Raw genomic sequence first — 56349 nt, 5'->3', positions numbered from 1 at the left:
ACGAGTTCCTCCACCTTAGCGGTGGAGATCGGGTCGAGGGCCGAGGTCGGCTCGTCGAGGAGCAGGACTTCCGGGCGCAGCGCCACGCCGCGGGCGATGCAGAGACGCTGCTGCTGACCGCCGGAAAGACCGAGACCGCTGCCCTTCAACTTGTCCTTGACCTCGTCCCAGAGCGCGGCCTGCCGCAGCGCCTGCTCGACGCGGATGTCCATCTCGGCCTTGTTGAGGCGCTCATGGTGGCGAATACCGTAGGCAATATTGTCGTAGATCGACATCGGGAACGGCACGGGCTTCTGGAACACCATGCCGACTCGGGCACGCAGCTCGTTCATCGAAAAGCCCGGATCGAGGATGTCCTTGCCGTCGAGCTTGATCGAGCCGGTGGCGCGCATCTTCGGATAGAGCATATAGATGCGGTTGAGGATGCGCAGCAGCGTGGACTTGCCGCAGCCGGACGGACCGATCAGGGCCGAGACCTGGCGCTCGGGGAAGCTCAGGCTGACATCCTTGATCGCGTGGGCGTCGCCATAATAGAAATTGACTTTCTCAAGCGCGATCTTGTCCCTGGCCAGGTGCTTTTGCGGCTTGGCGGCGTCGAAAGTGTCTGCGGACTGAAGCATCATTTCCCACCTTTTCGGTTGAGGACGGAGCGCGATACGACGCTCAGGATCAAAACGACGGCGGTCATCACGAAGGCACCGGCCCAGGCGAGATTCTGCCATTGCTCATAGGGGCTCATAGCGAACTGGAAAATGACGACGGGAATGTTCGCCATCGGCTGCGACATATCCAGGCTCCAATACTGGTTGTTCAGAGCCGTGAAGAGGAGCGGCGCGGTTTCGCCCGAAATGCGGGCGATCGCCAGAAGGATACCGGTCAGAATGCCGGCGGACGCGGCGCGATAAAGCACATTGACCGTGACCTTCCAGCGCGGGATGCCGAGCGAAAGCGCCGCCTCGCGCATGACATCGGGAACCAGGCGCAGCATCTCGTCGGTCGTGCGCACCACGACCGGCAGGAAGATGAAGGCGAGCGCGATGCCGCCGGCAAAGCCGGAGAAGCGCGATGTCGGGCGGACGACCAGCTGATAGACGAACAGGCCGATGATGATCGACGGCGCCGAGAGCAGGATATCGTTGACGAAACGGATTGCCTCGCCAAGCCTTTTGCCGCGAGCGAATTCCGACAGATAGGTGCCGGCCAGCACGCCGATCGGCGCGCCGATGACGACGGCCAGCACGACCATCAGCAGGCTGCCCATGAAAGCGTTGGCAAGACCGCCACCGTCTTCGCCGGGCGGCGGCGTCATTTCGGTGACGAGACTGGGGCTCAGTGCGGACAGGCCGTGGATCAGCGTCGTCCAGAGGATCCAGACCAGAAAGACCAGGCCGAGCGCGGTCGCGAAGCCGCAAAGCGTCAGCGCAATCGCGCTGCCGATCTGGCGGCGGCGGTAAAGGGAGCCGGAATAGGTCGCCATATTACTCCCCCCTCTGCTTTGCCATGCGCACCAGCATGAGCTTGGCGGCCGCCAGAACGATGAAGGTGACCACGAAGAGAATGAGGCCGAGGGCTGCGAGCGACGACCGGTAGAGATCGTCCGACGCCTCGGCGAACTCGTTGGCGAGCGTGGCGGCGATCGAGGTGCCGGGCTCCATCAGCGACACGGCGATATTGTGGGTGTTGCCGAGCACGAAGGTCACCGCCATGGTCTCGCCGAGCGCACGGCCGAGACCGAGGAAGATGCCGCCGACGACGGCAGTGCGGGTGTGCGGGATGACGATGTCGCGCACCACTTCCCACTTGGTCGAACCAAGCGCATAGGCCGATTCCTTCAACTGCGCGGGCACGACCAAAAAGACGTCGCGCATGACCGAGGAGATGAAGGGAATGATCATGATCGCCAGCACGATGCCCGAGGTCAGCATGCCGATGCCGAGCGGCGCGCCTGAGAACAGCGCACCGATCCCCGGGATCGGGCCCAGCCAGTCGATCAGCGCCGGCTGGATATAATCCGACATGAAGGGAGCGAAGGTGAAGAGGCCCCACATGCCGTAGATGATCGAGGGGATGCCGGCGAGAAGCTCGACGGCACCGCCGATCGGGCCGCGAATGGAGCGCGGCGCGACTTCGGTAATGAAGACGGCGATGCCGAGGCTGACGGGAACGCCGATGATCATGGCGAGCGCCGAGGTGACCAGCGTGCCGTAAATCGGCACCAGCCCTGCGAACTTCTCGGCGACCGGATCCCATTCCGTGCCGATGAGGAAGCCAAAGCCGAAGGTCCGGAATGCCTGAAACCCGCTTACCGCCATGGAGACCGCCGCTGCCAGCAGCGCCGCCAGAACGAACAGGCCGCAGCCCAGAACTATCCAGTAAAAAATACGATCGCCGGTCGCACTGTGGCGACGCTTCACGCCGGTTCCTGAGGCGGGCAGCGATGCCAATGCTTCGCTCATATCAATATACTCGACTGCTTTGAGGAAAGGCATTCGGGGCGGAAAGCCTCGCTTTCCGCCCCGACCGCAGGTCTTGCAGGGATCAGCCCTTGAAGGAGGCCGTCCAGTAGTCCTCGATCTGCTTCACCAGGGTTTCCGGAAGCGGCACGTAATCGAGGGAGGAAGCTTCCTTCTGGCCGTTTTCGAGCGCCCACTTGAAGAAGGCGAAAGCAGCCTTGGAGCGCGCCGCATCCTTCGGATCCTTGTACATGATTGCCCAGGTCGTGGCGGTCACCGGCCAGGCCTTTTCACCCGGCGCGTTGGTCATGATCAGGTAGAGGTCCTGAGCCTTGGTCCATTCAGCGCTGGCGGCAGCTGCCGAGAAGCTCTCGGCATTCGGCTTCGGATACTGGCCAGAGGCGTTCTGGATCAGAACGTAGGGCAGCTTGTTCTGCAGGGCGTAGGCATATTCGACGTAGCCGATCGAGTCCTTGACGCGGGTGACGTAGGCGGCGACGCCTTCATTGCCCTTGCCGCCGATGCCGACCGGCCAGTTGACGGCGGTGCCTTCACCGACCTTGCTCTTCCAGTCCTCGTTGACCTTGGAGAAGTAGTTCGTCCAGTTGAAGGAGGTGCCCGAACCGTCCGAGCGGTGAACGACGGCGATCTGGCTGTCGGGCAGCTTCAGGCCCGGGTTCAGATCGGCGATGGCCTTGTCGTTCCACTTGGTGACGTTGCCGAGGTAGATATCGGCGAGAACCTTGCCGGTGAGCTTCAGCTCGCCCGACTTGATGCCCTTGACGTTGATGACGGGAACGATGCCGCCGACGACGAGCGGGAACTGGCCGAAGCCGCCATCCGACAGTTCCTTGGGCTCGAGCGGCTTATCGGATGCGCCGAAATCGACCGTTGCAGCCTTGATCTGGGCGATGCCGCCGCCCGAACCGATCGATTGGTAGTTCAGCTTGTCGCCGGTCTGCTTGTTGTAGTCGGCGGACCACTTGGACAGGACGGGATAGACGAAGGTGGAGCCGGCGCCAGTGATATCGGCGGCAGAAGCCGAAACTGCCAGAGCGGCAACGAGGCCCGCACTGAGGCAGGCCGAGAGGAGTTTCCTGGTGAGCATGTGAAGCGCTTCCCTAATGGAATGGACAGGATGACGAGACCAGCGCCGCGGCGGGGGTGTCCATTGTCTGGGGCGCTGAAGTTCTCGTCACATCAGGCGGGCTAGGCGCGTATTATTACAGTCTGATGACGCTTTTCGATGGTCGAAACTGAGGGCATCGAATAGCGCAGCTGCGGCCTTTCGGTCGAATCGCGGATTTAACAAAGCCTTAGCAAAAACATCGGGATAGATTGACGCATGGCTGTGGTGGATTGCCGCAGCAGGCCTGGAAATGGCGCGTTCAGGCCGTCTAAACGCGGGTCCCGCAGTTGCAGCACCCCATCGATCGCGCGTCAGGCGGCCGACTCTTCTTCCAGCTTGCTGGATATGTCGCGTGCCGACATCGGTCTGCCCATCAGATACCCCTGAAGCTGATCGCAGCCGGCCTCTCGCAAAATCGCCGCCTGGCGGCTGTTCTCGATGCCTTCGGCGGTCACCGGAATCTGCAGGGCGGTGGCAAGCGAAATGGTCGCCCGAAGGACATCGGCGCCGTTGGCGCCTTCATCGAGAGCTGATACAAGCGAGCGGTCGATCTTCATGCGATCGAACCCGAACTGTCGCAACGCTCCAATGCTGGCATAGCCGCAGCCAAAATCATCAAGCGCGAATTTTATGCCGACGCGCTTGAGCTGGTCTATCGACCGCCGGGCCTGATCCGGATTCGTCATCAGGACACCTTCGGTGATCTCCAAGGTCAGGCGTTTTGGATCGAAGTCGAGTTCCTGCAGGACCGAAATCACTTCGGCGCCAAATTCGGGATTGCAGAGCTGGATTGGCGAGACGTTCACAGACAATGCCAGATCGGGCCAGCTCCTGGCATGCTCGATCGATGTTCTCAGCATGTGAACGCCAAGCGCATCGATGAGGCCGCACCGTTCCGCGAGCGGGATGAAAATCTCCGGGCTGATGTTTCCCGTTGCGGTTCGCCAGCGCGCCAGCGCCTCAAGACCGGTGACAGCGCCTGTCGTCGCAGAGACGAGAGGCTGAAAAACGGCCTCGATCGCACCACTGCCGATGGCGCCTTTCAACAGGCCTTCCAGTTCGGCGACCCGCTGGCGCTCCTCGTCCAGTTCGGGGTCGTATTCGATCGCCTGGCCCCGGCCATTTGCCTTGGCGCGATAGAGGGCCATATCCGCTCTGCGGAGAAGCTCCAAGGGCTCGATGTCTCCGTCGCCTGCGGCAGCGCCGATGCTTGCGCCGACTTCGATCGTCCGGCCGTCGATTTTGAATGGCTCGGCAAACAGCGCCAGAATGGCTTTTTCCATATCTTCGCAGGTGGCGGACCCAACATGCACCAGCGCAAATTCGTCGCCTCCCAGCCGGGCCGCGGCCACGACTTCGGGGTGGCAGACCATCAGCGCGCTCGAGACCAGCCGGATCAAATCATCGCCGACCGCATGCCCCCAGGCATCGTTGACGGCCTTGAAACCATCGAGGTCGACCAGATAGAGCCGTGGCGGCGAAGAGCCCGAACTCTTAAAGTCGTCCAACAGGCTGAGAAGTCCATGTCTGTTCAACAGGCCGCTGAGGCTGTCATGGCCTGCTTCGAAAAGCGCGGCTTGCGCCAATTGGCGCAGGCGCCGCGCCTCGGACGCGCCGACCATCAGCACGCCGATCAGGAACAGCGCAAGGATGGCGACGGCGGCCGCGACATAGGGCGTCACCTGCTGAAACACGGTGCTTCCCGGCGCTTTGCTCGGCCAGACGAGATAGCCGATGACGGCCCCCTTCATGTCGGTGATCGGCGTGTTCAGAAATTCCGGCCTGGGCTTCTTCTCCAAGTGCAAGCCTTCGAGTTCATGTTCGTTCGAGAGCGCATCGAGAACTTCGGGCGAAAATTCCTTGTAGAAGCTCAGCGTGCTGAGTTTCGGAAGCTCGGTGGTGGCCGCGTACGGCTGGATCGCCTGCGATGCGAGCAGGGCGATACCGCTTTCGGTCTTGATGAAATTGACCACCGGCGCCCGCGCTGGATCGGCAGCTACTCTGATCTGCCGATAAAAGTCTTCGCCGAAAACGTCGCTCGGCTCGAAGGGTTTGCCCTTGGCATAGGCGGAAACGATCGAAGACCGGTCAGGACCGATGACGACCGCGCCGTCATAGAGCGCGTAATCCTCGCTGGTCTTTCCCCAATTTTCATAGGCCCAAGCGGCGGCGGTCGGAGACGAGGCTGCACTGTAGGCATCGTCCCAAATGGCATTATCAGTCGTCGTCCCGCTCAGTCGCGCCACAAAGGCTCCGATTGCCGCACGGGCGGCGCGCGTGGCCCTGGCATCATCGATCTCATTCGCCGACCGGGTCATCGTGACGACGACATGCGCCACCAGGCCGGTCAGGATGAGGGCGACGACCAGGAAACAGACCGTCGTCGCGATGATGGAAGACGTTTGGGTGCGAACGTGCCTACCTGCAAGAGTCGACGACATGCAAATTCCGCAAAGATTAATTGCAAGGCCATGTCTGGGGGACGGCAGGAGACATCATGTCCGCAATGCGCTGCAGACGAGATATAGCATTTTGACAATGTAGAGCGGATTAATGGGATTGGTTAAAAGCGACCTATCCGGCAAACAGGCGCACGCATTTGCGGAAAAACGGGCTGCCCTCGCCGCAAATCGGGACAGGCGCGTCGTCAACGGCGGCGATTTGCCAGCCCGGCTTAAACCTTGATCACATAATCCTTGCGAGTCGTTTCAACGACTTCCCACGTCCCCTTGAAGCCGGGTCTCAAGATCATCCTGTCGCCGGTCTTCAGATGAACCGGTTCGCCGCCGTCCTCGGTCACGATCGAATGACCGAACAGCAGGCTGAAATATTCCCATTCCTCATACACGATCCGCCACTTGCCGGGCGTCGCCTCCCAGATGCCGGAATAGAGCCCGCCTTCGGCTTCCTCCAGGTTCCAGGTGCGGAATTGCGGATCGCCGGAGATGATCCGGCCGGGCTCCGGGGCGCCGAACTCCGGTTCGACGCCGTCAATGCTGAAGGGGATGAAATTTGCAATGGTCGTCACGGACCTCTCCGATGTCAGATCTTCGAGAGCGCCTGTTCGAGATCGGCGATGATGTCCTTGACGTCCTCGATGCCGACGGAAAGGCGGACCACGTCGGGCCCGGCGCCGGCGGCGATCTTCTGCTCGTCGCTCAGCTGCCGGTGCGTCGTCGACGCCGGATGGATGACCAGTGAGCGGGTGTCGCCGATATTGGCAAGGTGGGAGAAGAGCTGCAGCCCCTCGACCAGCGCCTTGCCTGCCTCATAGCCGCCCTCGACGCCGAAGGTGAAGACGGAGCCTGCGCCTTTCGGCGAGTAGCGCTGCTGCAGGGCATGGTTCGGGTCGTCGTCGAGGCCGGCATAATTCACCCAGGCGATCTTGCTGTGCGCCTTCAGCCACTTTGCGACGGCGATCGCATTGTCGCTGTGGCGCTGCATGCGTAGCGGCAGAGTCTCGATCCCAGTCAGGATCAGGAAGGCGTTGAAGGGCGAGATCGCCGGGCCAAGATCGCGTAGGCCGAGTACGCGGGCAGCAATCGCAAAGGCGAAATTGCCGAAGGTCGCGTGCAGGACCATGCCGTTATATTCCGGCCGCGGGCTCGACAGCATCGGGTAATTGCCGGATTTCGACCAGTCGAAAGTGCCGCCATCGACGATCAGGCCGCCCATGGAATTGCCGTGGCCGCCGAGGAATTTCGTCAGCGAATGCACGACGATATCGGCGCCGTGCTCGATCGGGCGGATGAGATAGGGTGTCGCCATCGTATTGTCGACGATCAGCGGCAGGCCGTTGCGGTGGGCGACATCGGCGATGGCGGCGATATCGACGAAGGTGCCGCCGGGATTGGCCAGGCTTTCGATGAAGATGCCGCGCGTCTTGTCATCGATCTGGCTTTCGAAGCTTGCCGGGTCGGCGGGATCGGCCCAGCGTACCTGCCAGCCGAAATTCTCGAAGGCGTGGCCGAACTGGTTGATCGAGCCGCCATAGAGCCTGTTGGCGGCGATGAAATTTTCGCCGGGGCGCATGATGGTGTGGAAGACGATCATCTGCGCTGCATGGCCGGAGGCGACGGCAAGCGCCGCCGTGCCGCCTTCGAGCGCTGCGACACGCTCCTCGAGCACGGCCTGCGTCGGGTTCATGATGCGGCTGTAGATGTTGCCGAAGGCCTGCAGGCCGAAGAGGGCGGCGGCATGATCGGAATCATCGAAGACAAAGGCTGTCGTCTGGTAGATCGGCGTGACCCGCGCGCCGGTCGCCGGGTCGGGCTGGGCGCCGGCATGGATCGCCAACGTGTTGAATCCCGGATCGTTCTTGGCCATGTCGTCCTCCAGTTGTTGCTGACGGGCAGGATCATAGCCTGTCGCTTGCGAAAGTTAATCGCGATCCGTTTCAACCCATAGGCGTTCGGTGGAAAATCCGTCTCAGCCGACAGCAACTCAAGCAATGAGGATAGGCAATGAGAACTGGCAACGAGGTCAGGCGATGAGACGGGGATATTCGATCGCCGGGCAGCGGTTCATCACCACCTTGATGCCGGCGGCCTCCGCCTTTGCGGCAGCCGCGTCGTCACGCACGCCGAGCTGGGCCCAGATGATCTGCGGCAGCGGCCTCAGCGCTAGCGCCTCCTCGACCACCCCATCCAGATATTCGGCGGCGCGGAAGACGTCGACCATGTCGATCGGCACGGGAATGTCGGCGAGCCGTGCATAGACGGTGCGGCCCTGGATCTGTTTGCCCGCCTGCCCCGGATTGACGGGAATGACCTCGTAGCCACGCGACAGCAGATAACCCATGACGCCGTTGCTCGGCCGGGCCGGATTGGGCGAAGCGCCGGTCAGCGCGATGGTCTTTACCGAATGCAGGATCCCGCTGAGATAATCATCCGTATAGCTGTCGTGGTTCATGTCCGCTTCTCCACTTGCAAAGCCGTTGGCATGGCCCGCAGGTTTTTTTGCATTTCCGTGAAACCGGCTGCACGCCTTTCCCGTATATATATGAACAGGATACTCCTGAGGATGATTCGATGAAAAAAATCGCTCTTGCCCTCATACTCGTGCTGGCCGCATCGCCGGCGCTGGCGATCTCGCGCTACAATCCGCTTGCCATGAGCTGCGCCAGCGTGCGCGCCGCCATCCACAATCAGGGTGCGGTTATCTTCCGTTATCAGTCTCCCCGCGGTCTGCCGCTTTATGATCGTTATGTCCGCAACAGCAATTATTGCGATGCGACCGATTATGCGGAATGGACTCATATCCCCTCGAAAGACGATCCCCGCTGTCCCGTCCTGAACTGCCAGAACATCGACAACCTTGACGGGATGCTGTTCGTTCCGCATTATCAACTTTGATGGTTTCGCCGTCCTGACGGCCGCAGGAACTATGCGTCTTTCGCGTTTGCGAAAGGCGCGCATTCAATCCCGCGCTGCGATCTTTCGAAAGTTACACAATCACAAGCTTTAAAATCTCAGTATGTCAAAGTTATAGAATAATATCTATATTTCAGCATCATAGAATAGTCGGTTACCGGGTTCCTGCAAATGGTTTCGTCTTTTGTTCTCGATATTATCGTGATCCGTTCCCGCATCCATTAGAAACATCTCATAGTTGAAAGGATCGCGTGGATTGAACGCATGTCGCGCGCACGTAAAAATTGCCCCAATGCGCCGCGATTGTGCCCATGCCGAAAGAATGCTATTCGACATATGAACACGTCCGCGACCGCCGCCGTGTATTTTCGTGCAAATCCCAGTTGTCTTTTCAGGAATTTGAAACGCCGAAGGCGAGGCGTTTCCAGCGTCCCTCATCTTTTCCGGATTTACTCCCTTGCCGCTCGACGTCATCCTGCTCGTTCTCTTCGGCGCATTGCTGCATGCGACGTGGAACGCCATCGTCAAGGCGGGAAGCGATAAATCCCTCGATGCGGCGTTGATCTCGGCCGGCGGCGCGGTTTCGGCGCTGCCGTTCCTGGCATTCCTGCCGTTGCCGCAAGCCTCTGCCTGGCCGTTCATCGGCGCTTCGGCCATCCTGCAATTCGCCTATTTCCAGCTGGTCGCCGCCGCCTACCGGGCCGGCGATATCGGTCTCGTCTATCCGTTGATGCGCGGCTGCGCGCCGCTGCTGATCGCGGCGACAAGCGGTTTCATCCTGAAGGAAAGTCTTTCCGCCGGCGCCCTTGCCGGCACAATGACGATCTGCGCCGGCGTGCTGACACTTGCTCTTGAGGCGCGGCGCGGCAGCAGCCGCGCCGTCATGCTCTCGCTTGCCAATGCCTGCGTCATCGCCAGCTACACCTATGTCGACGGCATCGGCGCACGCCTTTCCGGCAATGCGGTTTCCTACACTTTGTGGATGTCGCTGCTGCCGCCGGTGCTGCTGTTTTCCTGGGCGGTCTCGCAACGCGGCACCATCGCCGTGGCCCGTCACGTCCGTCGCAACTGGTGGCGCGGCCTGATCGGCGGTGCAGGCTCGATCGCCTCTTACGGGCTGGCCCTCTGGGCGATGACGAAAGCCCCGGTCGCAACCGTTGCGGCCCTGCGCGAAACCGCGATCCTCTTTGCGCTGGTGATCTCGATTCTTGTCTTCAAGGAAAAAGCCAGCGTCTGGCGATACGTCGCCGGCGTCGTCATCGCTATCGGCGGGCTGGTTCTGAAGCTGGCGTGACTACTCGCCCGTCCATTCCGGCGGGCGCTTGTTGAGAAAGGCGCCGATCCCCTCCTCGGCATCCTGCGTCAGCATGTTGTCGACCATCACTTTGGCGGCATAATCATAGGCTGCCTCGACCGGCAGTCCGAGCTGCCGGTAGAAAGCTTCCTTGCCGATCTTCAGGGTCAGCGGCGATTTGCTGGCGATCACTCCGGCATATTTGGCAACGACTTGCGCCAGATACTGCTTCGGCACGATGCGGTTGACGAGGCCGAAATCCTTGGCTGTGGAGGCGTCGATCGTCTCGCCGGTCAAAAGCATCTCCATCGCCTGCTTGCGATGCGCAGCCCGGGTAACCGCCACCATCGGCGTCGAGCAGAAGAGGCCGATATTGACCCCCGGGGTGCAGAATGTCGACGTATCCGTGCAGATCGCCAGATCGCAGGAGGCGACGAGCTGGCAGCCGGCCGCCGTCGCCAGCCCGTCGACCTCGGCGATGACAGGCTTCGGCAGATGCGCGATCTTCAGCATCAGATCGGCGCAGAGCCGGAAGGCCGTCTCGAAGAAACCGGCCCCCCGATCTTGATCGGCGCGATGGGCGGTGAGTTCCTTGAGATCATGGCCGGCGGAAAACACATTGCCGGTCGAGGCGATGACGACGACGCGCACATCCGCATCCGAGCCGGCCTTATCGAATTCGGCCATCAGCGCTTCGAGAAGCGCGATCGAGAGCGCATTGGCCGGCGGGCTGTTGAGCACGAGCCGCAACACTCCGTCCCGCAGAGAGCGGACCAGCAGCGCATCCGCCCTGCCTGCGTCCGGGAAGGATACGATTTCGGCCATGATGCTGCTCCCTACGCTCGATTTCCAGACGGACGTATTGCCACAAGGCGCCGGCAATTTCGAGCGGGATCAGCGCTTTCCGCTGAGGCGGCAGCCGTTACGACCAAAACCAGGACTTTGCTGTCTCTACCCTCGCCTGCGCACGGGTCAGGCCGACATCGCGAAGCTCGTCGTCTGTGAGATCGCACAGTATCCGGCGGCTGCGGCGCTTTTCCAGCCGATAGTCGACCGCCGCCAGTAGCCGCCTACCCCAGCGCGCCGTTGCGCGAAATTTCGACCGAACGATATCGCGCGGCGTCTCGAGTCTCTCGCTCAATTCCAGGGCCATCTCGTCTTCCTTTCTTGGGTGGATGAAAGATGCGCTGGAGAATGCCGCGAAGGAAGCTTATGGATATTATGAGAAGCATAAGGATTTCTTTGGTATGGCGCTCAACCTCGATCAGCTCGCAACCTTCGTCAACGTCGCCGATCTCGGCAGCTTTACGGCGGCCGCCGACAAGGAAGGGCTGACGCAGCCGGCCGTCAGCCTGCAGGTCAAGGGTCTCGAACAGCGGCTCGGCGTCCGGCTGATCGAGCGCGTCGGACGGCGGGCGCAGCCGACCGCAGCAGGCCTCGAACTGCTGGCGCATTCAAGACGGTTGCTGCAGGACGCGGCCGCCGCCGAGGAAGCGATGATGCCGCACAGGGATGGCGCCAGCGGCCGCGTGCGCATCGGCAGTGGCGGCACCGCGTCGATCCACTTGCTTCCTCGCGCCATCGCCGCCGCCCGCCAATCCATGCCAGGCCTCGAAATCACCGTCCATATCGGCAATGCCGACGACATCTTGCGCGATCTGGAGGCCAACAGCCTCGATATCGCCGTCATCGCGCTGCCGGCCTCAGGACGAAACCTCGAGATCGAACCCTTCTACGAGGAGGAATTGCTCGCCGTCGCGCCCGCCGGCAGCCGCATGCCCGATGGCGGACCGGACGCCGCTTTCATGCGCGACAGGACGCTGTTGCTTTACGAGGGCGGCAATACGAGGCGGGCAATCGACGCGTGGCTGGCCGCACCGGACACCCGGGTCCGGCCGGCCATGGAGTTCGGCAGCATTGAGGCGATCAAGGAACTGGTGGCCGTCGGGCTCGGCTGGTCGATCCTGCCGGGGCTGGCGGTGAAGCGCGATCGCGCCGGGCTGGTGACGACATCATCGCTGCAGCCGAAGCTCACGCGCCGCCTGGGCATGGTTCTGCGGCGGGACAAACATCTGACCCGCGGCCTTCGCGAAATGATGAAATGCCTGCGCGCGTTCGAGGGTTAGCGGCTGCTTTCGACCGTGGCACGCTGCTTGAAGTCCGGCAGGTTCAAGCCCGCCACGGGCGACGCGAAAACGTCCGATACGCCAGCTTCCAGCCAATTTATGTGAGGTAGCATAATACCATACATTTAACCAATTGTTTTTGCTGGTAATTTTTTCTAGGCACCGAGGAAGTCGATGTTGACCCCATGTCACATTCCCTTTATACACCGCGCCAGAACGCAGCCTGTCCGGGCTGCTTTCTTTTTGGCATGCCGCAAGCCTGTCAATCCAAGCAACAAGAAACGCCCTTCAAGCCCTCGGGCCAAGGGTCTCAAAAGAGAGTATTCACTATGGCAACCTTCTCCCAGAAGCCTGCAGAGGTGGAGAAGAAGTGGGTGATCATCGACGCCGAAGGGCTGGTCGTTGGCCGTCTCGCTTCCATCATCGCTATGCGCCTGCGCGGCAAGCACAAGGCAACCTTCACGCCCCACGTTGACGACGGCGACAATGTCATCGTCATCAATGCCGACAAGGTCGTTTTCACCGGCAAGAAGTATTCCGACAAGGTTTACTACTGGCACACCGGTTTTGCCGGCGGCATCAAGGAACGCACCGCGCGCCAGATCATCGAAGGCCGCTTCCCGGAGCGCGTCCTCGAAAAGGCCGTCGAACGCATGGTTCCGCGTGGCCCGCTCGGCCGTCGCCAGATGAAGAACCTGCGCGTCTACGCCGGCTCCAACCATCCCCATGAAGCCCAGCAGCCGGTCGCCCTCGACGTTGCCGTGCTCAACAAAAAGAATGTAAGGAGCGCCTGATCATGGCTGACCTCTCCTCCCTGAAGGATCTCGGCACGGCTACCGAAGCTGCTGCTCCGGCCCACGTCCGCAAGGTCGATTCGCTCGGCCGCTCCTACGCGACCGGCAAGCGCAAGAACGCCGTCGCCCGCGTCTGGGTCAAGCCGGGCTCCGGCAAGATCATCGTCAACGGCAAGGAATTCGCGGAATATTTCGCACGTCCGGTGCTGCAGATGATCCTGCGCCAGCCGATCGTTGCGGCTGCCCGTGACGGCCAGTTCGACATCGTCGCAACCGTCGCTGGCGGCGGCCTCTCCGGCCAGGCCGGTGCCGTTCGCCACGGCCTGTCCAAGGCGCTCACCTACTTCGAACCGGGCCTGCGCTCGGTGCTGAAGAAGGGCGGCTTCCTGACCCGCGACAGCCGCGTCGTCGAACGTAAGAAGTACGGCAAGGCAAAGGCCCGCCGCTCCTTCCAGTTCTCCAAGCGTTAATCGCTTCGGACAGACGGGATTTACGAAGGCCGGGGAAACCCGGCCTTTTTGTTTTACGCGAAGAAGATTCTTGGGCTCGCCTGCAGCGGCACGCCATTGCCGCATTCCGGCTCCGCTGGTAGACATCGGGTAAAGCGCTTCGGGAACGCGCGAAGCTGCAGCCAAGGTCGCATTATGGGAACTACAAAATCCGCAGACAAGTAAGCCGCAACAACTTTGCGCTGTTGTTGCGGCATCTGTCCGACCAAATCCGATCCTGATGAAAAGACAGATCGCCGCCGAATGAAATCATTTGAGCGGATCTTACCCATGTCTTATCCGAAAATTCCGTCCTGGACGTATTCCGTCCCGGCGACGTTGTTGCTGATGGCGCCTTTCGACATCCTGGCCTCGCTTGCCATGGACATCTACCTGCCGGTCGTGCCGACCATGCCGCAGGCGCTCGGCACCTCGCCGGCCGTCATTCAATTGACCCTTAGCCTTTACATGCTTGTGCTTGGCGTCGGGCAGATCGTCTTTGGACCCATCTCCGATATCGTCGGGCGGCGGCCGGTTCTGCTCGGTGGGGCGGCACTCTTTGCCGTTTCCTCCTTCCTGCTTGCCGGCTCCTCCTCGGCACCGCTCTTCGTGGCCTTGAGGTTGCTGCAGGCCATCGGCGCGTCCGCATCAATGGTCGCAACTTTCGCAACCGTGCGTGACGTTTACGCCGGGCGTCCTGAAAGCAGCACGATCTATGGCCTTCTCGGCTCCATCCTCTCCTTCGTGCCTGCATTGGGCCCGATCGCCGGGGCCTTGATCGCCGATCATCTCGGCTGGCGGGCCATCTTCTTCTTCATCGGCCTGCTATCGGTCGCCACCCTTTTCAACGCCGGCATGCGGTGGCATGAAACCCGCCCCGCCGCCGCCGCGAAGATCGCTCTGCGCCCGATCCTGACCAGCTTTCCCTTCTGGGTCTATACAGTCGGCTTCAGCACGGCGATGGGCGCCTTCTTCGTCTTTTTCTCAACGGCACCCCGGATCCTGATCGATAAAGCCGGCTTCTCCGGTATCGGCTTCAGCGTCGCATTTGCCACGGTGGCGCTGGTGATGATCGTGACGGCGCGGTTCGCCAAACGCTTCGTCATGCACTGGGGCATCGCAGGCAGCCTTGCCAGAGGCATGGTAATGCTGCTTTTCGGCGCCGTGCTGCTTGTCTTTGGGGAGTTGGTTCTGCAACCTTCGCTTCTCAGCTTCGTCATGCCGATGTGGGTCATCGCGATCGGCATCGTCCTTGCCACCGCGGTCACCGCCAACGGTGCGCTCGACGCCTTTGGTGACATGGCAGGCACGGCGGTCGCATTCTATTCCTGCTTCCAGAGCATCATCGTCGGCTTTGCCGGAACTTTGTTCGTGCTTTTTCTCGGCGGCGACAGCGCCTTGCCGCTCGTGGGCTATGTCTGCGTGACCGCGCTGACAACGCTTTTCGGATTGTGGTCTCTGCACGAACCGGCCTGACCAGCAGACAGCAAAGGCGGCCGCTCGAAAGCCAGGAGCGGCCGTCAAGCGAAGCATCGCTTGAAATCTCGCCCCACCTCGCCTACCCCTTTCCTGCCCCGAAAGGAAACATCGGTTCCTTTCGGGAGATCAGGCAAACCTGACCGTCCGGAGCAGCCTATTTCGTCGCCCGGCGGTTTGGTCGTGACCGGTGACCGGCCGATATAAGGCCGACATCGAACGCGACTATGGTTCAGCGCCCATAGAGAAGGAGCCCCTCTTGGCGAACAAGTCCATTGATCATGCCTTCACGGCGACCAGCCTCACTTCCGCCGCCAGCGACCCGACCTTTGCCGGCGCGCTGTCTTTCATGCGCCGCCGCTTCACCAAGGAGCTCGCCGGCGTCGACGTGGCCGTCTGGGGCATTCCCTTCGATGCGGCAACCTCGAACAGGCCAGGTACGCGCTTCGGGCCGCAGGCGATCCGCCGCGCTTCGGCAATCTTCGACAATGATGCGCAATATCCTTTCAACCGCGATCTGTTCGCCGAGATGGCCGTGATCGACTACGGCGATTGCCTGCTCGACTACGGCAATCATCAGGACACGCCCGATGCCATCGAGCGCCAGGCGAACGTCATTCTCGACAGCGGCGCCTTTCTGCTGACGCTCGGCGGCGATCACTATGTCACCTGGCCGCTGCTGAAAGCCCATACGGCAAACCACGGGCCGCTCGCGCTCGTGCAGTTCGACGCGCACCAGGACACCTGGTTCGACGAAGACCGGCGCATCGACCACGGCTCCTTCGTGGCACGCGCCGCCCGCGAGGGTATCATCGATCCCGACCGCTCGATCCAGATCGGCATCCGCACCCATGCGCCGGAGGATTTCGGCGTCAATATACTCTACGGCCATCAGGTCGAGGAGATGAGTGCCGGCGACATCGCCTCGGCGATCATCTCACATACGCGCGGCGCACCTGCCTATCTTACCTTCGATATCGATTGCCTTGATCCGGCCTTTGCGCCGGGCACCGGCACACCGGTTGCCGGTGGACCGTCGAGCGCCAAGATCCTCTCGGTGCTGCAGCGCCTGCACCAGCTCGATATCCGCGGCGCCGATGTCGTCGAGGTATCGCCGCCTTACGATCATGCCGATATCACCGCCATTGCGGGGGCAACGGTGGCGATGTATATGCTGGGGCTTCATGCCGAGCGACGCGCCATCGCCGTGTCACAAGGCTGACCTATTATCCCAAAATGAATCCGGAAACCTTCTGAACCCATTGAAAGCGCAGGTTAACATGGCACCGAAAATCTTCATCGACGGCGAACACGGCACGACGGGTCTGCAGATCCGCACGCGCATGGCCGGCCGCCGCGATGTCGAGCTTCTGTCCATTCCCGAAGCCGAGCGGCGCAACGCCGCTATGCGCGAGGACATGCTGAACAGCGCCGATATCGCCATTCTCTGCCTGCCCGACGACGCCTCCAAAGAAGCGGTTCAGATGGTTTCCGCCAACAACAATGTCCGCGTCATCGACACCTCGACCGCCTTCCGCGTCAATCCCGGCTGGGCCTATGGCTTTGCCGAAATGGACGGCGCACAGGCCGACAGGATCAAGGCCGCGCGTTTCGTTGCCAATCCCGGCTGCTATCCGACAGGCGCGATCGGCCTGATCCGGCCGCTGCGGGCAGCCGGCCTCCTGCCGGATGGTTACCCGGTGACGGTCAACGCCGTTTCCGGCTATACCGGCGGCGGCAAGCAGATGATCGCGCAGATGGAAAATCCGGATCACCCGGATGCGATCACCGCACCGCATTTCCTCTACGGCCTGCCGCTCACCCATAAACATGTGCCTGAAATGACCGTGCACGGCCTGCTTGACCGTGCGCCGATCTTCTCGCCTTCAGTCGGCAAGTTCGCGCAGGGCATGATCGTGCAGGTGCCGCTGCATCTCGACGATCTCGCCGAGGGCACGACGATGGAGAGCATCCATGCCGCCCTCGTCGCCCATTATGCCGGCCAGGACATCGTCACCGTCGTGCCGCTTGCCGAAAGCAAGGCGCTCCCCCGCGTCAACGCCGTCGAGCTTGAAGGCAAGGACACGATGAAGCTCTTCGTCTTCGGCACGCCCGGCGCGTCGCAGGTCAATCTGGTAGCGCTGCTCGACAATCTCGGCAAGGGCGCCTCGGGTGCCGCGGTGCAGAACATGGACCTGATGCTCGCCTCCTGACGTCATGACGCTCGATGCGCTTTTCGCCGGCGTGCACGCCTGGTTTGCCGCCGCCCTGCCCGACCATGGGATCTATGCGCTGATGGCGTTTGCCTTCATCGCCGGGCTCGCCCGCGGCTTTTCGGGCTTCGGCGCCGCATTGATCTTCATTCCGCTTGCCGGCGCGATCGTCGGGCCGAAGCTGGTTTCGCCGATCCTGCTCGTCATCGACGGCATTGCCACATTGGGCATGATCCCGCCCGCCTGGCGCGGGGCCAACCGGCCCGAGGTCTTCGTCATGGCGGCCGGGGCCGCACTCGGCGTGCCGAGCGGCACGGCGATGCTGGCGCTGCTCGACCCGCTGCTGCTACGCTGGAGCATCACCATCATCGCCATCGCCCTGCTCGCGCTTCTCGCATCGGGATGGCGCTATCACGGGGCGCCTTCGGCACCGCTCAGCAGCGGCGTCGGCCTGATCGCCGGGCTTTTCAGCGGCGCCGCGCAGCTTGGCGGCCCACCTGTCGTCGCTTACTGGCTTGGCGGCAAGAGCGACTTCACGCGCGTCAGAGCGAATGTCGTGCTCTATTTCTCGATCTCGTCCGTCTTCAGCGCTATCAGCTATTACGTCGGCGGATTGTTCGTGCCTGCCGTCTTCGCGCTGACCGCCGTCATCCTGCCGAGTTACGCGGTCGGGCTCTACGGCGGCTCGAAACTGTTCGGGCTCGCCGAGGAACGGACCTTCCGAATCGCCTGCTACATCCTGATCGCCGCCGCGGCCATCATCGGCATGCCACTGCTCGATGGCGTGCTGCGTTAGACTGACTTACGACACCGCTTCAGCCGCGCTCCGCGATTGCGGTGGCGTGCGGGTATTCGCCGTAAAAACCGCGCCAGTTGGCGATGGCGAAACCGAAAACCACCAGGGCGCCGGCCTGATGCAGCAGGCCCCAGTGAAGCGGCACCTGCATCAGCAGCGTGGCGATGCCGATCGCCGCCTGCAGCGTCACCAGTGAGAAAAGCACGACGGCGCGCCGGGCATGGGTGGTCCAGGGGGCGGCGCGAAGCGCGATCACCATGTTGATCAAGGTCAATGCGAAGAGCGTATAGGCGCCGATGCGGTGGATGAACTGCACCGTCTTCGGGTTCTCGAAGGCATTGATCCAGAAGGGCTGCTGGATCAAGAGATCCGACGGGATGACGGCGCCGTCCATCAGCGGCCAGGTATTGTAGGAAAAACCGGCGTCGAGCCCTGCCACCAGCGCGCCGAGATAGATCTGGAACAGCGCGAAGATGGCGATCGCGGCGGCAAAACCGCGCGAGCTGCGGGCCGGCGCCGGATCGTTGGAATGCGGGGAGAGCCCGCGCATGATCCACATGCAGCCGGCAAAGATCAGGCAGGCCATGACCAAATGCGTCGCCAGCCTGTACTGGCTGACGTCGGTGCGGACGGACAGGCCCGAGGACACCATCCACCAGCCGATAAAACCCTGCAGGCCGCCGAGCGCCAGGATGCCGACGAGCGGCCAGCGCAGGCGCTTTTCGATCCGCCCCGTCAGCCAGAAATAGAGGAGCGGCAACGCGAAGATCACGCCGATGCCGCGGGCGATCAGCCGGTGGGCCCATTCCCACCAGAAAATGCCCTTGAACTCGTCGACTGTCATGGAATTGTTCAATTGCTGAAATTCCGGAATGCGCTGGTAGAGGCGGAATTCCTCCTCCCATTCGGCAGCCGACAGCGGCGGGATGACGCCATGGATCGGTTTCCACTCGGTGATCGACAGGCCGGAATTGGTCAGCCGCGTGGCGCCGCCGACGAGCACGAGACAGAAGAGCGCCAAGAGCACGAAACCAAGCCAGAAGCGCAAGGCGCGGCGGTCGCGGTTTTGCTTGCGCACTTCGCTCAGGATCGCCTGTTCCGTGGTCGGGTTTGCGACGGCCATGATGTCTCCTTCTATCAGGCAGTTGATTTGCCCCACCGGCTCATGCAAAACAAGCCCCGAACCTTTGCGGCATGCCGTCGCGCCGGTCCGCCCCGTCCCTGCCGAGAGAAAATTGATGCCCGTCCGCCTCCGCAAATTCATCGGCACGATCCTCATCATCGTGCTCGTGCTGGTCTATGCGCTGGTGGCGAATACGATCGCGGTGGCAACGCTCGGCAACGCGCCCTGGTGGGGGCACCTGCTCTATTTCCTGCTCACCGGTATGCTGTGGGTCTTGCCGGCGATGGTGATCATCAAATGGATGGCCGGACCGCGGCAGCAATAGGCCATTAACGGCCGAATAACCGTGATCGGCGGAAAACCTCGCCCATCGCGTGCGAGTAAACCAAATATACGTCCTGCATTCCTACCTTCCCGTTCAGCATTCTTGACCGGAGAAAACCGTGCAGACGCAAAAGCTCGATGTTCATGAACAGCCGTCTGAGGACGGGGCGCTGGCCCAAACCGCCATTTCGCGCCTGCGCCAGCTGAGCATGAAACTCGCCATGGCCGAAGTCGACATCAGCGTTTTTGACGCGATGCAGCCGCTGGAGGACGACTGGAGGGCGCTGGAGCGCGACAATCTCCAGTCACTGCATCAGAGCTACGACTGGTGCGCCGCCTGGGTGCGCGCCTTTCAGCGGCCGCTGGCGATCCTCAAAGGCACCTATGCCGGTGAGACCGCTTTCATTCTGCCGGTCGAAATCGTCAAGTCGCGGGGGCTTGGCGTGGCGAAGTTCATCGCCGCCGACCACAGCAATATTAATACCGGCCTGTTTTCCCGAAATTTTGCCGAAAGCGGCGGCAGCATCGACGCCGAGAAGTTCGCGGGGCAGCTTCGGCACGCCTTGAAGGGCCGGGCCGATCTGCTGCTGCTGCAGAACATTCCGCTGGAATGGCGGGGACGACAAACCCCGCTTACCGGGCTGCCGATGGTGCAGAACCAGAATCATGCCTATCAGCTGCCGTTCTTTCCGGCTTTCGAGGAGACGCTGAAGCAGCTCAACGCCAAGAACCGGCGCAAGAAATTCCGCGTTCAGTCGAAACGCCTCGAGGCGGCCGGCGGCTTCGAATACCTTGTCCCCGAGGCATCGGAAGAACAGCACCGCCTGCTCGACATCTTCTTCCGACTGAAGAGCGCCCGTTTCGCCAGCCTCGGCCTGCCCGACGTCTTCGCAGACAAGGAAACGCAGGCCTTTCTGCACGGTCTAATCGACATGCGGGATGACGGCAGGCAATATTTCGGGCTGCAGATGCATGTGCTGCGGCTCAAGGGCGAGAATGAGGGCCGGGTCGCCGCGATTTCAGGGATTTCGCGCAAGGGCGACCATATCATCTGCCAGTTCGGCGCGATCGATGAAGAACTCGTGCCGGATACGAGCCCCGGCGAATTCCTCTATTGGCAGACCATCTCGGGATTGCATGGCCAGGGGGTGGCGATGTTCGATTTCGGCCTCGGCGACCAGACCTACAAGCGTTCCTGGGCGCCTGTGGAGACCGCGCATTACGACGTGGTGCTGCCGGTCTCGCCGTTCGGCGTTCTCGCCGGCGCCGCGCACCGGATCGTCACCCGCGGCAAGGCCCATATCAAGGCCCGCCCGAAGCTCTATAAATTTACGCAGAGCATCCGCGCACGCATCGGCTGATCGTTTAAGCGGCCTGGCCGAGCGTCTGCTCAGCCCCTTCCCCGCCCGACATCAGCACGACGCGCTCGTAGCCGGCAGCCTGGAATTCCGTCATCAGGGTCATGAAGATGGTCTCCTCGATCTCCGGCAGGGAGAGGATGATCTCGACATCGCGGCTGCGGGTCAGCCGCGAGACGCCGGCGACATCGGCAGAACCGCATTCGACCACCACGAGGTCATAGGCGGCGGCAAGCGCATCGAGCAGCAGCGACAGACGGTCGACACCGCGCATGGCGCGGCGAACGTCGCTCTGGCCCTGGGGGATCAGATGGGCGTCGGAAAGACGATCGCTGTGGATCGTGTCGCCGAAGGCGGCCTCGCCGCAGAGCAGATCGGTAACACCAGGAACGGCCTGGTCCTCAGCCATCAGTTCCGTGGGGTGGCCGGAACCGGTCATGTCGATCAGGATGACGCGGCGGCCGGCATCGGCGAGCATGCGGGTCAGCAAAACCGTTGCCGCAGAGCCATTGTCACCGGTCGGAGATATTGCGATTGCCAGCGGTGCGCGGCTGCCCGTGAGATATTCCGCAACGGAGGCGACGGAGAATTCATTGTCGTCCTCCGGCAACTCCTCGGCGGCCTCGGTGTCTTCGATCGCATCCGTTTCGTCTTCGTCCCCGACAATGGCGAGCATGCTCGGCTGGATCGGCTTTCTGACGGCAGCGACAACCGGAGCGGCCTGCGGCGCAACCCTCTCCTCGACGAGAGTTTCCGTCTCGATCGTCTCGGGGGCCGCATCGACGGGACGGAGCGCCCGGCCGCTGAAGAGTTCGGCCAGCATGGTGACGATGGCGCTCAGGATCAGCGTGGCGACGGCAGCGACGACGACGATCGGCACCACCTTCGGGAAATAGGGATCGACCGGCTCGATGGCCTTGGAAACGATACGGGCGTCCGCCGGGCTCGAATTGCTGTCGGCGCGGGAAGCCGCCTCGCGGTAGCGCACCAGATAGGTTTCAAGCAGTTGGCGCTGGGCGGTCGCCTCGCGCTCCAGTGCATTGAGGCCGACCTCGTCCTCGCCGGCGCGGGCGCTGTTGGCCTGCACCGTGTCCGACTGGCGCTCAAGCTCGCTCGCCCTCAGATCCGCGACCTTGGACTCGTTCTCGATGCTCGTCAGGATTTTCTGCGTCTCCTGGCGGATCTGGGTGCGGATGTCGGCGAGCTGGGCGCGCAGGCTTTTCAGCCGTGGATGGTTGTTGAGAAGGCTGGTCTGCAGATCCGAGATTTGCGACTGCAGACCGGATTCCGTCGCCTTCAGCCGCTGGATCGCCTGGGACGACATGATGTCAGGTAGCGTGTCGGAGGCTTCGCCCGAAGACAGCGCGTTGCGCACCGCCTGCGCCCTCGCCTCGGCATTGGCCTTGTCGCCGCGCACGCGGGTCAGTTCGGCGGAGATATCGTTCAACTGCTGGGCGGGAAAGGTGGTGGTGCCGTTGGTCTGCAGCAGCCCGTGCGAGGTTCGGTATTCGGCGACCTTCTTTTCGGCTTCGCTGACCTTGCGGCGCAGGCCGTCGATCTCCGGCTCCAGCCAGCGCGTCGCTTCCGAATTGGAATCAAGCTTGGCGCCGCTCTGGGTCGAAAGATAGACATTGGCCATGGCGTTCGGAATGGCGGCAGCGAGCTTCGGGTCCTTCGAGGTGAAACTGATGCCGATGACGCGTGAACCCGGCACCTGGTAGACCTGCAGGCGTTCGACGAAAGCGTCGATCACCCGCTCTTCCGGCGGGTTCTCCATCGGGTTCTTCTTCAGATGCAGCTTCACCATGATACTGCTCATCGCCGAGCCGTTGGCGGCATCGTCGAATTCCGGCAAGTTATAAAGCTTCAGGTCGTTGATGACCTTCTTGAGGAGATCGGCCGATTGCAGCAGCTGCACTTGGCTGGCGATATTCAGCTCATCCATCAGCGGGCCGGCGCCGGCGTCGTTGACCTGCTGGGTGCTGGCGAAGGCCGGCGCCCGGGGTTCGATCAAGATGCGTGTTTCGCTGCGATATTGCGGCGACATAATCTTGGCGCCGGCAAAGGCGATGCCCGCCCCCGCAAGCGTAACCGCCAAAATCCTGAGCCGCCGCGCCCAGACGGCGCGGACCAACTGGCCGAGGTCGATGTCCACATCCTGATCACGCGCTACGCCGGACATGCTCTTACTCCACAACAAATGTGCCGCAAGCGTAAACGACCATGGTAACTCAACGGTTAATGGCAATCTTGCCGAGTAATAAGCGACTGCCTGTGAAGGAACTCAGGAATTTGCAAGCGGCCTTTACCGGGCATTAACCCTAACGGATTGATAACGGCTCTACCGAGTTCATTTTCTGTGAGCACCAACGGATGTCTGTCGTCCAGCCCAAGATCCTTTTGGCCCTGAGCCTTGCAGCCATGACGGCGGCATTGGGCGGCTGCACGACATATAAGCCGGCTCCGAAGGCCTTTAACGAGGCGACCATCCAGCCTTATACGCTGGACAGCGGCGACCGGCTGCGCGTTACCGTCTTCGACCAGCAGAGCCTGACGAATACCTATACCGTGGATCAGGCCGGCTATATCGCCTTTCCCCTCATCGGCCAGGTCCCTGCCCGCGGCCGAACCCTGCAGCAACTCTCGGGCCAGATTGCCCAGAAACTGCAGCAGGGCTATCTTCGCGATCCCGACGTCACCATCGATGTCGATCGCTACCGTTCGATCTTCCTCATGGGCGAAGTCGGCCAACCCGGCCAGTATGCCTATGTCCCCGGCATGACCGTGCAGAACGCCATTGCGGTCGCCGGCGGCTTCACCAGCCGCGCCAACCAGAGCATGGTCGACGTCACCCGCAAAATCAACGGACAGGTGCTGACCGGCCGCATCAACATATCGGGGCCGATCATCGCCGGCGACACGATCTACGTTCGCGAACGGCTTTTCTGAGCGATGGCAACACAGAAGCCGCTCCGCATCCTCCATTGCTTCAGATCGCCGGTCGGCGGAATTTTCCGCCATGTCCGCGATCTGGTCGAGGAGCACAGCAAGGCCGGTCATCAAGTCGGCATCCTCTGCGACAGTTCGACCGGCGGCGATTATGAGGACAGCCTGTTCGACGATATCCGTCCCTATCTGTCGCTCGGCCTGACACGCGTGCCGATCCGGCGTTCGATCAGCCCGTCCGACCTTGCGACGATGTGGGATACATACAAGAAAATCAAAAGTTTGCGGCCGGATGTGCTGCACGGACACGGCGCCAAGGGCGGCGTGCTCGCGCGACTTGCCGGCTCAGCGTTGCGGGTGAACAGGTATCGCGTAGCCCGCCTCTATACCGCGCATGGCGGAAGCCTGCATTATTCGCGTTCCTCGCTCAGCGGACAATTCGTCCTGAGGATGGAGCGCCTGCAGGAATATTTCACCGATGCGCTGGTCTTCATCTGCGAATATGAGCGCGACACTTATGCGCGCAAGGTGGGCAAGCCGCGGACGAAAACCAGACTGATCTACAACGGCATCGCCGAGCGCGATTTCGAGCCGATCCCCACCCGCTCGGATGCCGTGCACTTCATCTATGTGGGTATGCTCCGGGACCTCAAGGGTCCCGATCTGTTTGTCGATGCCTTCGCCAAGACCGAGCGGCTGCTCGGCAGGCCGCTGTCGGCGCTGATGATCGGCGACGGACCGGATCGCGACCGCTACCGCGAGATGATGGTCGAGCGCGGCCTCGGCAAACGTATCGGTATGCTGCCGGCGATGCGGGTCCACGAAGCCTTCTCCATGGCGCAGAACCTCGTCGTTCCCTCGCGCGCCGAAGCCATGCCCTATATCGTGCTCGAGGGGCTCGGGGCCGGGAAGACGATCATCGCCAGCCGTGTCGGCGGCATTCCCGAGGTGCTCGGTGCCGACAGCGCAGCCCTTGTGGAGGCAGGAAATTCCGACGATCTTGCCCGCGTCATGGCGGAGACGCTGAGCACGCCCGACTGGCACGCCAGGACGATGCCGAAGCCCGAGGCGGTAAAGGCGGTTTTTTCCTCGGCCGTCATGGCGCGCGATGTCTTGAAATTGTACCATGAGCTCGTCGATCCGGCCGCCGGACGAGCAATGCCCGCCGCCCCGTAAATATTTCTTAGGGGCTTTCTGGTAATTCGCTTGGTGACAACGAGCGAAAGCCCCATGAACAAGTTGGAAAAAGGCGATCAATTCGACGTGGAAGCACTGCGCAAGCAGGTCTCCGACATCGAGGTGCGCGGCGATGCGGGTCAGGAAAAACCGTCCGACCCGACCGAAATCAATCCCTATGCCCGGCAGATCGCCGAACAGTTCCGTGACGGAACCAAGTCGCCGGTGATCATCATCGGGCAGTTGCGACTGCTGGAATTCCTGGCGCTCTTCGCGATCGCCCTGATCGCCCACTATTTTTGGCCCGGCGACGGCTACGATTCATCGCTGGTGCGGACCGGCATGGCGGCGATCGCCTCGGCACTGACCGTCATCGGCCTGCAGCTTGGCGACACCTACACCATTCCGGCACTTCGGGCCAAGCTGCGGCTGATCCCGCGCATCCTGGGGTCGTGGACGGTCGCGCTCCTCCTGACCGTCGGCCTGTTCGCGCTCGTTCGCGGGAGCACATGGGCGATGGTCGTCGACGCCTATCTGCCCTGGTTTGCGGCTGGCGCGCTGTTCCTGGCGGCCGAACGTTTCCTCGTCGCCTACGGCATCCGTAATTGGGCGCGCAACGGCATCATGGAGCGCCGCGCCGTCATCGTCGGCGGCGGCGAGCCGGCCAAGGAGCTGATCCGTATCCTCGAACAGCAGGATGACAACGACATCCGCATCTGCGGCATCTTCGACGATCGCAGCGAAAAGCGCTCGCCGATCATGGTCGCCGGTTATCCGAAGCTCGGCACCGTGGCCGAACTCGTCGAATTCGTGCGGCTCACGCGCATCGACATGCTGATCATCGCTCTGCCGCTTTCGGCCGAAGCGCGCATCTACGACCTTTTGAAGAAGCTCTGGGTTCTGCCGGTCGATATTCGCCTTGCCGCGCATGCCAACCGGCTGCGCTTCCGGCCGCGCGCCTATTCGCATGTCGGCACGGTGCCGATGCTCGACATTTTCAAGATGCCGATCCGCGACTGGGATTCCGTTGCCAAGCGCGGCTTCGACATCTTCTTCACCGTGATCGCGCTGGCGCTGCTCTGGCCGCTGATGGTCGCGACCGCCATCGCCATCAAGGTGACCTCCGAAGGCCCTGTTTTCTTCATGCAGAAGCGCCACGGCTTCAACAATGAAATCATCAACGTCTTCAAGTTCCGTTCGATGTACACCAACATGTCCGACCCCACGGGCAAGGCTGCGGTGACCAAGGGCGATCCGCGCGTCACCCGCGTCGGCCGCTTCATCCGCAAGACCTCGATCGACGAATTGCCGCAGCTTTTCAACGTGCTGAGGGGCGAGCTCTCGCTGGTCGGCCCGCGCCCGCATGCCGTCCTCGCCCAGGCGCGCGATCGCGCCTTCGGCGATGTCGTCGAAGGCTATTTCGCCCGCCACCGCGTCAAGCCAGGGGTCACTGGCTGGGCGCAGATCAACGGCTGGCGCGGCGAGGTGGACAATGACGAGAAGATCAAGTTCCGCACCGCCTACGACCTCTATTACATCGAGAACTGGTCGCTCTGGTTCGATCTGAAGATCCTGTTCCTGACGCCGATCCGGCTGCTCAACACGGAAAACGCCTATTGAGCGCGATCGAGGCGACATATCCCCGTGTCGCCCAGCCGCAGCGGATGACGCTGCGCCTGATCGGCTCGGCTTTCGTCGCCTTCGGCGTCTTCCTCTCCGGTTTCGTGATCGACGAGCCGGCGCCCTACGAACTCTGGATGGCGGGGCTGATCGGCCTCTGGTTCATCCTGGGCCTGAGGATTTCGCGCAGCGTCGCACCGCTGCTTGCCCTGCTGCTCACCTTCAACATCGGCGGCATGCTGTCGCTGACACAGATGAAGGATCTGGCGACCGGGCCGATGTATATCGCGGTCTCGACCTTCCTGGCGCTGACGGCGGTCTTCTACGCCGCGATCATCGAGGACAGCCACAAGCGGCTGCCGCTGATCTTCAACGCCTGGACCTTCGCCGCCGTCGCCACCTCCGCGCTCGGCATACTCGGTTACTTCCACGCCTTTCCGGGCGCGGAAATCTTCACGCTCTATGACCGCGCCAAGGGCGCTTTCCAAGACCCGAACGTCTTCGGCCCCTTTCTGGTGCCGCCGTCGCTCTATCTCGTCCACGGCATCCTCGTCGGCGACCTGAAGAGATCGCCGCTGAAGGCTCTCGCCCTGCTGGTGCTGGCGCTCGGCATCTTCCTGTCCTTTTCCCGCGCCGCCTGGGGTTTGTTCGCGCTCGGCGTGGGACTGCTGATCTTCATCATGCTGCTCAAGGAGCGCAGCGGCGCCTTTCGCCTCAGGGTGCTGGTGCTGTCGCTGGCGGCGATCATCATGCTGGTCGCCTCGCTGCTGGTGGCGCTGCAGATCCCGAAGGTCGCCGAACTGTTTTCGGCGCGCGCGCAGTTGGTGCAGCAATATGACGGCGAGCATCTCGGCCGCTTCGAGCGTCACCGGATCGGCTTCACTATGATGATGGAGCGCCCGCTCGGCATCGGCCCGCTGGTGTTCGGCACGATGTTTCCCGAGGACGAGCACAATATCTGGCTGAAATCACTCACCACCTATGGCTGGCTCGGCTTCGTCAGCTATGTCGGCATGCTTGTCTGGACGCTGGCGCTCGGCTTCCGATACCTGCTGCTCGACCGGCCGTGGCAGCCCTTCCTGATGATCGCCTGGATCTCGGTCCTCGGCCATGCGACGATCGGCAACGTCATCGATATCGACCATTGGCGCCATGTCTATCTGCTGCTCGGCACGGTCTGGGGCTGCGCAGCCCTTGAAGTGCGCCACAAGCGGGGCCGAAGGGCGTAGCCGCCGGCACGCGGCTCACCTATTTCGTCGCGCCTGCCGTCAGGCCGGCAATAAACCGCCGCTGGAAAACCAGATAGGTCAGAATGAGCGGGAAAATGACGATCACGGCGCCCGCGGTCAGAACCGGCGTGTTGACGGTGTAGCGCCCCTGGAAAAACAGCATGCCGAGCGGCAGCGTCCGATAGGCGTCGTCATTGACCAGGATGAACGGAATGAGAAATTCGTTCCAGGTCCAGATGAACAAGAACAGCGCCAGCGTCGACATTGCCGGTATCATCAGCGGGATAACGATCTTGCGCAGGATATAGAAACGTCCGGCGCCATCAAGCACCGCTGCTTCGAGAACCTCCTCCGGCAATTGCTGCATGGCGCTGGCGAGGAAGATCGTCGAGAACGGTATCGACATGGCGATCTGCGGCACGATGAGAGCGGCATAGGTATTGATCAGCCCGAGATAGCGCATTTCATAATAAAGCGGGATGATGAAGGCTTCCGCTGGCACCATCATGCCAAGTGTCAGGATCGCAAACAGCGTGCGCCGGAGCGGAAATGACAGGTAGGCGAAGGCGAAACCGGTCAGCAGGCCCAAGAAGACGCTGACGGCAACGACGGGTATGACGACGAGGATCGAATTCCAGAAGTAGATGTTGAAATGCCCGGCATTCCAGGCATCGAGGTAATTTTCGAAATGCGGATAGGCCGGAAGGGCGAATGCGCCCTTCAGTACGTCCGCCTTGCTCTTTATCGAGGTCAGCAGCAGCAGCAGGAACGGGGTGATCGTGACGAAAGCGAGAAGCCAGAGGACAATGCGAAGGAACAGCGCGGCGGGGATATTGGACGAACGGCTCATCAAGCCAATCCTTTGCTTCTGGAGCCCACCAGCCGGTGAATTGCATAGTTGATTGCGAATGTCAGCAAGGCGCCGACAATGGCGATGGCGGCCGCGGCGCCGAACCGATTGAGCTCGAAACCGAGCTGATACATGTAGATATTCGGCACGAGCGTCGCGTTGGCGGGTCCGCCCCGGGTCATCGTGAAAATCAGGTCGAAGCTTTTGATCGAGGCTATAACAGTCAGAAGCAGAACCACCCTGATCTCAGGCAGGAGAAGCGGCAGCGTTATCCAGAAAAACGTCTTCCGCGCCGACGCGCCGTCGACCTTGGCGGCGTCGAAGAGTGACGGGTCGATGCGCTGAATTCCGGTGAGGAAGATCACCATGCAAAAACCGAAGAAATACCAGGTCGCGACGATCCCGACCGCGGGAAGCACGAAATTGAAATCCCCGAGCCAGGGTAACGCGAACCGGCCCAATCCTATCGCTCTCAGAAACTGATTGAACGGGCCGAATGCAGGATTGTAGAGCCATGCCCAGATGATGCCCAAGACGGCAGTCGGCATGATGTAAGGCAGGAACAGGAAGGTTCTGAGGGCGAGTTGTTCGCGTTGCTTCAGATTCCAGACACAGGCGGCAAGCGTTATGCCGAGCACGAGCGGCAGGACGCAGTAGAAGATCATCAGCTCGGCATTGTTGCGCAAGGCAATGTAAAAACGGCTGTCGGAAAAGAGATCGGCGTAATTGCCGAGGCCAACCCATCTCGGCATGGTCAGGCCGTCCCAGCTGGTCAGGCTCAAACCCAAGGCGGCGACGATCGGCCCAAAGACAAAGGCCGTATAAAGCAGCAATCCGGGCAATAAATAGATGAAATTGGTCTGGGGCGAGCCATCCAGTGCGGAGCGTTTCATCCAGTACTCCATGAAGCCAAAGCTCTGGTCATCGCGCCGCAAGCCGTCAGCCGGCAGCGCTCATTCTAACGTGATGGATAGGACGCCGGTCGAACCGCCCAGTGAGCGATCGTGACCGGCGTCCGCACTCCTTATTTCTGATCCTTCAAATAGGCCTGATAATCCTTGTCCATGGCATCGACAAAGGCTTCGGGCGTGATCTTGCCGGACAGGAGAAGCGGCGTGTTGTCGTCGATTGTCTTCAGCATCGTCGGGCTCGACCAATCGGGGTAATGGCCGAGCGCATCGTTGGCGTTGAGTGTCTTCCACATCTCGATGCCGGAAGTCAGGAGCGGCGTCAGCTTGGGCTTTGCATCCGCCGGGAGCGACGTTGCAGGAAGATAGCCTGCAGCGGCCCAGCTTTCAGCGGCCTTTTCGGACACCATATAGTCGATGTACTCGCCGGCCAGATCCTGCTTCGCCTTGTCTTTGGCAAGGCTGGTTATCGCCCAGGCAAGATCCACACCGCCGACGCTCATGGGTTTGGCGACACCCTTCGGCGCGGGAATGGCCATGAAGCCGATATCCGGATTGTTTTGCATGTCGCCAAAGTACCAGGTTCCGGAGATCAGAAATGCGCCCTGCCCTGATATGAACAACTGGACGGCGTCGTCACCCGAGATGCCCTCGAAACCGGGGTAGAAATAGCCGCCCTGTGCCCATTTCTGCACGAGTTTGGCTGATTCGATGTTGCCTTTGGTGTTCCAGGAACCGCCCTTGCCGTAGATCAGGTCGTCAAGCTCGGCGCGATTGGCCGCGTCGATATGCGCTTGATCGATAGCGCCGATCATATGCAGGGCAAGATGCTGCTTGGCGGAGCCCATCATGAAGGGCGCAACGCCTTTTTCCTTCAGCTTGTCGAGATCGGCCAACAGTTCCTCGAAGGTCTTCGGCAGCGCCACGCCGGCGTCGTCGAGGATCTTCTTATTGTAGTATAGGCCGACGATCTCGCCGAGACCCGATATGCCGTAGGTCTTGCCGACGCCGAATTTCGCTCCCTCCCAGCGGTCTCTGGCCAGCACGGAATCGGACTGCCGCTTATCCCAGCCATATTTCTTGATGTACTCGTCGACCGGCAGGAGCAAGCCTTCCTTGACCATCGCGCCCATGTCGCCGGCGCCCTGGTTGACCTTGGTGATGACGGGGCCATCACCTGCCGAGACTGCAAGCTTCAGCGTCAGCTTCATGTCATCGAAGGTGCGCGCCGTGCGTTTGATCGTGACGCCGGGATGCGCGGCTTCGAAATCCTTATTCAGCTGCTCGATGACCGCGCTCTGGCCTTCAAAGGTCTGGTCATCCCACACGGCCAGATCGTCGGCCCGGGCGGCGGAAAGGCCGAAACTCACAAGCGCCGCGCCGGCAAGCGCGACAGCTGCTTTCAATCGGTATGCCGGCAGTATGCTGATCGATTTCACGGTTCTGTTCATCTGCTCCACCTCATTGGTTTATTCTCCACTCCCCGTCCGGGCCTCGCACCTGGCGCCGGCCGAACGTTTTCTTCCCCCAGAGCTTTGCCTGGTTGGCGAATCTGAGGTAATCGTCACTGCATCGGCCCCTCTCGCGATCCAGAATGACAAAGCGCCACGCAGGAGGTGGCAAGACGATGGACAGCAACTGCTTCATCCGCCCGGCGATTGAAGCCGATATCGACGCTCTTTTCGACATCTGCCTGAAAACCGCCAATGGCGGCGAAGATGCCAGCGCGCTTTACAGCGACCCGCATCTGCCCGGTTACATCTGGTCGGTACCCTATCTCAAATTTGCCAGAGACTTTGCCTTTGTTCTGGTTCAGGGCAACCGGCCGGTCGGCTATGTCGTCGGGACGCCTGATACCGTCGGGTTCGACCAAGACCTGAAAGCCGCCTGGTGGCCGTTCGTCCGCCAGCAGGTCGCCGGGCTGACGCCCAGCCGTCCGCGCGATGCCGACGTGCTCGAACGAATTCAAAATCCGCGCAGCGGAACGACCTGGCTTCAAGACGACTACCCGGCGCATCTTCACATCAACATTCTTCCCGGACTTCAGGCCGGCGGCTGGGGGCGCAGGATGATCAGCACCGAGCTCGAAGCGCTCCTCAATCACGGGGTCGGAGCGGTGCATCTCGGTGTCGATCCGAACAATGAACGCGCCAGAGGTTTCTACCGTCATCTTGGCTTTTCCGAACTCGAACGTGATGGCTCCGTCGCTTTTGCCATGCGGATCGGTAAGGGATCCGAATAAAACCGACCGAGCCGTCATGCTCATGAGATTGGCTCCGCATTTGCGGCGTCAAGCCCATATTTCAAAACGACCGCCGCCGGCATCGCGCTCCAGCCCTGCAGCAGGGAGCCGCGCCCATAAGGCGGCGAGAAATATTCCACCGCACCGATCCAGCCATTGTCGAGACAGGTTTCCCACCAGCGCGTCAGGGCGTAGCGGGCACCGCCAAGTCCGTGGCGAAGACGTTCTTCGGCATAGGCGCCATCCCAATAGGGCCAGTCCGAGCCATTGTGGTAGCGATAGGAAAACGCCGTCTTAGATCGCAGATCGCTTGGCCGCTTGAAGGGCGGATAGGCGCACATCACGCCCCAGCTGCCATAGGGCTGCTCGTGATTGTTGCGCGTTTCCAGTTGACTTTCAAAGGCTCTCAGCAAGCCAACGGCCTGCTGTTTTGAAATTGCGCCGAACCGCGACAAGGTCAGGCTGTCGAGAGCCAGATGATCCTCGACAAAAGCGCCAGGCGTTCCATAGTCGAGATATCCTCCCGTTGCCGGGACGAAGAGTTTGGCCTCGATCTCCTGGCGGGCAAGACCTGCGGCCTTGCCTGCCCGTTCGGCAAGCGTCGGATCCAGACTGTCGCCGAGCCTTGCCACCGCATCCATGGCGCCGACGAAAAGACCGAGATCATAAGAGACCAGGCCCTCGCGATAGACGTTGTCGGCCCAGTCCCGGTCGTTGCGCGGTTTCAGCGGCAGAACGCTGTCAGGACCGGCCAGGCTGAGATAGCGATCCGCAATTGCCCTGACCGTCGGCCAGTGCGCCTGCACCTCGGCCAGGTCCTTGGTTGCGCTGAAATAGTCGTCGATGAAAAGAATGAAGAAAAGCGGGCTGTCGAAGTGATCGCTCCACCAGTCTTGCGGACGGTTGTGGTATTCTGGAACCGCCTTTTTGTGGGTTTTGGGATTGGCCTTGCTGTCTTCGACAAAGCGCTGCCACGCCTTGGATTGCGCAGGCCCGGTCAAGATCACCCCGCTCGGGGCTTCTCCATCCGGCTGCACGCCCTTGGCAAGCAGCCGGATCTCGTCGCGCACCGCCTCCGGTGCGAGCGTCAAAAGCGGCTGCATCGTCCAATAGCCGTCGCGGTAATAGGTTCGCGCCGGAGCACTATAGGCCTGCCCCGCGGCAAGACCGGCGAAGGCGCCGTTTTCGTCGCGCCTGATGCTGGAAAGCGCGGCATGGACGCCCTGGCTGACCATGCTGCGCATCAGCGGGTCGGCGTCGGGTGCCAGATCGCAACGCGCGACATATTCGGCGGCTTCGGCAATGATCGCTTCGCTGGCGAGGCTGAGAGCCTTCTCGGCTTCGCCTCTGGAGGCGCCGACGGCAATCCGCAAATCGGAACCGAGAATGTCCACAACGAGCACACCCCAGCCCATTTCGGCAGTCTGCCGATGGGGAGCCCGAGTAACCTTCGCGCTTGCGCCTTCCCCATCCGGCTCATGCCACCAGGCGCAACGACGCGCCGGATATAGACCTTGAAGGCGTGCGCCGCTGATCAACATCACCGGCAGCGACTGGGCGACGAATATGCCGCCATGTGTGGAGACCATTCGGTTCGGCGCATAGGTATAAGGGCCAGCGATAGCAGAAAATCTCACGCGCCCCAGACTGCCGGCGCCCCAGAGGGCGAGATCGGCATATCCGTCCGGATGAACATCGGCCTGAAGGCGCGGCGCCATGACCGGCAGTAAAACGCCTTGTTCGGCGGAAAGCTGTCCATCGGTCGAGGGCTTTATCATCGATAATCCCCCCACAACCAAGTTGAAGAGGCCGCAGAACGCGAAAGAGAACAATAGAGGGACGAGCCGGGGCCTGCTCCTCTTCGGGCGGCCTTGGCGAGCGCGCGGCTATCCAGACAATGCGGGTGGCGCATACTTGTCCTCGACCCTCTTTATTTCGTCGCGCATTTCATTGCACGTTGATATCAGCCTACAGGCGACCTCCCGTTTGTCAAGGACATAGACAAATTGCCGATTGGGGTGTACTGAAATCCAATAAGATGACGAAGTTGAGCCGCAGCCATCCTTTTAGCGATGGTTGCGGGTCGAGATCGGCCCTTGATTAGGTATATGCTCCGAACTAATTGGAAGAGCTAGCCGATGGCACCGACACTTTCTGCCACGCAGACGCCCATCGCACGAAAAATCTCAACTCATGCCGTGATCCGGACCGTTTTGGCGAGCGGCTCAATTTCCCGCGCCGACATTGCCAAGCTGACCGGACTGTCGAAACAGACGATTTCCGATGTCGTGCGCGACCTCGAGGATGATGGATGGCTGAAACCTGTCGGCCAGACCGATGGCCGCCCGGGCCGCAATGCGATTACCTATGAACTCAACGCCAGGGCGGGCCTTGCCGTCTCCATCGATCTCGGCGGCACCAAGATCGCCGCGGCGATCTGCGATCTGCTGGGCAACATCATTGCCGAAACCAAAGTGGCCACCGACCCACGCGGGGGAATGCATCTCGTCAATCAGTTCAGCGATCTTATCGTTGAACTGGCGCTTGCAGCCGGAACGACCGCCGACAAGCTCCGTCTCGTGGTTCTCGGCAGTCCCGGCGTGCTCGATCCCGCCACCGGCCATATCAATGTGGCGCCGAATATCCCCGGCATCGATGCGATCAATCTGCGGCAGGTCTTCTCCGACAGAATGGGCATTCCGGTGATCGTCGAAAATGACGTCAACCTCGCCGCGCAAGGCGAAAGATGGCGGGGACACGGTGTCGAAACCGGCAATTTTGCGTTCGTCGCGCTCGGAACGGGCGTCGGCATGGGCATCATCGCCAATGGCGCACTGCTGCGCGGCGCACGGGGCGCGGCCGGCGAGATCGCCTATCTTCCGATCGGCGGCGATGTTTTCGATCCCGGCGGGTTTACGCTCGGGACCTTCGAGAGCGCGGTCGGCAGTGTCGCGATGTTACGCCGCTACACCGGCTTCGGCGGGCGCAACGCCGCCACCGTCGCCGATCTCTTCGCCGCCTTCAATGCGGGAGATACTAGCGCCGTCGCCGCAATCGAAGAGACGGCAAGGCTGGTGGCGCTCGCCATTGCCGCGATCGGAGCGACTCTCGACCCCGAACTGGTGATCACCGGCGGCAGCATCGGCGCAAGACCGGAATTGGTAAACGCCATCCGGGGTTTCCTGCCGCGCTGCACGCCTTATCCGCCGCGCATCGAGATCAGCCGGTTTGGGAACCGGGCGGCCCTCATGGGAGGCATGGGGGTCGCGGTCGAGCGTATGCACGACGATCTGTTCGGCGTGAAGTTGAAGGACGCTTGATCGGCCTGCGCCACTTGAGAACTGCGGTAAATGCGCTAGATTTTCCGCCATGATAACAGCGACACAGATACGCGGCGCGCGCGCCATGATCGGGATGAGTATCGAAGAGCTCGCCGCCGCAAGCGGCCTGCCTGTGGAGACCGTGACGGCGCTGGAAAACGGTGAATTTGCGGGCGAGCCGCACGCGCTGTTCGATGTGCGCAGTACGCTGGAGGCGCACGGCATCATCTTCCTGTCGAGCGGCAATCAGGATGAAGGCGGCCCCGGCATCCGGCTGCGTGCGCGCACCGTGAGCGACGACGGTATCCGGCCGGAAAACCTCAACGCTGCCAACGACGATTAAAGCGCGTCGCGATCTTTAGGCCGACGCGGGCTCAATTCATCCTGTTTCGGAACCAATCCGACGCTTGGGCGTTTCCGCTGTCCTATCAGGTATTTGGGGGCAGTCATTTGAACAGCAGGAATGGTCTCTACGTTCTCATCGGCGTTCTCGTCGTCACCGTCATCGGCCTCGGCGCTTATATCTACCGTGAAGAAAGCAAGCCGCAGGGGATCGAGATGAGCATCGGCAAGAACGGTGTCTCGATCGAGCAGAACTGAGCGTCAGAGGTAGGTCTTTGCCAGGTCGGCGAGTTTGCCGCCGTCCTTCACGCCCTGCCTGTAGAGCTGAATGATGACCGCACCGATCCGCTCGGCCTCGGGTGTCGTCCTGACGAGGCCGCGTTCATCGCAGACCTTGTCGAGCACCTGCGAAAGCAGATCGAGATCTTCCGAAAACAGCGGCAAATCATGCGGATGAATTGATGACCGTAACATCACGCCGCATTCCCTCCGAGGGCAAACGCATCCACGCTTGCATCGCCGGCCGCCCTCCGCAACCGGCAGAAATGATTATGCGCGACGGCTTGAATTTTAGCAACTGCGCAAATTTCCATGAAACAAAATCCGGGAACAAATTTGTGTCCCGCGCGTTTCGACGCCGCCCTGTGGCAATAATCAGTGAGTGCAGACGTTGAGTGAAATACGCTTCCCTCCCCCATCCGGGTGTTTTCTCCCGAGAGCAGCTTGATCGTGTCCACCGTCTGGGAAGCCGTCGAATATCTCAAACGATGGCCGAGCAAGCGTGGGCGTCACTATCGCGTCGCGCGCCAACATTGCCTGGACGCGCTCGACGGGCTGCGCAGCCCGCGCGCCGCACAGGCTTCCTTCATCACGGCGGCGAAGACGGCGGGATTGCTGCTGTGAGATCAGCTGCTATGGCGGCTGGTGGCGGCGAGCTGGGGGTGAATGGAGCCTTCCATGATCACCTTGGCGGTCAGCTCGATCACCTGCTCCTCGGCAAGTTCAGCAAGCGCGAGGGCGACATCGCCCTCCGGCCAGCCAGCCTTGATGGCCTCGTCGGACAAAGCCTGGAATGCGCCGGCGAGGGCTTGCCTGCAAGTGAGATTCTGCTTCATTTCCGCCATGCGCTCGCACTAGGCTGTTTGTGACAGGGACGCTTTTAATCTACACATATTAGCATGAAAGCGAAAAGGTTTCACGTTTTTTAGATTCAAAATCGCGTATCTCATATCTAATCTTGGTATAACCTTAACAAAATGGAACAAATAACACGCTCCGCAACTCAAAGCGCACCAAAAAGAACTAATAGATTTATTTGATTCCACACCCACAAAGGGTATTTCATTGCATTATTTACTGCAAATGGCCGCAACATCGAAGTCGAAACGGCGACTTCTTACCCGCCCCGGCAAAGCGAAATCCGATTTGCGCCACGTTTCATCATCTTCCCTGCACCCTGTCAATCGGCTTCAGGATCTCACATAGGCGAGCGCCCGCGCCCTTCGTCCGTGAGATGACGGCAAGCCTGGCCGAATGCGCAATATCCGTTAACCGGCATGCTCAGCCGCCGCGAGCGCCTCCGGCGCTAATCACTTTAATACCACAACGACACCACACTGCCGTCAAACTCCGCCGTACGATTGCGTTGCGTATTATTGGGTTGGCGGGCTCATTTTCTCCAGGAGGTAAAATGTCTATCGAACTAGACGCGACGACCTATGTGCATGCTAAACCGGCGACGGCCCATTCCTATATTTTGCCGGCCGTAGTCGATGTTCTTGAGAACAGTTTTCAGGAGGCAAACGAAACGTCGGTCTTCGACCTCGGTTGCGGTGCCGGCGGTGCCGCAGCCGTGCTTGCGGGAAAGGGCTATGATGTCATCGGTGTCGATCCCTCCGAGGACGGCATCGCAAAAGCGAGAACGGCTCACCCGGATCTCCCGCTGGAAATCGGCTCCGGTTACGAAGATCTTTCCAGCCGGTACGGAACCTTCGATGCCGTGATCAGCCTCGAGGTGGTGGAGCACGTTTATGACCCTAAGGCGTTCTCGGCAACCATGTACGATCTGGTGAGGCCCGGGGGCATCGCGGTGATGTCGACGCCTTTTCACGGTTACTGGAAAAATCTGGCCTTGGCCGTGAGCGGAAAGATGGACGACCACTTCATGCCCCTCAAGGACCATGGCCATATCAAATTCTGGTCGCCGGAAACGCTGGGCACGCTGCTGCATGAAACAGGTTTCGAAGACATCGACTTCGAATATGTCGGGAGGATTCCGCTCCTGGCCAAATCGATGATCGCGATCGCCCAGAAACCGCATTGAAGACCCAGCCTTTGCAGCGATGGCCGCCGCTACATGAAACGTGATGTTTTGACTGGATTTCAAGGGGATAAATGGTCGGGGCGACTGGACTCGAACCAGCGACCCCTTGACCCCCAGTCAAGTGCGCTACCGGGCTGCGCTACGCCCCGACCTGCCGAAACGGCTTGCTTCGTTTAGTTTTTCAGCGCGTGCAATGCAAGCGGAAAAACTCGCCTCCCACAAAAAGGAGGCGGTTTGTCGGATTGATCAGATCGCCGCGAGCGTCAGCCGGCCTTCGGCGGTGTGGCGGGGCTGCCATGCCTGGTAGTTGGCGATCGAGAAATGCGGGGTTTCGAAGGGTGTGGCGTGGGTTTCGGTAATGGCGGCGACATCGGCGCCGGCGGCCTCACCGGCAAGGATGCCGGCGACGGCGTCTTCGAAGACCAGGCATTTCGCGGGATCGACACCAAGGCGGCTGGCGCCGAGCAGATAACCTTCGGGGCTGGGCTTGCCGGATTTGACCTCCTGGCCGCTGACGATGACCTTCGGCATCGGAATGCCGGCGGCCGCCATGCGGCGCCTGGCAAGCTCGATCGGCGCCGAGGTGACGATCGCCCATTTGCCGTCAGCAATGGCGGAGAGGAAGCGGATGGCGCCGGGGATTTCGACGATGCCCGAGACATCCTCCATCTCCTCGGCGAGCAGCAGGTCTGCCTCATGGGCCGGATCGACGCCGGCAAGGCCGAGCCCGCGGATGACGTCGGAGGCGCGGATGCCGTGGATCGTCTTCAGGAAAACCTCAGGTTCGAAGCCGTGGCGTCTTGCCCACTCGCTCCAGACGCGTTCGACGACGGCGATGGAATTCAGCAGCGTTCCGTCCATGTCGAAAAGGAAGGCGTCATAGGACGTGTCGAGGATATTGTGGAGAGCGGGCACAGGGCGTTCCTTGCGGGTGCGAGGCCGGGGCGACCCCTGCACAGGCGAGTAGCGGAGAGCGGCGCCGGCGTCAACGTCAACGCTAGTCGTTGACGTCGGGATGGGTGACGTTGCGAACGTCGGCCAGACCGCGGGCAGCGTCGCGGCTGCCGGTCGCGGCAGCGGCTTCGAAGATACGGGTCGCGTCGCCATACATTTTGAGATTGAGGTAGCAGTAGCCGCGCAGAACCATCAGGTCGATGCGTTCCTGCTGCAGCTGGGCGCGCTGATCGAGATAGATCAGGGTCTCGCGATAACGCCCGGCATCGAATGCCGAAAGCGCGCGGTCGGCGAGGATCGCCACCTGCAGCTCGGCGGCGCGCTGGCGGTTCTGCGGCGCCTTGGTGGCGGCAACGGCGGCGTTGCTGGAAAGGCCGGCGCGCAAATAGGCAAGGCTCTGGCCGTAGGCTGCATCTTCACGGTCTTTGCGGACCGGGCTCTGCAGTGCCGCCTCGAAGGCCGAGATCGCTTCCATCGGCCGGTTGATATCCATCAGGCACCAGCCGCGCGACAGCGCATTGGTGGGGCTGAGCTGTCCCGCATCGATGGTCGTTGAGCAGCCGCGGGTCTGGCGCGAACCGCGCGCAACGGTCACCGTCTGCATCGCCGGCCTTGCCGGGCGAACCGCCACATCGGGCTCGGGCTGCAGCGGGGTGCGGCGTTCGGCCGGAAGCGGCTCGGCCGCCGTGGCAGGGCGTTGCGCCGGCGGCGTCGGCTGAACCGGCTGCTGTGGGGTTAGCGTGCCCTTCTCCGGCGGCAGGGCGCCCCCATTCGGCATCAGCGAGGAAGTGTCTTCGAGATTGGTGATCCGGGCCGAACGGCCGGCCCAGGCGCGCTGCAGGTCGAGCACACCCTTGCGGTCACTCAGCTGCTCACGGGTGACGACAAGGCCATAGGCCGACGGCTCGTCATCGGCTTTCCAGACGAGCGCGGTCTCAAACCAGCGCGCGGCGGTCTGGAACTGGTTGAGCGAGCGGGCATACCAGCCGAATTGCTGCGCCGTCGGCACATATTTCCGGGCGATAACCTCGGCGGCGATGCGATGCAGCACGTCTTCGGCGAGATCGGCCGGCGGCTGCAGCGCCATCAGATTGGCGGTCGCGGCGAGATAGGTGGCGCTTGCATCGTCGGAGTCGGCACGCCAGCGGAACATCACGTCCTCGGCTTCCTGAGGCGCCTTGCGGGCAATCAGCGCCAGCGCCAGCCCCTGCGAAGCGGCGGCCGTATCCTCCTTGGCGCGGGCGGCGCGGAACCACTTCTCCGCCTCGGCATCGTTGTTGCGGCGAAGCTGGTACCAGCCGAGCAGCAGCGCATCCGAGGCAAGCCCCTCGGTGCCTGCGAGTTTTTCCACGCGGGCGACATATTCGGGCGCGATGGCGAGCTTCAGATCCTCGTTGCCTTCGGCCATGAAGCGCCGGGCGAGATTGTCGCGGATCGCGTCGAATTCCTTGCTGCCGTCGGCAGTGGGTTTCTCCAGCGCCAGCAGCGCCTGCATCGGCTGGTAGGCAAGCAGTGTCGAGGCCTTTTCGACCGTCGCCTGCCGCTCGGCCGGATTGGGGCAATTCTTCAGAATATAGCTGTAGGCGTCCTGGCCGCGCTGCTGCCTCTTCGTCTGGATGAAGGCTTCGGCGACACGCCAGAGGACGTCGACCTCGCTGCAGGTGAGCAGGCTCGGCGTTGTGGCGGCGATATCGACCACCGTCGCATATTGTTTGAGGTCGGAAGCGTTGATGAGGCGGGCGCGGTCCTCGGCGACGGCGAGCCGGTCGAGCAGATCGGCCGGCGGCTGCCATCCGGCATCGGCTGCCTGACGGTCGGCGAGCGCCTTGCGCAGCTCGGCATACCGGCCATCGGAATAAAGCTGCCACATGGCCTCGAGCTGTTTGTCGCCGTTTTGCGGCACGGCGAGCGGATCGGCCGGCGGAACCCAATTCGGGTAGAGCGCCTGAAGGCGGGAGATCTCGGCCTGCAGGCGCACCTTGTCGCCGCGGCTGGCGAAATAACGAAGCGCGCTTTCATCGACGGCAGGCTGTGTTGGAGCCACGGCCTGCTGCGGCGCCGGGGGCTCGGACACGATGGCAGGCGTGACCGGGGCCGGAGAAGCCGCCGGCTGAGGCATAGTTTGGGGCGTAGGTTGCGGCGCAGATGGGGTCGCAGATTGCGGCGCGGCTGATTGCGGCGGTACAGGCTGCTGCGCGACGGCATTCGGATCTGAAGTATCCGATGCCGATGGCGGCGGGGACGTAATCGCCTCGATCTTGTCGGCGACGAGCTGCGCATTGAATTCGGAATTGCCGGCAGCCTCGTTCGGCTTGATACGGCCCATCATCATCAGCTCCGGCGCCGGCTTGCCGGCAAGGCCGAACCTTTCCTGCAAAGCGGCACGGTCCTTCAGCCCGGTGACAAGGCTTGCTACCACCACTGCCGCTGAAACCGCCACGAGAGAAGACTTCACAGACACTCCGGATGCTTCTCCCCGATATAGGCCAGCCCCAGCAGTTGAAGGGTGGACGGATAATAGAGCGCGGGGGCAAACTGCAGCGCCGAACTCGGCAGCCTGGTCCCATCGACAACACAGGCCATAACATCGTTAACAATTCGATAACCGGGGTCCGACAGCACGGTCTTCGGCCGGCCGGTGGTCAGATCGATGGTGGCGGGAACGCCGTCTTGCGACATCCCCTTTTGCAGGCGGGTGAGCAGTGCCTTGTCGGTAATGCCGCCGCGGGCGAGATAGAGCGGGATGCGGATGGCGTTATAGCCGAATTCGGCGTCGAACCCCTCTGCCGGCCGCGGCTTGTCGTGCAGGCTCACCCATTCGGCAGGAAGCTTGCGCGGACCGAATTGCATCGTCTTCAACAGCTCCACGCCGTCGTCCGACAGTTTTTTCCAGGCATCCGACGGAGCAAGCGCTGCCATCACCGGGATCGCTTCATAAACCCAGTAGGACGGGTTGACGACGGGACCGTCGTCCCGGTCGCCGCCGGTAAAGCCTTTGGTTCCAGGCATCAGCAAGGTGCGGCCCTGCGAGCTGCCGACGGTTTCGGCAAGCAGCGCCTGCGCCATGCGGGAGGCGGCAAGGATATAGTCTTCCCGTTTCCATGCCGTGCCGGCCAGCGCCAGCGCATAGGCGATCAGCATGTCGCCGTCCGTGGCATTGTTGGTGTCGGCCACGTGCGGCTTGACGTTCGGATCCCATTTCCAAACAGCCAGGCCATCGTCGCGCAGCAGCAGCTCGGTGCGGGTAAAATACCAGATCTGCTCGAAATCGGCCGGGCTTGCCGAGAGGTAAGCGAGCAGCAGGCCATAGCCCTGCCCTTCGCTGTGGCTGATGTTGCCGTTGCCATTGTCGACGATGCGGCCGCTCGGATCGAGAAACTTCGCCTTGTAGGCCGACCACGCGTCGGCATTGATCATCGCCTGCTGCGCGGTGGCCGGCAGGCTCGGTGCAAGCGCGACAGACGCCGCCAGCAGGAGTGCACGCCACCGCCTCATTTCGACCGGCCCAGCTTCTTGAGCATCGTCGAGGTGGTGACGCCGATCAGCAGCACGAAGACGACCAGCAGCGACGCATAAGAGAGGATATTCGTCGACAGCCAGTTGGCGGCGATCAGGCGATAGTTGGCAATCGACCAGGGCGTCGACGGCACGAAATCGAAACGGGTGACGGGCAACGCCTCGATCTTGCCGGTCTTGCTGGAATAGGTGGTGATGTGGCCCGACAACTGCGGCCAGTTCAGCTGCGACGTCAGAACTTCGACGCCTTCGCGCAGATCCTTCGCCGATGGCGCCGCCACCACGGTCCAGGAGCCCGCTCCCTCCGGGCTGGAGCCCTGGGCCACCATAAGCGAGGCGGTGTTGGGCGGCGTAAAGATCTCCTCGGCGCCGGGCACGAATTGCAGCGAACTGCGGGAAATATCGAAATTGCGCCACAGCCACTCGCGGAATGCGATCATCCGGGTGCGCAAGACACCACCGCTGACCTTGGAATTCCATTCCTCGAAGGCCGTGCCGGTGTCGACGACGCCCGTCTGCGCATCCGTCACCGGACGCCACGAGGCCTGGCTCGCCGTTGCGATATTGGTCTGCGACAGCGCGGTTGCCGGCATCTGCGAGATCGAACCGATGAAGATGGCGTCACGATCGCCGATCGTATTCGGCGAGGCCACGGTTTCCACAGGGATCGGATGTCCGGCCATGACCGCCATCTGGCCAAGCAGGGTGGCGGCGGCCGAAAGCGTATCGGCGTCGACGCGGTCGATGAACAGCGGCATCGGTTCGGTGGCCCGGCCATAGGGATAGGCGGTGCCGGCCATGGCGGCGAGATTCGGCCGCTGACCGACGCGGGCGAAATCCGGCATGTGCAGCTCTGAGGTATCGAACAGGGCAAAGCGGGGACTGGCGCCGGCGGTGGCGCCAGGCGCGCAAGCCGCATCGTCCTTGGTCATCAGGATCGCCTCGATCGACACTGTATTCAGGCCGGGCTTGACGTGCCGCATCGTCACACGGATTGGCAGATGGCGCAGAATGCCGCCTGTTGTCGTGGTGATCGGCACAGTGGAGGCGATATTGTCGTTGACGTAGATATCGATATGGCTGCCGGGCAGCACATTGTCGGTATAGGCAGCGTCGAGCAGCACCTTCGCCTCGCCATAGGCGTTGGCATAAAAATCCGCCGGCACGGCGATGTTGAAGCTGGTCCGCAACCGCCGGCCGGAAAATTCGGTGGTCTTCACGCCGAGCTGAGACAAAGCGATGTTCGTATCGGAAAAGACCAGCGGCGCGTTCGGCGCGCTCCAGCGTTCGGTGGTCAGCACGTCGCGGCGGATATCTGCGGATCTGTCGGTCGGCGAGACGAGGGTATCGATCGCCGAGGAGACCGCCGGCCAGGACGGGCCGCTGATCAGAAGCACCGGTGAGCCGCTGCGGGGATCGGTGACGAAAGCGGCGAGTGCCGCACTTTCGGCGCCGGGCGGCAGGCCGGGAAAGAGCGGCCGCAGTTCCGCCGCGGTGCCGACGAGCACGCTGAGCTTGCCAGGCCCGCCGGCTGGAAGCGAAGCGGTGCTGAAGGCAAAGATCTGGTTCGGCATGCTGCTCAGCACCGAGAGGCCCTGCGCCAGCCGCAGCAGCGGCTTGGTGGTGCCCGGCTGCTCCAGCGCCGGGACGACGATGTCGAACTCGGTCTTGCCGGCGCCGTCGACGCCGATGGCGCGGATCGCATCGGCGCTCGCCGGCTCTGCGGCATCGCTGCCGGCAAAGCTCAGATAGGTTCCGGCCGGATCGATATTCGACCACAATTCATAGGTCGACTGGATGCTGCAATCGGTGCGGTGGCGCTGAGCGGCTTCGAAGGTGACGACATTGGCGCCCGGCTGCAGCAGACCTGGCGGAACCGCGAAGGTGACGGCCGACGGGCCGTCCGGCGAGCCGACGCGCTGCTGGCCGATCGGGCGATTGTTGAGATAGACGGTCAGCGCCGAGGCCTCAGGCGCGACGACGATCGAATTCTGGTAGGCGAAAGTGAAGCTCGCCTTGGCCGCCGCCTGTTCCTGCGTCAGGTAGACGGACCATGACCGCCGGTCATATTCACCGCTGAGACCGAGCTTCGAAAAGGGCACGACATAGCGACGGACACTGCCGGGGCGCTGAACCGGCGCCGTATTTGCCGCCGCGGCCGGCTGCAGCGCCGGCTGAACGGCGATTGGGGGGGGAACCGGAGCAGGTGCAGGAGCAGGAGCAGGAGCAGGAGCAGGAGCAGGTGTCGCCTGGGATGCCGGTGCCGGCAATACGGTAACCGGGGGTGTGACGGGAACCGGCGCGGTTGCTACCGGCGGGGTCGCTGCCGGCGGGGCCGGCGGTGTCTGTCTCGGGGCAACGGCGGCGCCGGGCGGCCGCTCGCCGGACATGTCGAAGGGTGCCGTCTGCGCCTGGGCGAAGGCGGAGGCATTCAGCAGGAAAAGCGAGGCGGCGACGATGCTTCTCATCCGGCGTTGACCTTGGCCGCCTGCTGCTGGGCTTCGCGCTCCGGCCGCATGCTGCGGAAGAAATAAACGAGGCCGCGGCTCGTCTGGTAGAACGACAGGCCGAGGAACCAGATGGTGCCGCGGATCAGGCCCGGATTGCGGCGGCGCGAGGCCTGGAACTCGGTCCACTGGCCGGAATTGGCAAACATCAGGTCAGCGATCAGGCGGTGGTCGAGCGCGCTTTTCGGCACGTACTGGCAGCCGACATTGCTGATGTCGCCCGACGGCTCGATATTGCGGACGATCAGCGGCAGGGTTTCCAGTTCCGCGCCGCTATAGGGCCGGAAGCGGATTTCACCGACGGCACCGACCAGCATCTCGTCGAGTTGCTTGTTGAAGATGTGGAGTCTGGCGCCATGGACGGAGACGTCCTCGATCGAAGCGGTATACCACTTGCCGTTGGCGCCGAATTCGCAGCGCCGGTTGACGCGGACGCGGCGGGACAAGGCGCGCTCGCCGCGCTCGGACACGACACCGAGCGCGCAGCCGGCCATGATCAGGTTGATGAGGTTCCAGCCGCCGACGACGAGGGTGACGTCGGCCTTATAGGGCTCGGCATAGATCCTGTAGATGGTGATGACGAGCGCGATGATCTGCACCGCAAAGATCACGAAGAACGGACGGCTGATCTCGGACAGGCGGCTGACGGCGATCGATTCGTCCTTGGCGGTGACCTTGAAGGTCGGCTTCCTCGGATTGAGCATGACGGAGATGACCGCCGGCAGCAGATGCACGGTCTGGACATATTCGTAGAGCTCGGAAATCCATGGCCAGCGGAACGACCCATAGAGGTAGTTCTGCATCATCAGGTTCACCAGCATATAGGCAAGCGTATAGGCAAGGAACTCGCCGCCGGAGGCGGTGAAGATTTCCAGGTCGAAGAACAGGTAGAAGAGCGGCGCAAACAGGAAGATCGTGCGCGGGAACGGGAAGAGCCAGAACAGAGTGGAAGACATGTAGCAGAGGCGCTGCGGGATCGACAGGCCGCGTTTCACCAGCGGGAAACGGAAGCGCAGGATCTGCATCATGCCCTGCGCCCAGCGGCTGCGCTGGCCGATGAAGCTTGCGAAGGTGGCGGGCTGCAGGCCGGCGATCAGCGGCTTGTCGACATAGATGCTGTTCCAGCCGCTGCCGTGGAGCGCTAAGGCCGTCTCGCAATCCTCGGTGATGCTGATGCCGGAAAAGCCGTTCTGGGAGTCGAGCGCCCTGCGGCTCAGGACGGCGGCCGAACCGCAGAAGAAGGCGGCGTTCCATTTATCGAGGCCGCGCTGGATAATGCCGTAGAACATTTCGTTCTCGCTCGGCATCTTGTCGAAGGTACGCAGGTTGCGCTCCAGCGGATCGGGATTGATGAAGAAGTGCGGGGTCTGGACGAGGAAAAGCTTCGGGTCGTCTTCGAAGTAGCCGACGGTCTCGAGCAGGAAATCGCGGGCCGGCGCGTGGTCGGCATCGAAGACGGCGATGAGTTCGCCGGTCGAGTGTTTCATGCCGTTGTTGAGATTGCCGGCCTTGGCGTGCTCGTTTCGGTCGCGCGTGAGATAGCTGACGTCGAGGTCCTCGCAGAGCTTCTTCAGCTCGATATGGCGGGCGGCGGCCGCCTGGGCTTCGAGCAGCTTGCCGGAATTGCGCTTCTGCAGGGTGCCGCCATCGTCGAGCAGCCAGACATGCAGCTTCTCGGCCGGATAATCCATGGCCTTGGCGGCCGCCAGCGTGTTGCCGAGAAGCCCAGCATCCTCGTTATAGGACGGCACGAAGACATCGACATGCGGCAAACGGCCGGGATTGGCGGCGCGCGAGGGGCGCGGCGGCAGCGGTGTGGCGACGATGAACAGGCTGAGCGCCAGCATCGCGACGCTGTACATTTCGGCGAGATAGAGCAGCAGGCCGGGAATGAAATTCTCAGGCTGGTTCACAGGCGGCAGGGTGTTGGTGGTGCGCCAGTAGACATAGCGCAGCACGATCGAGGTGCCGAAGGCGAGCGCCACCAGGCGCCACGTCCCCTCGCCCTTGAAGACCTTGATCAGCGCCATCACCGTTACCACCGTGATGCTGGTGATGAGCTGGGTCTGCAAGTTGACCGGCAGCGTGATCAGCACGATCAAGCAGAGCGAAACAACGGCCCATATGAACACACTGCGGGCTTTGCGCATCGACGTTCCTTCGAAATTGCTCAACCGGACACCATCGGCGCTCCGGGCATGCTCCCTAGAACAGGCATGATGTCGTCCGAAAACCGCTCACACTTTTCGGCATCATGCTCTATCTCCGGCAGGCGGCCGTCATGGCCGCGTCGCCTATGCAGTCTGGCGAAGGCACGGTGACGCCGATCGCCCTTGCGGATTGTTCGACCGGCTGTTCGGGCGGCGCGGCTGCCGCGTCCGGCATCACCCTCGCCTGCGGCGCCTCGCCGGGCAGCGGCACGCGCGGACCGATGGGCGCGGGCATCGGTGCGGCGCCCGGTGCCGGGGTCGAAGCGTTGCGGGGCAGAACCGCCCGCGGCCGGCTGATTAAGGCAGGCGCCGGCTCGTAGCCGATTGCCATCGGGCTGGCGCGATAACCGCCCTGGTCAGGATAGATCGGCGCGCCGGTGCGGCCGAGCGCGGCATCGGCCGGCGGCGGATTGCCGTACGGATTCCAGATCACCCCGTCGAAGTTGCCCGATATGGTGTAGCCATAGACGATGCCGAGCAGTTGGCGTTCGCTGGCGTTCGCATCGCAGAGACGCAGGCGCAGCTGGATCATGCCGAAATTGCGCGCCTGGGTGTTGGCGTTGACGCTCGAGCGGATCTGCTGCCAGGCATAGATGCAGGTGTCGCCGCCACGGCTGCGGCCGGAGGCGTAACCAAAGGGGCCATAGCTGTTCTGCAGAAAGGTCGCCGACGTTGCCATGGGCACGCCGGGGGCGGAGCGCGCCACTTCGCGGGCAATGCCGCTTTCATTGATCATGCTGAAGCCGGCATTGCCGGTGCCGGGGTTGGCCCCGGACGCACCGAAAAATTGGACCTTCAGGAAGTTCTGGCCGGGCACGGAGGATGAGGTAAACAAGGAAACCGTCTGCTCGACGCCGTTGCCACGCTTGCGCTCGACGACGCTGACGATCGACGGGCCACCCGGCGGCGGCAGAACCAGCGCCTTTTCAGGCGCCACGGTCTCCGGCCCGGAGGGCTGGTGGACACCGCCTGTCGACGTGCAGCCGGCCATCATGCCCGCCACTGCCACCAGCGATATCGTCATCCGCAAACGCATGTTTCGAGCCGCCGCAATCGTCTTTCCAGATATCCATTCGCAAACCGAAACGCGACGGACCTTCGAATCAACGACCACGCGGCCGTTCACAGGGTATAAATCGCCAACATGGTTAACGAAGCGTAAACGGCCCGCCCCCGATGCCGCTGGACGAACCCGCACTGACCGTGATTCGGACAGCTCAACCGTATGGTGCATAAATTGATTTAGCAACACCGCAACTGCGCTCATCGTGTCTTGCGCCACGATGAAAAGCCGGCGCGGAACTATGCCGCATGACCAGCGTTGCCTCGATGTCCAAGGTTAAAAAGGAGAACATCCCATGCGCAAGATCATGCTGGCTGCGGCCGCCATGCTGACCATCAGCTCCGCCGCCTTCGCGCAGAGCACCGTCATCGTCACCGATCCCGCACCGACCGGCTCCGTCGTGTTGCCGGGCGAAGTTCGCACCTATGTCATGGAGCAAAATACGCCGTCCGTCGTCTATGACGGCGATATCGCCGTCGGCGCGACGCTGCCCGATACCGTCGAAGTGCACACCGTGCCGAATATGGACGGCTATGGCTATACCGTCGTCAATGAGCGGCGCGTTATCGTTGAGCCGAAGACGCACCGCGTGATCCAGGTCATCGAATAAGGCGATAGAACACAGTGGACGTGCGGCCGCATAGCGGCTTCACGTCCTCTCATTTTCCATTTTCGCCGGCACATTCAGAAGTTCGCGGATCTTATGGGCGAGCTGCTCCAGGCTGAAGGGCTTGGCAAGCAGGGAGACGCCATGATCGAGCACCCCGTTATGGACGATGGCGTTGCGGGTATAACCCGTGGTGTAGAGGATGCGGATCGCCGGCCATTTTTCCTGGACGATATCGGCAAGCTGGCGTCCGCTCATTTGCGGCATGACGATATCGGTGAAGATCAGATCAACCTCCCGATTTTCTTCCAGAAGCAGAAGCGCCTCCATGCCGCTTGCCGCCTGCAACACGGTGTAACCGAGTTCATGCAGGCTTTCGGCGGTCATGATGCGGACGTTCTCATCATCTTCCACCACCAGGATCGTATCGTTGACGCTGCCTTGGGGAATAGGCTGGGCGCCGGCAGCATTCAACCTGGCGTCCATCGCGCCGACATGCCGGGGTAAATAGATCTTCACCGTCGTGCCCCTGTCGATCTCCGAATAGATCTTGATGTGGCCGCCGCTCTGCTTGATGTAGCCGTAAACCTGGCTGAGGCCGAGACCGGTGCCCTTGCCGGGTCCCTTGGTGGTGTAGAACGGGTCGAAAGCACGCTCGATCACGTCAGGCGACATGCCGGTGCCGGTGTCGGTCATGCTGACCATCACATATTGGCCGGCATCGACCTCCGAATGCATGCGGGAATAGCGCTCGTCGAGTTCGGTATTGGCGGTCTCGATGGTCAGATGTCCGCCGCCGGGCATGGCGTCGCGGGCGTTGACGGCAAGATTCAGAATAGCGTTCTCGAGCTGGCTCAAATCGGCAAAACTCGGCCAAAGGCCGCCGGCAAGCACAGTCTCGATCCGGATCTGCTCGCCGAGTGTACGCCGCAACAGCTCGGACATGCCGCCGACCAGCTTATTGAGATCGATGACCTCAGGGGCGAGCGGCTGCTGGCGCGAGAAAGCGAGCAGACGCGCGGTCAGGACCGCGGCACGCTGGGCGCCGTCTTTGGCATTCTGGATGGAGTTCAGCACGCGGGGATCCTCATGCCCGGTCATCCGTCGCTGGGCAAGATCGAGGTTGCCGATGATGATCGCCAGCATATTGTTGAAATCATGGGCGACGCCGCCGGTGAGCTGACCGATCGTCTCCATCTTCTGCAGCTGGCGGACCTGCGCCTGCGCGGCGGCATTCTCTTCCATCTCGTGCCTGAGTTCGGCGGTGCGCTGGACCACCGTCTGTTCGAGGCGCGTGTTGAAACCGTTGAGCTCGTTGCGGAGGCGGCTCTGCCGGCGATGCGCGATGATGATCATCTCCATCAGCCCGATGATGATCACCGCATTGATGAGATAGGTCGACAGCCCAACCCATTGGCCGGCGCTGACCGGCCAGAAGATATTGTGCGGCTCGACGAAAAACTGCTGGACGATGAAAGCGGCGAGTATCGCTGCGACAAGGCCCGGCCCCGCGCCGCCGATGAAACTCGCCAGCAATATCGCCGGGAGAAAGCTCAGAAAGGGAAAGCCGGAGAGATAGTCGCTGGCGGCAAGCCGCAGAAGAAATGTCAGGCCAACGAAGGCAACGGCCAGCGGATATGTATAACCAGGCCTGTGACGCAGCCAATCCGTGGCACTCAGCAAATCCATTCCAGACCCCTCCTTACGGCGCCGCGCCTTATCAGACGCGCAGAGAGCGCCGTAACACTTTGAATTGCTGCAGAGTTTTATCCCAAAATCGATTCCGATTGAAGGAATTATGCAGTCGCCGTTGCGCAGGCGGCATCCCAGCTTTTACACATGGAATTTCACCCGGCAATATGCTGTTTCTCGCACTGCCGGGCACGACGTCTTGACGAGACATGCCAGGAGTCCACATAAATCCGCATGCCCGGCAAGAGGAAATGGGTGGACGCGAACATGAAAGACATATTCATCGTCGAAGACGATGCGCTGATTGCCATGCTGCTCGAGGACATGCTCGCCGATCTCGGCTACCGGGTTTGCGCCAGCGCGCCCGATCTCGAACGGGCGCTGGCAGCCGCAAGGGATACGGAATTCGACGCTGCAATTCTCGACGTCTCGCTTGCGGGGCAGAGCTCGCTGCCGGTCGCAAAACTGCTCGACGAACGCGGCAAACCCTATGTCTATGCCACCGGATACGGCGCCGCCCCTGCCGGCAGCAGCCCGAGCACATTGCCGGTGCTGCAAAAACCCTTCCAACTCAGCGAACTCGAACAGGCGATGAAGCGGCTTACCGAAGCTTGAGGCAAGTCGGCCGGAAGCGTGCAGCGATTCTGGCCGACATGTAAAAATAAAGAGTTCTGATCAGCGCACCTGATCGAGCAGACGCTTGCATTCCAGCAGGTCGTAGAGCGCCTCCTGCAGCAGCGCCCTGTCTTCCTTGCCAACGCTCGACTTGCCGATCGAGACTTCCTGCTCGTCCTCGCCAGCCACAAAGTTGAAGAAGCGGCGGGTAATCGGCGGCTTGGCGCGGCCGACAATCTGGTCTTCGTCGGCCATGCCGACGCGCGGTTCCCCGGCGGTCGCCTCCTGCACGCCCGAGGCAAGCGCCTCGACGCTGGCGAGATCGCCGTGGCCGACCGATATCACGAACTTGTTGCCGTTGGTTTTCAGAAGCTTCTGCACGCCCTTGATCGTATAGCCGTGATCATAGAGCAAATGCCGGATGCCCTTGAGCAGATCCACATCCTCGGGCCGGTAATAGCGACGGCCGCCGCCGCGCTTCATCGGCTTTATCTGCGGAAAACGCGTTTCCCAGAAGCGCAGCACATGCTGCGGCAGATCAAGATCGTCTGCGACTTCGCTGATGGTGCGAAAGGCATCGGGGCTCTTGTCCAACGTCATACTGCTACGCGACCTCGCGGCTCGATCTTACGGCGACTCATCATATTTCAACGGTTTGGCGCCGACAATTCAAGTCATGTCTCGACGTTGCGCACAACGCAGGACGGTGCGAAGGGAAAAAAACGCCGTTTCGAAACGGGAAGCCGATGATCAGGAGGCCGGATTCTGCGGCTTTAGCTTGACCTTGCGGGCGACATGCGCCTTGAGGATGCGCGTCTTCAGCACGTTCGACGCCTTGAAAGTCATGACCCGGCGGGGAGAAATCGGAACCTCTTCACCGGTCTTCGGGTTGCGGCCGATCCGCTCGTTCTTGTCGCGCACCTGGAAGGTCGCGAACGAGGACAGCTTGACGGTTTCACCGCGCACGATGGCGTTGCAAACTTCGTCGATGACGGTTTCCACAAGTTCCGCAGATTCGGTCCGGGAAAGCCCGACCTTGCGGAAAACCGATTCCGCCAGGTCTGCTCGCGTCACTGTTTTTCCGGTCATGGTTTCCCCGCCCATTTCAAATATTTTGTGAAATCGCGCAAAGAGTATTTGTCTTGCGCCTTACGGTCAAGCTCTTGTTCGCCGCCAGTTTTTTTGGATTCGTGCCTACCAGCGCAGCAGAACGGCGCCCCAGGTGAAGCCGCCGCCCATCGCTTCGAGCATCACCAGGTCGCCCTTCTTGATGCGGCCGTCGCCGGCAGCGGTCGCAAGGGCGAGCGGGATCGAGGCCGCCGAGGTATTGCCGTGCAGATCGACGGTGATCACGACCTTCGCCGCATCGATGTTCAGCTTCTTGGCCGAACCGTCGATAATGCGCCGATTGGCCTGATGCGGCACCAGCCAGTCGAGATCCTCGGCGGTGGTCCCGGTTGAATCGAAGGCAGCCTGAATGACATCGGTGATCATGCCGACGGCGTATTTGAAGACCTCGCGGCCTTCCATGCGCAGCTTGCCGACGGTGCCCGTCGTCGACGGCCCGCCATCGACATAAAGCTTTTCCTTATGCGAGCCGTCGGAGCGCAGATGCGCCGTCAATACGCCGCGATCGGCAACGGTGCCCTCGCCTTCGGTCGCTTCGAGCACGATCGCACCGGCGCCGTCGCCGAACAGCACGCAGGTGGTGCGGTCGTTCCAGTCGAGAATGCGCGAAAAGGTTTCAGCGCCGATGACGAGAACGCGCTTGGCAAGGCCGCCGCGGATATAGGCATCCGCCGTCGTGACCGCATAGACGAAACCGGTGCAGACGGCCTGGACGTCGAAGGCGAAGCCGTGGCTCATGCCGAGGCGGTTCTGGATGTTGACCGAGGTTGCCGGAAAGGTGTTGTCAGGCGTCGAGGTGGCGCAGATGATCAGATCGATATCGGCTGGCGTCAGGCCGCCATTGGCAAGGGCAGCACGCGCGGCGGCCTCGCCGAGCGAGGCCGTCGTCTCGTCATCGCCGGCGATATAACGCTGGCGGATGCCGGTGCGCTGGACGATCCACTCGTCAGACGTGTCGACGATCGCTTCCATGTCACCATTGGTCATCACGCGCTTCGGAAGTGCGGCTCCAAACCCGCGAACCACTGAACGGATCATATTCGATTGAACCCCATTGCTCATGCAGCTTCCGGGCCCATCGGGGGCAGCCGCTTGGCATGATATTTCTTAAGATCGTTTTCTATTTTCTGATTGAGGCCGTTCTTGGCCATGTCGTAACCGACTTCGATGGCTGCGGCGATGCCTTCGGCATTCGCTCCGCCATGGCTCTTGATGACGATGCCGTTCAGGCCGAGAAACACGCCGCCATTGACCTTGCTTGGATCGAGCTTCTCGCGAAGCATGTCGAAGGCGCTTTTGGCGAAGAGGTAGCCGATGCGGGCGAGCAGCGTGCGCGACATGGCGGCACGCAGATATTCGCCGATCTGCTTGGCGGTGCCTTCGGCGGTCTTCAGCGCGATATTGCCGGAGAACCCTTCGGTGACGACGACGTCGACCGTGCCCTTGCCAAGGTCGTTGCCCTCGACGAAGCCGGAATATTCGAGCGAATCGATGTTCGCCTCGCGCAACAGCCGGCCGGCCTCCTTGACCTCTTCCTGGCCTTTCATCTCTTCGACACCAACATTCAGCAGGCCGACTGTCGGCCGTTCGACCTCGAAGAGCGCCCGCGCCATGGCGCCGCCCATCAGGGCAAAATCCATCAGCTGCTGCGCATCGGCGCCGATCGTCGCACCGACGTCGAGCACGATGCTCTCACCTTTCAGCGTCGGCCAGATCGCGGCGATCGCCGGGCGCTCGATATTGGCCATGGTGCGCAGACAGAACTTCGCCATTGCCATCAGCGCGCCGGTATTGCCGGCTGAGACCGCGACATCGGCCTCCCCCGTCTTCACCGCCTCGATCGAGCGCCACATGGTGGAGATATAACGGCCGCGGCGCAGCGCCTGGCTCGGCTTCTCACTCATGCTGACGGCAAGCTCGCAGTCGTGAAAGACCGATTTTTCCTTGAGTTTCGGAAACTTGGCGAGAACCGGATCGCACTGTTCCTTGAGACCGTAGAAAACGAAGGAAATATCCGGATGCCGGTCGAGCGCCTTGGCGGCGCCGGGGATGACAACCTGGGGACCAAAGTCGCCACCCATGAGGTCGAGAGATATTCTGATCACGCGTCCCTGATCCTTCTTTCCGCCGAGGGCGAAATTTCGGCCAAAATACCGGTTTTGGCGTCGCTTACAACTGAATTATGTCAAATGCCAGAGGCGCTTCAGTCCTTTTTCCAATCCTTGAGGGCCGCGAAAGCCGAAGGCTTTTTGTCGTCCTCGCCGCTATCTTCGATATGGCCAGCGAATTCGATGCCCCCCTTGCGCGGATAGGGATCGATCGCCAGCGCGGCGAATTCGGCAACCACCTCGCCGGCATCGATCGTATCGCCGACAAAGGTCTCGGGCAGATCGGGACCGTCGGGATCGAGCAACATCTCGCCGGCATCATTGCCGGCCTGGCGGGCAAGCTTGGAACCCTCCGGCACGAAGATCTGCTCGAAGCTCTCGTCGATGGCGGATTCGACAGGCTCCAGCGTCACCACGCAGGATTGGACGATCTTCGCCTTCACGCGGCCCTTGATGCGCACGCCGTCACGCTTCCAGCGGGCAATCTGCAGATCGGCGCTGAGATCGTCGACGGAGACGACATTCCAGCTCTCGGCAAGCGCCTTCAACTCGTTTGCGTCGGCCTCGACATGAACCTCGACGGGGTTGGCCGAGATATGGCCGACCTTGACGTGATAGGAGAAGGGAACATCGTCCCGATCGTTTTTCATGATTTCCTCCTCAAGCGACAGGTGGGCGGGCGACCGGTGAGTGGGCGACCGGCGGCAGCGTCGCCGAACCGGTGGCGATCTCCTCTTCGGCAAGCGCCGACAAATGCGCTTCCGCAGCCATCATCCAGTGGGCCAGACCGGACATATCGGCCGGCACCGGGCTTTCCGGATAGATATTGCGCGTGAGGGCGAGAGCGAGCGCTTCGGTATCGCCGGTGTCCATCGCCTTCGAATAGGCTTCGAGCCGGCCGTAAAACATGCCGGCGAGCTTCTTCATGCGCTTCGGCACGCTATTGTCGCCGATGCCGAGTTCGCGGATCGAATAGTCGATATCCTGGAAGAAGGCGTCGACGATCTCCTGGGCGATCTCCTGTCCGCTGGTGGCGGAGCTGCGCGTGCGGCGAAAAAACAGAATCATGGCGATCGACAGCATCTCGAAACGGCCCATGACCGTATCCGGCACATTGAGCCGCTCATAAATCTCCGGCATGCGCGCGGCCGCCGTCAGCACCGCATATTGCCTGTCGACGATTGCCTGATTGTTGTTTTTCTTGCGGAACAGCCCGAAGATCATTGTTTTTTCCGGAAATGCCTCATTCTTCACGCCGGCCGGCCTCTGGCCTTGTTGCATGATTTCGAAAGCTGGTTTACCGAAGCAGGCGCGAATTGCAATGCCGATCGTGGCCAGTTTCGGGACGACGCCCTCGATGCGTCAGCGAAGCGAATTCGGGATAGTCGACCCGGAATGGCCACAATGGTTTTGCAGGAGGTAAAGCGTGCAAGGCCCAAATGGCTGCTATCGATACTTTAGGGAGTAGATGTCGTTGAAGAAACGGTATTTCAAGTCTGACGTGAAACTCTTCAGCAGTGCGGCCATTGCCCTTATAATCGCCTCCACATCCGTTCTTTCCGGTTGCCAGACTGGCACCGTGCTCAATGGCGGATATGTCGCCGACCAGCAGTCGCTGAACCTCGTTCCGGAGGGCTCGAGCCGCGAGCAGGTGCTGCTTTCGCTCGGCACCCCGTCGACGACCGCGACCTTCGACGGCGAAGTCTTCTATTACATCTCACAGCGGCGCACGCGCGCGGTGGCGTTCCAGAAGCTGAAGGTCGTCGACCAGAGCGTGCTGGCGATCTATTTCGACAAGGACAGCGTCGTCAGCCGCCGCGCCAACTATACGCTGCAGGACGGCAAGGTGTTCGACACCATCGGACGCGTCACGCCGACCGGCGGCAAGGAACTCACCTTCCTGCAGCAGATGCTTTCCGGCGGCAGCGCCGCGAGTGCTGCCCGCAGCCTGTTCGGCGGCGGCGCCGGCGGCACGCCGCAGAATCCGAGCAGCCTGCGCTGATCGAACAGATTTTCAACGAAAAACCCGCCTTCCGGCGGGTTTTTT

The 56349-nt window shown here is 61.8% G+C and carries 56 protein-coding genes and 1 tRNA gene (1 of these 57 cut by a window edge); 24 read left to right on the top strand and 33 right to left on the bottom strand.

The genetic code is table 11. The annotated features are described in order from the left end of the window. From pstB to FHX14_RS17350, 8 genes are all read right to left on the bottom strand, one after another. Nucleotides 1-620: the 5' portion of a phosphate ABC transporter ATP-binding protein PstB gene (pstB, locus tag FHX14_RS17385; RefSeq protein WP_003587352.1), read on the bottom strand. Its footprint begins 187 nt before the window's first position; the window shows 620 of its 807 coding nt (coding positions 1-620); the start codon lies at nt 618-620; its stop codon lies off the left edge, out of view. Further along, the gene (gene pstA, locus FHX14_RS17380; RefSeq protein ID WP_184377906.1) at nt 620-1477 is read right to left on the bottom strand and encodes a phosphate ABC transporter permease PstA; all 858 of its coding nucleotides are present in this window, start codon (nt 1475-1477) and stop codon (nt 620-622) included. Before pstA ends, pstB begins: the two co-directional genes overlap by 1 nt. A gap of 1 nt (nt 1478) precedes the next feature. Then, nucleotides 1479-2456 (bottom strand): phosphate ABC transporter permease subunit PstC, encoded by a 978-nt coding sequence (gene pstC / locus FHX14_RS17375; protein ID WP_184377905.1) that lies wholly within the window; start codon nt 2454-2456, stop codon nt 1479-1481. A gap of 82 nt (nt 2457-2538) precedes the next feature. Continuing rightward, nucleotides 2539-3561, bottom strand: a complete 1023-nt coding sequence (gene pstS / locus FHX14_RS17370; protein ID WP_184377904.1) for a phosphate ABC transporter substrate-binding protein PstS — start codon at nt 3559-3561, stop codon at nt 2539-2541. Between the two features lie 332 nt (nt 3562-3893). Continuing rightward, on the bottom strand, nt 3894-6023 hold the full coding sequence (locus tag FHX14_RS17365; protein WP_184377903.1) for a bifunctional diguanylate cyclase/phosphodiesterase: 2130 nt from the start codon (nt 6021-6023) through the stop codon (nt 3894-3896). Nucleotides 6024-6256: 233 nt separating this feature from the next. Beyond that, nucleotides 6257-6601, bottom strand: coding sequence for a cupin domain-containing protein (locus FHX14_RS17360; RefSeq protein ID WP_184377929.1), 345 nt, complete (start codon nt 6599-6601; stop codon nt 6257-6259). 23 nt (nt 6602-6624) lie between these two features. Next, nucleotides 6625-7908: an O-acetylhomoserine aminocarboxypropyltransferase gene (locus tag FHX14_RS17355; RefSeq protein WP_012557318.1), complete on the bottom strand. Its 1284-nt coding sequence runs from the start codon at nt 7906-7908 to the stop codon at nt 6625-6627. Between the two features lie 156 nt (nt 7909-8064). Then, nucleotides 8065-8493 carry a CoA-binding protein gene (locus FHX14_RS17350; RefSeq protein ID WP_184377902.1) on the bottom strand — a complete coding sequence of 143 codons (429 nt, stop codon included), beginning with the start codon at nt 8491-8493 and terminating at the stop codon, nt 8065-8067. A 119-nt stretch (nt 8494-8612) separates the two neighbouring features. Here FHX14_RS17350 and FHX14_RS17345 point away from each other — a divergent pair, with 119 nt between their 5' ends. Continuing rightward, a complete protein-coding gene (locus FHX14_RS17345) occupies nt 8613-8936 on the top strand; it encodes a hypothetical protein (RefSeq protein ID WP_184377901.1) in 324 nt (107 codons plus the stop codon). Nucleotides 8937-9411: 475 nt separating this feature from the next. After that, complete coding sequence (locus FHX14_RS17340; RefSeq protein WP_184377900.1) at nt 9412-10248, top strand: EamA family transporter; 837 nt, start codon at nt 9412-9414, stop codon at nt 10246-10248. On the opposite strand, the gene FHX14_RS17335 is transcribed toward FHX14_RS17340, so the two are convergent. Next, nucleotides 10249-11073 (bottom strand): enoyl-CoA hydratase, encoded by an 825-nt coding sequence (locus FHX14_RS17335; RefSeq protein ID WP_184377899.1) that lies wholly within the window; start codon nt 11071-11073, stop codon nt 10249-10251. A 97-nt stretch (nt 11074-11170) separates the two neighbouring features. Then, entirely contained in the window at nt 11171-11401 is a 231-nt protein-coding gene (locus FHX14_RS17330; RefSeq protein WP_184377898.1) for a DUF1127 domain-containing protein, read from the bottom strand. Nucleotides 11402-11423: 22 nt separating this feature from the next. Between FHX14_RS17330 and FHX14_RS17325 the strand changes: the two genes are divergently transcribed. The 3 genes from FHX14_RS17325 to rpsI all read left to right on the top strand — a co-directional run bounded on the left by FHX14_RS17325 (nt 11424) and on the right by rpsI (nt 13638). Further along, nucleotides 11424-12374 carry a LysR family transcriptional regulator gene (locus FHX14_RS17325; protein WP_184377897.1) on the top strand — a complete coding sequence of 317 codons (951 nt, stop codon included), beginning with the start codon at nt 11424-11426 and terminating at the stop codon, nt 12372-12374. Nucleotides 12375-12703: 329 nt separating this feature from the next. Further along, the gene (rplM, locus tag FHX14_RS17320; RefSeq protein ID WP_003573970.1) at nt 12704-13168 is read left to right on the top strand and encodes a 50S ribosomal protein L13; all 465 of its coding nucleotides are present in this window, start codon (nt 12704-12706) and stop codon (nt 13166-13168) included. A gap of 2 nt (nt 13169-13170) precedes the next feature. After that, nucleotides 13171-13638, top strand: a complete 468-nt coding sequence (gene rpsI, locus FHX14_RS17315; protein WP_003587370.1) for a 30S ribosomal protein S9 — start codon at nt 13171-13173, stop codon at nt 13636-13638. A 53-nt stretch (nt 13639-13691) separates the two neighbouring features. Here rpsI and FHX14_RS17310 read toward each other — a convergent pair whose 3' ends face one another. After that, nucleotides 13692-13949, bottom strand: coding sequence for a hypothetical protein (locus FHX14_RS17310; protein ID WP_184377896.1), 258 nt, complete (start codon nt 13947-13949; stop codon nt 13692-13694). Here FHX14_RS17310 and cml point away from each other — a divergent pair. From cml to FHX14_RS17290, 4 genes are all read left to right on the top strand, one after another. After that, entirely contained in the window at nt 13948-15132 is a 1185-nt protein-coding gene (gene cml / locus FHX14_RS17305) for a CmlA/FloR family chloramphenicol efflux MFS transporter (protein ID WP_184377895.1), read from the top strand. The two genes, FHX14_RS17310 and cml, sit on opposite strands and share 2 nt — an antisense overlap. Before the next feature lie 259 nt (nt 15133-15391). Continuing rightward, the gene (speB, locus tag FHX14_RS17300; protein ID WP_184377894.1) at nt 15392-16354 is read left to right on the top strand and encodes an agmatinase; all 963 of its coding nucleotides are present in this window, start codon (nt 15392-15394) and stop codon (nt 16352-16354) included. Nucleotides 16355-16412: 58 nt separating this feature from the next. Continuing rightward, nucleotides 16413-17345, top strand: coding sequence for an N-acetyl-gamma-glutamyl-phosphate reductase (argC, locus tag FHX14_RS17295; protein WP_003587373.1), 933 nt, complete (start codon nt 16413-16415; stop codon nt 17343-17345). 4 nt (nt 17346-17349) lie between these two features. Beyond that, a complete protein-coding gene (locus FHX14_RS17290; RefSeq protein ID WP_003587374.1) occupies nt 17350-18141 on the top strand; it encodes a sulfite exporter TauE/SafE family protein in 792 nt (263 codons plus the stop codon). 19 nt (nt 18142-18160) lie between these two features. On the opposite strand, the gene FHX14_RS17285 is transcribed toward FHX14_RS17290, so the two are convergent. Further along, complete coding sequence (locus FHX14_RS17285; protein WP_184377893.1) at nt 18161-19264, bottom strand: COX15/CtaA family protein; 1104 nt, start codon at nt 19262-19264, stop codon at nt 18161-18163. 115 nt (nt 19265-19379) lie between these two features. Here FHX14_RS17285 and FHX14_RS17280 point away from each other — a divergent pair, with 115 nt between their 5' ends. Next, nucleotides 19380-19589, top strand: coding sequence for a DUF2842 domain-containing protein (locus tag FHX14_RS17280; RefSeq protein ID WP_184377892.1), 210 nt, complete (start codon nt 19380-19382; stop codon nt 19587-19589). A gap of 118 nt (nt 19590-19707) precedes the next feature. Beyond that, nucleotides 19708-20949 carry a GNAT family N-acetyltransferase gene (locus FHX14_RS17275; protein WP_184377891.1) on the top strand — a complete coding sequence of 414 codons (1242 nt, stop codon included), beginning with the start codon at nt 19708-19710 and terminating at the stop codon, nt 20947-20949. Nucleotides 20950-20953: 4 nt separating this feature from the next. Here the strand turns inward: FHX14_RS17275 and FHX14_RS17270 are convergent, their stop codons facing one another. Next, nucleotides 20954-23128, bottom strand: a complete 2175-nt coding sequence (locus FHX14_RS17270) for a Wzz/FepE/Etk N-terminal domain-containing protein (RefSeq protein WP_184377890.1) — start codon at nt 23126-23128, stop codon at nt 20954-20956. 191 nt (nt 23129-23319) lie between these two features. Here FHX14_RS17270 and FHX14_RS17265 point away from each other — a divergent pair, with 191 nt between their 5' ends. The 4 genes from FHX14_RS17265 to FHX14_RS17250 are packed head-to-tail and all read left to right on the top strand — an operon-like array spanning nt 23320 to nt 27917. Then, a complete protein-coding gene (locus FHX14_RS17265; protein ID WP_003573986.1) occupies nt 23320-23895 on the top strand; it encodes a polysaccharide biosynthesis/export family protein in 576 nt (191 codons plus the stop codon). Between the two features lie 3 nt (nt 23896-23898). Next, nucleotides 23899-25068, top strand: a complete 1170-nt coding sequence (locus FHX14_RS17260) for a glycosyltransferase family 4 protein (protein ID WP_054181855.1) — start codon at nt 23899-23901, stop codon at nt 25066-25068. 54 nt (nt 25069-25122) lie between these two features. After that, entirely contained in the window at nt 25123-26688 is a 1566-nt protein-coding gene (locus FHX14_RS17255; protein WP_184377889.1) for an undecaprenyl-phosphate glucose phosphotransferase, read from the top strand. Continuing rightward, entirely contained in the window at nt 26685-27917 is a 1233-nt protein-coding gene (locus FHX14_RS17250) for an O-antigen ligase family protein (protein ID WP_054181853.1), read from the top strand. The genes FHX14_RS17255 and FHX14_RS17250 overlap by 4 nt, the downstream gene beginning before the upstream one ends. A gap of 19 nt (nt 27918-27936) precedes the next feature. Here the strand turns inward: FHX14_RS17250 and FHX14_RS17245 are convergent, their stop codons facing one another. From FHX14_RS17245 to FHX14_RS17235, 3 genes are all read right to left on the bottom strand, one after another. Continuing rightward, on the bottom strand, nt 27937-28767 hold the full coding sequence (locus FHX14_RS17245) for a carbohydrate ABC transporter permease (protein ID WP_184377888.1): 831 nt from the start codon (nt 28765-28767) through the stop codon (nt 27937-27939). Beyond that, nucleotides 28767-29660, bottom strand: a complete 894-nt coding sequence (locus FHX14_RS17240) for a sugar ABC transporter permease (protein ID WP_184377887.1) — start codon at nt 29658-29660, stop codon at nt 28767-28769. The genes FHX14_RS17245 and FHX14_RS17240 overlap by 1 nt, the downstream gene beginning before the upstream one ends. Nucleotides 29661-29791: 131 nt before the next feature. After that, nucleotides 29792-31126: an extracellular solute-binding protein gene (locus tag FHX14_RS17235; RefSeq protein WP_184377886.1), complete on the bottom strand. Its 1335-nt coding sequence runs from the start codon at nt 31124-31126 to the stop codon at nt 29792-29794. Between the two features lie 176 nt (nt 31127-31302). On the opposite strand from FHX14_RS17235, the gene FHX14_RS17230 reads away from it, so the two are divergent. Beyond that, complete coding sequence (locus FHX14_RS17230; RefSeq protein WP_184377885.1) at nt 31303-31917, top strand: GNAT family N-acetyltransferase; 615 nt, start codon at nt 31303-31305, stop codon at nt 31915-31917. Nucleotides 31918-31937: 20 nt separating this feature from the next. On the opposite strand, the gene FHX14_RS17225 is transcribed toward FHX14_RS17230, so the two are convergent. Then, entirely contained in the window at nt 31938-33695 is a 1758-nt protein-coding gene (locus FHX14_RS17225; RefSeq protein WP_184377884.1) for a glycogen debranching protein, read from the bottom strand. A gap of 360 nt (nt 33696-34055) precedes the next feature. On the opposite strand from FHX14_RS17225, the gene FHX14_RS17220 reads away from it, so the two are divergent. The 3 genes from FHX14_RS17220 to FHX14_RS17210 all read left to right on the top strand — a co-directional run bounded on the left by FHX14_RS17220 (nt 34056) and on the right by FHX14_RS17210 (nt 35837). Beyond that, complete coding sequence (locus FHX14_RS17220) at nt 34056-35237, top strand: ROK family transcriptional regulator (RefSeq protein ID WP_054181847.1); 1182 nt, start codon at nt 34056-34058, stop codon at nt 35235-35237. A 49-nt stretch (nt 35238-35286) separates the two neighbouring features. Next, nucleotides 35287-35580: a helix-turn-helix domain-containing protein gene (locus FHX14_RS17215; RefSeq protein WP_003587390.1), complete on the top strand. Its 294-nt coding sequence runs from the start codon at nt 35287-35289 to the stop codon at nt 35578-35580. Nucleotides 35581-35687: 107 nt separating this feature from the next. Beyond that, complete coding sequence (locus tag FHX14_RS17210; RefSeq protein WP_003587391.1) at nt 35688-35837, top strand: hypothetical protein; 150 nt, start codon at nt 35688-35690, stop codon at nt 35835-35837. A gap of 3 nt (nt 35838-35840) precedes the next feature. Here the strand turns inward: FHX14_RS17210 and FHX14_RS17205 are convergent, their stop codons facing one another. Continuing rightward, complete coding sequence (locus FHX14_RS17205) at nt 35841-36053, bottom strand: hypothetical protein (RefSeq protein ID WP_003587392.1); 213 nt, start codon at nt 36051-36053, stop codon at nt 35841-35843. 222 nt (nt 36054-36275) lie between these two features. On the opposite strand from FHX14_RS17205, the gene FHX14_RS17200 reads away from it, so the two are divergent. Next, nucleotides 36276-36482, top strand: a complete 207-nt coding sequence (locus tag FHX14_RS17200) for a DUF982 domain-containing protein (RefSeq protein WP_184377928.1) — start codon at nt 36276-36278, stop codon at nt 36480-36482. Between the two features lie 2 nt (nt 36483-36484). Here the strand turns inward: FHX14_RS17200 and FHX14_RS17195 are convergent, their stop codons facing one another. Then, nucleotides 36485-36703 carry a hypothetical protein gene (locus FHX14_RS17195; RefSeq protein ID WP_041671386.1) on the bottom strand — a complete coding sequence of 73 codons (219 nt, stop codon included), beginning with the start codon at nt 36701-36703 and terminating at the stop codon, nt 36485-36487. Nucleotides 36704-37269: 566 nt separating this feature from the next. Here FHX14_RS17195 and FHX14_RS17190 point away from each other — a divergent pair. Continuing rightward, the gene (locus FHX14_RS17190) at nt 37270-37902 is read left to right on the top strand and encodes a methyltransferase domain-containing protein (RefSeq protein WP_012557292.1); all 633 of its coding nucleotides are present in this window, start codon (nt 37270-37272) and stop codon (nt 37900-37902) included. 72 nt (nt 37903-37974) lie between these two features. On the opposite strand, the gene FHX14_RS17185 is transcribed toward FHX14_RS17190, so the two are convergent. From FHX14_RS17185 to bcsN, 7 genes are all read right to left on the bottom strand, one after another. After that, nucleotides 37975-38051, bottom strand: a tRNA-Pro gene (locus tag FHX14_RS17185). Nucleotides 38052-38148: 97 nt separating this feature from the next. Then, nucleotides 38149-38817: an HAD family hydrolase gene (locus FHX14_RS17180; RefSeq protein ID WP_184377883.1), complete on the bottom strand. Its 669-nt coding sequence runs from the start codon at nt 38815-38817 to the stop codon at nt 38149-38151. A gap of 82 nt (nt 38818-38899) precedes the next feature. Beyond that, nucleotides 38900-41311 (bottom strand): cellulose synthase, encoded by a 2412-nt coding sequence (locus tag FHX14_RS17175; RefSeq protein ID WP_184377882.1) that lies wholly within the window; start codon nt 41309-41311, stop codon nt 38900-38902. Next, the gene (locus FHX14_RS17170) at nt 41308-42351 is read right to left on the bottom strand and encodes a glycosyl hydrolase family 8 (protein ID WP_184377881.1); all 1044 of its coding nucleotides are present in this window, start codon (nt 42349-42351) and stop codon (nt 41308-41310) included. The genes FHX14_RS17175 and FHX14_RS17170 overlap by 4 nt, the downstream gene beginning before the upstream one ends. Next, complete coding sequence (locus FHX14_RS17165; RefSeq protein ID WP_184377880.1) at nt 42348-44840, bottom strand: cellulose biosynthesis cyclic di-GMP-binding regulatory protein BcsB; 2493 nt, start codon at nt 44838-44840, stop codon at nt 42348-42350. Before FHX14_RS17165 ends, FHX14_RS17170 begins: the two co-directional genes overlap by 4 nt. Next, nucleotides 44837-47029 carry a UDP-forming cellulose synthase catalytic subunit gene (gene bcsA, locus FHX14_RS17160; RefSeq protein ID WP_184377879.1) on the bottom strand — a complete coding sequence of 731 codons (2193 nt, stop codon included), beginning with the start codon at nt 47027-47029 and terminating at the stop codon, nt 44837-44839. Before bcsA ends, FHX14_RS17165 begins: the two co-directional genes overlap by 4 nt. 109 nt (nt 47030-47138) lie before the next feature. After that, entirely contained in the window at nt 47139-48125 is a 987-nt protein-coding gene (bcsN, locus tag FHX14_RS17155) for a cellulose biosynthesis protein BcsN (RefSeq protein ID WP_012557288.1), read from the bottom strand. A 322-nt stretch (nt 48126-48447) separates the two neighbouring features. Between bcsN and FHX14_RS17150 the strand changes: the two genes are divergently transcribed. Further along, the gene (locus FHX14_RS17150; protein ID WP_003587407.1) at nt 48448-48762 is read left to right on the top strand and encodes a DUF1236 domain-containing protein; all 315 of its coding nucleotides are present in this window, start codon (nt 48448-48450) and stop codon (nt 48760-48762) included. Between the two features lie 39 nt (nt 48763-48801). On the opposite strand, the gene FHX14_RS17145 is transcribed toward FHX14_RS17150, so the two are convergent. Beyond that, nucleotides 48802-50448, bottom strand: a complete 1647-nt coding sequence (locus FHX14_RS17145) for an ATP-binding protein (RefSeq protein WP_012557287.1) — start codon at nt 50446-50448, stop codon at nt 48802-48804. A 270-nt stretch (nt 50449-50718) separates the two neighbouring features. On the opposite strand from FHX14_RS17145, the gene FHX14_RS17140 reads away from it, so the two are divergent. Continuing rightward, nucleotides 50719-51066 carry a response regulator gene (locus FHX14_RS17140; protein WP_041671384.1) on the top strand — a complete coding sequence of 116 codons (348 nt, stop codon included), beginning with the start codon at nt 50719-50721 and terminating at the stop codon, nt 51064-51066. A 60-nt stretch (nt 51067-51126) separates the two neighbouring features. Here FHX14_RS17140 and FHX14_RS17135 read toward each other — a convergent pair whose 3' ends face one another. The 6 genes from FHX14_RS17135 to FHX14_RS17110 all read right to left on the bottom strand — a co-directional run bounded on the left by FHX14_RS17135 (nt 51127) and on the right by FHX14_RS17110 (nt 55583). Continuing rightward, nucleotides 51127-51666 carry a MerR family transcriptional regulator gene (locus FHX14_RS17135; protein WP_097627109.1) on the bottom strand — a complete coding sequence of 180 codons (540 nt, stop codon included), beginning with the start codon at nt 51664-51666 and terminating at the stop codon, nt 51127-51129. Between the two features lie 150 nt (nt 51667-51816). After that, nucleotides 51817-52155 (bottom strand): integration host factor subunit alpha, encoded by a 339-nt coding sequence (locus FHX14_RS17130; RefSeq protein ID WP_003578475.1) that lies wholly within the window; start codon nt 52153-52155, stop codon nt 51817-51819. A 105-nt stretch (nt 52156-52260) separates the two neighbouring features. Next, entirely contained in the window at nt 52261-53232 is a 972-nt protein-coding gene (locus tag FHX14_RS17125; RefSeq protein ID WP_184377927.1) for a beta-ketoacyl-ACP synthase III, read from the bottom strand. A gap of 20 nt (nt 53233-53252) precedes the next feature. Then, entirely contained in the window at nt 53253-54299 is a 1047-nt protein-coding gene (gene plsX / locus FHX14_RS17120) for a phosphate acyltransferase PlsX (protein WP_012557284.1), read from the bottom strand. A 98-nt stretch (nt 54300-54397) separates the two neighbouring features. Continuing rightward, nucleotides 54398-54952, bottom strand: a complete 555-nt coding sequence (locus FHX14_RS17115; protein ID WP_054181838.1) for a DUF177 domain-containing protein — start codon at nt 54950-54952, stop codon at nt 54398-54400. 10 nt (nt 54953-54962) lie between these two features. Next, the gene (locus tag FHX14_RS17110) at nt 54963-55583 is read right to left on the bottom strand and encodes a ubiquinol-cytochrome C chaperone family protein (protein ID WP_082366241.1); all 621 of its coding nucleotides are present in this window, start codon (nt 55581-55583) and stop codon (nt 54963-54965) included. Between the two features lie 187 nt (nt 55584-55770). Here FHX14_RS17110 and FHX14_RS17105 point away from each other — a divergent pair, with 187 nt between their 5' ends. Then, nucleotides 55771-56304, top strand: coding sequence for an outer membrane protein assembly factor BamE (locus tag FHX14_RS17105; protein WP_003587417.1), 534 nt, complete (start codon nt 55771-55773; stop codon nt 56302-56304). The last annotated feature ends 45 nt before the right edge of the window (nt 56305-56349 follow it).

It is taken from the genome of Rhizobium sp. BK619 (genome assembly GCF_014195245.1).
GTDB classification, from domain to species: Bacteria; Pseudomonadota; Alphaproteobacteria; order Rhizobiales; family Rhizobiaceae; genus Rhizobium; species Rhizobium acidisoli.
Note: the sequence above shows the minus strand (reverse complement) of the source record. Positions and strands in the feature narration are given on the sequence as shown.

Coding starts and splice junctions, on each gene's coding strand:
- pstA (WP_184377906.1), bottom strand. CDS start 1,477: ATGGCGACCTATTCCGGCTCCCTTTACCGCCGCCGCCAGATCGGCAGC.
- pstC (WP_184377905.1), bottom strand. CDS start 2,456: ATGAGCGAAGCATTGGCATCGCTGCCCGCCTCAGGAACCGGCGTGAAG.
- pstS (WP_184377904.1), bottom strand. CDS start 3,561: ATGCTCACCAGGAAACTCCTCTCGGCCTGCCTCAGTGCGGGCCTCGTT.
- FHX14_RS17365 (WP_184377903.1), bottom strand. CDS start 6,023: ATGTCGTCGACTCTTGCAGGTAGGCACGTTCGCACCCAAACGTCTTCC.
- FHX14_RS17355 (WP_012557318.1), bottom strand. CDS start 7,908: ATGGCCAAGAACGATCCGGGATTCAACACGTTGGCGATCCATGCCGGC.
- FHX14_RS17350 (WP_184377902.1), bottom strand. CDS start 8,493: ATGAACCACGACAGCTATACGGATGATTATCTCAGCGGGATCCTGCAT.
- FHX14_RS17345 (WP_184377901.1), top strand. CDS start 8,613: ATGAAAAAAATCGCTCTTGCCCTCATACTCGTGCTGGCCGCATCGCCG.
- FHX14_RS17335 (WP_184377899.1), bottom strand. CDS start 11,073: ATGGCCGAAATCGTATCCTTCCCGGACGCAGGCAGGGCGGATGCGCTG.
- FHX14_RS17330 (WP_184377898.1), bottom strand. CDS start 11,401: ATGGCCCTGGAATTGAGCGAGAGACTCGAGACGCCGCGCGATATCGTT.
- FHX14_RS17325 (WP_184377897.1), top strand. CDS start 11,424: ATGAAAGATGCGCTGGAGAATGCCGCGAAGGAAGCTTATGGATATTAT.
- rplM (WP_003573970.1), top strand. CDS start 12,704: ATGGCAACCTTCTCCCAGAAGCCTGCAGAGGTGGAGAAGAAGTGGGTG.
- rpsI (WP_003587370.1), top strand. CDS start 13,171: ATGGCTGACCTCTCCTCCCTGAAGGATCTCGGCACGGCTACCGAAGCT.
- cml (WP_184377895.1), top strand. CDS start 13,948: ATGTCTTATCCGAAAATTCCGTCCTGGACGTATTCCGTCCCGGCGACG.
- FHX14_RS17310 (WP_184377896.1), bottom strand. CDS start 13,949: ATGGGTAAGATCCGCTCAAATGATTTCATTCGGCGGCGATCTGTCTTT.
- argC (WP_003587373.1), top strand. CDS start 16,413: ATGGCACCGAAAATCTTCATCGACGGCGAACACGGCACGACGGGTCTG.
- FHX14_RS17290 (WP_003587374.1), top strand. CDS start 17,350: ATGACGCTCGATGCGCTTTTCGCCGGCGTGCACGCCTGGTTTGCCGCC.
- FHX14_RS17285 (WP_184377893.1), bottom strand. CDS start 19,264: ATGGCCGTCGCAAACCCGACCACGGAACAGGCGATCCTGAGCGAAGTG.
- FHX14_RS17280 (WP_184377892.1), top strand. CDS start 19,380: ATGCCCGTCCGCCTCCGCAAATTCATCGGCACGATCCTCATCATCGTG.
- FHX14_RS17270 (WP_184377890.1), bottom strand. CDS start 23,128: ATGTCCGGCGTAGCGCGTGATCAGGATGTGGACATCGACCTCGGCCAG.
- FHX14_RS17265 (WP_003573986.1), top strand. CDS start 23,320: ATGTCTGTCGTCCAGCCCAAGATCCTTTTGGCCCTGAGCCTTGCAGCC.
- FHX14_RS17260 (WP_054181855.1), top strand. CDS start 23,899: ATGGCAACACAGAAGCCGCTCCGCATCCTCCATTGCTTCAGATCGCCG.
- FHX14_RS17255 (WP_184377889.1), top strand. CDS start 25,123: ATGAACAAGTTGGAAAAAGGCGATCAATTCGACGTGGAAGCACTGCGC.
- FHX14_RS17245 (WP_184377888.1), bottom strand. CDS start 28,767: ATGAGCCGTTCGTCCAATATCCCCGCCGCGCTGTTCCTTCGCATTGTC.
- FHX14_RS17240 (WP_184377887.1), bottom strand. CDS start 29,660: ATGAAACGCTCCGCACTGGATGGCTCGCCCCAGACCAATTTCATCTAT.
- FHX14_RS17235 (WP_184377886.1), bottom strand. CDS start 31,126: ATGAACAGAACCGTGAAATCGATCAGCATACTGCCGGCATACCGATTG.
- FHX14_RS17230 (WP_184377885.1), top strand. CDS start 31,303: ATGGACAGCAACTGCTTCATCCGCCCGGCGATTGAAGCCGATATCGAC.
- FHX14_RS17225 (WP_184377884.1), bottom strand. CDS start 33,695: ATGATAAAGCCCTCGACCGATGGACAGCTTTCCGCCGAACAAGGCGTT.
- FHX14_RS17220 (WP_054181847.1), top strand. CDS start 34,056: ATGGCACCGACACTTTCTGCCACGCAGACGCCCATCGCACGAAAAATC.
- FHX14_RS17215 (WP_003587390.1), top strand. CDS start 35,287: ATGATAACAGCGACACAGATACGCGGCGCGCGCGCCATGATCGGGATG.
- FHX14_RS17205 (WP_003587392.1), bottom strand. CDS start 36,053: ATGTTACGGTCATCAATTCATCCGCATGATTTGCCGCTGTTTTCGGAA.
- FHX14_RS17195 (WP_041671386.1), bottom strand. CDS start 36,703: ATGGCGGAAATGAAGCAGAATCTCACTTGCAGGCAAGCCCTCGCCGGC.
- FHX14_RS17190 (WP_012557292.1), top strand. CDS start 37,270: ATGTCTATCGAACTAGACGCGACGACCTATGTGCATGCTAAACCGGCG.
- FHX14_RS17170 (WP_184377881.1), bottom strand. CDS start 42,351: ATGAGGCGGTGGCGTGCACTCCTGCTGGCGGCGTCTGTCGCGCTTGCA.
- FHX14_RS17165 (WP_184377880.1), bottom strand. CDS start 44,840: ATGAGAAGCATCGTCGCCGCCTCGCTTTTCCTGCTGAATGCCTCCGCC.
- bcsA (WP_184377879.1), bottom strand. CDS start 47,029: ATGCGCAAAGCCCGCAGTGTGTTCATATGGGCCGTTGTTTCGCTCTGC.
- bcsN (WP_012557288.1), bottom strand. CDS start 48,125: ATGCGTTTGCGGATGACGATATCGCTGGTGGCAGTGGCGGGCATGATG.
- FHX14_RS17150 (WP_003587407.1), top strand. CDS start 48,448: ATGCGCAAGATCATGCTGGCTGCGGCCGCCATGCTGACCATCAGCTCC.
- FHX14_RS17145 (WP_012557287.1), bottom strand. CDS start 50,448: ATGGATTTGCTGAGTGCCACGGATTGGCTGCGTCACAGGCCTGGTTAT.
- FHX14_RS17140 (WP_041671384.1), top strand. CDS start 50,719: ATGAAAGACATATTCATCGTCGAAGACGATGCGCTGATTGCCATGCTG.
- FHX14_RS17135 (WP_097627109.1), bottom strand. CDS start 51,666: ATGACGTTGGACAAGAGCCCCGATGCCTTTCGCACCATCAGCGAAGTC.
- FHX14_RS17130 (WP_003578475.1), bottom strand. CDS start 52,155: ATGACCGGAAAAACAGTGACGCGAGCAGACCTGGCGGAATCGGTTTTC.
- FHX14_RS17125 (WP_184377927.1), bottom strand. CDS start 53,232: ATGATCCGTTCAGTGGTTCGCGGGTTTGGAGCCGCACTTCCGAAGCGC.
- FHX14_RS17115 (WP_054181838.1), bottom strand. CDS start 54,952: ATGAAAAACGATCGGGACGATGTTCCCTTCTCCTATCACGTCAAGGTC.
- FHX14_RS17110 (WP_082366241.1), bottom strand. CDS start 55,583: ATGCAACAAGGCCAGAGGCCGGCCGGCGTGAAGAATGAGGCATTTCCG.
- FHX14_RS17105 (WP_003587417.1), top strand. CDS start 55,771: ATGTCGTTGAAGAAACGGTATTTCAAGTCTGACGTGAAACTCTTCAGC.